This window comes from Citrobacter sp. Cpo065 (assembly GCF_030332805.1).
GTDB classification, from domain to species: Bacteria; Pseudomonadota; Gammaproteobacteria; order Enterobacterales; family Enterobacteriaceae; genus Citrobacter; species Citrobacter portucalensis.
The window spans coordinates 115,343-156,061 of sequence record NZ_JAOWHC010000035.1 but is presented as its reverse complement, the minus strand read 5'-3'; the positions used below and the strand labels follow the sequence as shown (position 1 = coordinate 156,061).

The following is a 40,719-nucleotide window of genomic DNA, read 5'->3' as shown; positions in this document are numbered from 1 at the left end:
AGACGTCAGTCGCCATCCGGCACAGACAATACCGCACGCGTAGGCCGGATAAGACGTTAGTCGCCATCCGGCACAGACAATACCGCACACGTAGGCCGGATAAGACGTCAGTCGCCATCCGGCACAGACAATACCGCACGCGTAGGCCGGATAAGACGTTAGTCGCCATCCGGCACAGACAACACTACACGCGTAGGCCGGATAAGACGTCAGCCGCCATCCGACACAGACAACACAACGCGCGTAGGCTGGATAAGACGTCAGTCGCCATCCGGAACAGACAACACAACACGCGTAGGCCGGATAAGACGTCAGTCGCCATCCGGCACAGACAATACCGCACGCGTAGGCCGGATAAGACGTCAGTCGCCATCCGCCGCAGACAACACAACACGCGCAGGCCGGATAAGACGTCAGTCGCCATCCGGCACAGACATCACATCGTCAATGCCGCTACCAGTTTCTCCAGCGCGGGTGTCGCCTGCAGTTGGTCATACACAATATACAAATCCGCCGGAATACGTTCCTCTAACGGTCGAAATACCACGCCAGGCCAATTCATCTGCGCATAGCTGTCAGCAATTAACGTAATACCAATCCCCATGCTGATCATCGCCAGCACCGTTTGCGGCTCCCTCACCTCACGAATAATCATCGGGGAAAATCCAGCACTCAGGCAAACTCGCTGCAAAAATGCCCAGTCAGTATGAATGGAAGGCATTGTGACAAAATATTCATTTCTCAGCGCCTCCAGCGGTATGGACTCACTGGCAGTAAGAGGATGTTCTTCCGGCATGGCAACCAGAAAAGAGGACTCATGCAAACGCAAACTGGTAAACCCGGGAGAAAGCTCCGTAGCCATCCGCCAAATTCCTGCATCCAGTTCACGCCGTTCCAGCATCGTCATCTGCATCGCGGGCATGTTCTCGCGAAACAGCACCTCAACATTGGGATTATCCTTCATAAAACGCCGCATCACCGGACGCATTTTTCCCCACATCGCTGTACCGATAACGCCAAGCTCAATTCGCCCTGCCTCACCACGACCAATTTGCTCCACTCTCGCCAGCGCCTGATTAGCACTGGATAACAGTCGGCGCGACTCTTCCATCAATATCTTTCCCGCGTGAGTTAACGCCACGCTGCGGGAATGACGGATAAATAGCAAAGTGCCGAGCTGTTGCTCCAGCTCTTTAATATGGGTACTGAGCGGCGGTTGCGACATATTCAGGCGAGCAGCAGCACGTCCAAAATGCAGTTCTTCTGCGACAGCAAGAAAATAACGCAGTAACTTCAGATCGATGCGGTGCGTGCGTTCCATGGATAATGCGCTCCTGAAATAAGGATAATGCGCAAAGTTACCACATTGCCTCGCAGAAAATGAAACGGCGGGTATCAGAACCCGCCGCCAATGGAGTGTCAATGTGCCGGTGATTTCTGTGCCAGTCGTTCAGGCTCATGCCTGTATTTAAAGAACAATGCAAAGATAACCGCCAGAGCCAGCGCATACGCGGCAAACACCAGCCAGATAGTTTGCCAATCCTTGACGCCATCGACAGAAAAATAGTCCACCGCCATACCACTCAGAATTGATCCCACCCACGCGCCAACGCCGTTTACCATCGTCATAAACAGCCCCTGCGCGCTGGCGCGAATGTTAGAGCTAACCTCCTGCTCGACAAATACCGATCCCGAGATATTGAAGAAATCAAACGCACAGCCGTAGACGATCATCGACATCAGCAGCAGCACAAAACCAAACGGCGACGGATCGCCAAAGGCAAAGAAGCCAAAGCGCAGCGTCCATGCCAGCATGCTCATCAGCATCACCGTTTTAATGCCAAAGCGTTTAAGGAAGTACGGAATAGTGAGAATAAAGCCCACCTCCGCCATCTGTGAAACGGAAAGCAATATGGAGGGGTACTTCACCACAAAGCTGTCGGCAAATTCCGGGTTACGGGCAAAATCATGCAGGAACGGATTGCCAAAGACGTTGGTGATTTGCAACACCGCCCCCAGCATCATCGCAAACAAAAAGAAGATTGCCATCTGCGGTTTTTTAAACAGAACAAAGGCGTCCAGACCGAGCTTGCTGGCAAGCGTGGTGTTTGCTTTCTTCTCAGCAACCGGGATTTTCGGCAACGTAAGTGCATACAGAGCCAGCAGCAGCGATGCGCCTGAAGCGATATACAACTGCGCGCTGCTCAGTTCCAGTCCCATCAAACTGACTGTCCACATCGCCACAATAAACCCAATGGTGCCAAATACACGAATTGGCGGGAACGCGGTGACCGGATCCTGACCTGATTGCGCCAGGCACGAGTATGAGACGCTATTCGATAACGCAATCGTCGGCATATACGCCATTGCGTTAACCAGCATCACCCAAAACATGGTCTGCGGATCGGTAACGGTTGTGGCATATAGCAACACGCCCGCACACACCAGATGACAAAGCATATAGGCGCGCTCGGCGCGTAGCCATTTATCGGCAATGATGCCCATAATGCCCGGCATGATAATCGCCGCCAGCCCTTTCGAACTGTAAATCATACCGACGTTCGCGCCGGTAAAATCCAGGGTATTAATCATGTAGGAACCCAGGGTTACCAACCAGCTTCCCCAGATGAAATATTGCAAAAACGACATGAGCTTTAAGCGAGATGCGATACCCATTTTTCCGTTCCTTGCCATAAAGTAAGACCCCGCAAGCGGGGTCATTTTTTAGTTATTCAGGCCAGTTTGCGCAAGAATCCGCAGATCAAATTGATGAAATTCTGCCGGGAGAGTTCCGCCGCAGCCAGCGTCTGCGCGTGAGATAATTTAACATCACCCAGACCTTCCGCCAGGTTGGTGATGGCCGCCACCGCAACCACTTTCAAACCGCAGTGGCGCGCAGAGATAACTTCAGGCACCACCGACATCCCCACCACGTCGCCACCGATAATTTGCATCATGCGGATTTCTGCCGCGGTTTCAAAGTTCGGTCCCGGATAAGAGACAAAAACCCCTTCACTCAGCGGGAATCCTTCCTCAGCGGCAACAGTTTGCAGGATCGCACGGTAGTCAGCATCATAGGCATTCGCCAGTGAAAAGAATCGCTCGCCAAAACGCTCATCGTTTGGCCCTACCATCGGCGTACCCGGCATCGTATTGATGTGATCGCTAAGCGCAACGAGGCTACCCGGTCCGACTTCGGGACGCAAAGAGCCTGCAGCATTGGTGCAAAACAGCAGCTCACAGCCCAGCAGCTTCAGCGTACGAATGGCATCCGTCATCACCGTCATACCGCGACCTTCATAGAAATGTCCACGTCCTTTCATACAGGCCACCGGAATTCCCGCCAGATTTCCCAACACAAGTTCACCAGCATGACCGTGTACGGTACTCACCGGGAACCCGGGTAGTTTCTCGTAAGAGATGGCAACCGCATCCTCAATTTGATCCGCCAGCGCCCCCAGGCCTGAGCCGAGGATAAAGGCTACGCGCGGCGTAAAATCCGGTTTGTAACCACGAATGATATCAGCGCTATACCAGGGATTTTGCGAGAAAAGAGAGTGGCTCATGAGATGTCCTTAATACTGAGTAATCGAAATAACGTAGCGTACCGCATTGTTATAGCGAGACTACGCAATCGATTACCAATACCGTTTATCCCGATAACCGATAGTAAATCGGTATAGATGGCATGTGCTAAATCGGCCTGAACTCACATTTTTTTTCTGCCAGAAATGGCAAGGAGTACCAACACATCAGGAATTCGTCAGACGAATGGGCTGACAAAGCCCGCCTTGCAAATGACTGACAAACATTTGTTGATTATTAATAAGCGAAAGCAGGTACAACAACGCACTTTCGCTAATCAATAATTAAAACGGGGGAAACAGCTGTTTACTTCTTATAGAGTTCGCTGGTCACTACAGCCTGAGAACCATTGCCTATAGAAGAGAAGTTCTTAATAACAAAGAAATCAGCACCTTCTTTATCTGCCATTTTCGAAATTTTGTGCATACATTGATTCACCGTATTTTCCGTTACGGTGATTGACTTGACATGCTTTAAACTATTGGCTTCTTGTTGCGAGATTTCTGTAGCAGCAAAGGCAGACAGACTGAGAAAACACAAAGAAGCGGCCAATGATGTGACTAATGTCTTTTTCATAACTATCCTCATAACTTACACATTAATATTTGAGCGTCAAGATATACTCTTCACATAATATTGCAAACAAAAACCCTTCTATTTATAAAATAGACGAATCGACAAACATTGAAGAGTAATGGACATCATATGTATTATTCAATAGGTTTATTATTGCGGGTTAAATATTTGCATAATAAACGCAGAAAAATAACACTAAATATCCACGAGGCATTTAGTGTTATTTGCAATTAATTACCGGCCACTTCGTTAAGAAGGGTTGTCAGGATGCTAACTGGAGCAACAATATTATGTGCAACACCATAATCAAACTCCAGAACAGTACTTGCATCCTGATAATCTATATGGGTATCACCATTGTCATCCTGCCAAATAACCACCCGTAGGGGTAACTCTATTGCCGCATGAGGATTTGCTTGCATGGCAGGAGTACCACCCTTTGGGTTACCAAACAGAAATAACATCGTCGGTCGCAGAGCAAGACCTGCTTCCGTTGCCGCTTGCTGTTGATCAACCTGCACAAAAATACGAATATTTTTAGCATTTAATACGCTGACGAGTCTGTTTACAGTATCATCAAAATTGAACTTACTAGGCAGCGTTTTTGTCCGCTCCGGCTTTCTCATCTGTCGTTCCTTTATTTATAGAATATTCATGAAAATACCCGCCAGCGAATGACGGGTATTGATAAATGCTAGCACAGTTATTTAGGCGTTACTTCGACAGAGCCCCAGCTGATACCATTTGGGTTGTTGTCTACCGGAAGTGTATTCACTACCTTACGCTCATTAATGTCAATCATCGAAACAGAGTTTGCAAATGAGTTAGTTACGTAAGCATATTTGCCATTTTTATCCACAACCACGCCATGGGCCCCATCGCCAGTGGTGATGGTTTTCGCTACCGTAAGGCTTGCGATATCAATCATGTTTATTGTGTTACCCGGCCTGCTCTTCGAGCCCTGATTGGTTACCAGCATGCTTTTACCATCCGGAGTGCCAAACAGCTGGATTGGTACGGTACCGACATTAATTTTCTTCACAACTTTACGCGTTGCTGTATTAATCACCGCTACAGCATCTTCACCAGACAGGGAAACAAACACCCGTTTTCCGTCCGGTGAGAAACCTACCTAGGCTGGCATTTTACCTAATGGGATCTGCGCGACTTCTTTATTACTGGCTGTATCGACGACGGATACCGAGCCCCCTTTCATATTCGCGATATAAACTTCTTTACCGTCAGGACTCACTCTGAGGCCATGAGGGAATTTACCTACATTAATTGTCGTTAAATTTTTCAAATGTTCTGCATCAATCACGCTGATAGTGTTATCTGCACTATTTGAGATATACGCCATTTTCCCATCAGGGGTGACGACAACATGCGCAGGGTGTGCGCCAACCGGAAGTTTTGCAATAACCGTATCATTTTCGGCATTAATAACCCAAACTTCGCCATGTTCCTTTTTGCCTGCATGAGAATCTTTGCCCATATCCATTTTCTCAGAATGGGCATCTTTACTCATATCCATATGTTCAGAGCCTGATGAATGTGTCCCGTTAGCACCAAGGTTGGTTACCCAAACTGTTTTATTGTCTGGTGACACCTGAACGTTATGCGGCATTTTACCAACATGTACTTTATCTACAGTCTTTAAAGACGCAGCATCAAGTACATTAACTGAATCTGCACCTTCATTTGCTACATACACTCTGTCTGCTGCAAACGTATAACCAGACCATGCCAGCATACTAATTTGCATTGCAATTAAAATTTTATTTTTTCTTATCATCGCCGCCAATACCCCATTAGTTAAATATATTTACCGGATTAGTTTCAGCAACCAGCTATTGTAGGATTATTTAACATGTCACTAATATTACTCCATCGGGATCGTGTTAATTCTACCTATAACGAGTTACTGTATAAATTGCTTAGTCATTTCATTAATCAATCGCTATACATCATTGTATTAGATACTGCTATCCGTACTTGCGTATAAAGAGTATCAACCTTCCAGCAAGTGGAAGGTCAAGAAAAAAAGTAATAATTTAAAATAGCCTTACAAATCCGCAAGCTAAGCAATTGCCTAAGAATATCGCAGGAGAATTTATAAATATAAAGAGGTAGTCCGGTGCCGGGTAAAAATATAAAAGTTAACGATCAGTTCATCGATACTGAAAGCCAAACTTAACGACATGACAAACACCAGCCATATCGTTAAAGCTGGTACAAAGGATCCCGTGCCCGACCGGCGGTTAATTCACTGGCCTGCATCCGTACTACGTCCCACAGCGCCTGGGCCGCAGTCGATAAAGAACGATTTTTACGTCGTGCCAGCATCAATTGTCGTTCCACAACCGGCGTCAGGCGTTTAACCTGCAAATGGCTGCCCTGTGGCAGAGGAAGCGCCAGCGCAGGCAGCACGCTGATACCAATCCCCGCCTCAACCATCGGGAAAAGCGTGGCAGGGTGACCTATCTCCTGAACGATATTGGCCTCAATGGAAAAGTGAGCCAGTGCCGCATCGATCAACGGTCGACTGCCGGAAGCGTAATCCTGTAATACCAGGCGCTCATGATATAAATCCTGCCAATTTACCCATTCGCGTTGGGCTAGCGGATGATCCTCTCGACACAACAGCAGGAACGGTTCGGATAACACCGCTTCACACTGTAGATCGGTCACAGCACCTGGATCTATCACAATGCCAAAATCCACCTCGCCCTGACGAATACTCTCCAGCACCCACTGTTGCGGACGATCGTGCAGCACAAAATCGATTGCTGGATAAAGCTGATTACTCTGGGCAATACACTGTGGAATAAGGTGAGCAGATATTGTCTGGCTGGCGGCAACGCGCACCGTTCCGGTTAACTGCGTTCCCACCTGGCCTGCTTCACGCAGCGTGCTGTGCAGTTCATCCAGAATACGTTCCAGCCGCGCCGCCAACTGGTGCCCTGCTTCTGTCAGCACCACTTCCCGCGTTGTTCTATCTAACAACCGCACACCCGTCTGCCCTTCCAGCTCTTTAACGCTGTGGCTGACCGCAGACTGGCTTAAGCCAATGATATCCCCCGCCCGGCTAAAGCTTTTGGCCTGAGCGACGGTAACAAAGATACGGAGCTGACGCAGAGAGTAATTCATCTATTCGATTCATATATGGATGCAATAAATCAATTTTATTTCTCAAACAGAAAAACGCAAAATGTTCCTACCGAATTTCAGGAGCTTTTATGAAACTTTTTCGTATCCTTGATCCGTTCACGATAACGTTGATTACGGTCGTTTTACTGGCGTCCTTTTTCCCGGCCGAAGGTGGCTTTGTACCTTTCTTTGAAGGCTTAACCACCGCTGCCATTGCCCTACTGTTTTTTATGCACGGGGCGAAGCTTTCGCGTGAAGCCATTATTGCCGGCGGTAGTCACTGGCGTTTACATCTGTGGGTGATGTGCAGCACGTTTGTTGTTTTCCCGGTGCTGGGCGTTCTGTTCGCCTGGTGGGCACCGGTAAATGTTGACCCGATGCTGTACACCGGTTTCCTGTACCTGTGTATTTTGCCGGCCACGGTGCAGTCGGCAATCGCTTTTACGTCGCTGGCGGGGGGTAACGTTGCTGCCGCCGTGTGTTCCGCTTCGGCCTCCAGCCTGCTGGGTATTTTTCTCTCGCCGTTACTGGTTGGCCTGGTAATGAATATGCATGGCGCAGAAGGCAGTCTGGAGCAGGTGGGGAAAATCATGCTGCAGCTGCTGCTGCCGTTCGTACTGGGACATCTTTCACGTCCGTGGATTGGTAACTGGGTGTCCCGACATAAAAAATGGATCGCCAAAACGGACCAATCCTCCATCTTGCTGGTGGTGTACTCCGCCTTCAGTGAAGCCGTGGTTAACGGGATCTGGCACAAAGTGGGGATTGGCTCACTGCTGTTTATCGTGGTGGTCAGCATCGTATTGCTGGCAATCGTGATTGGCATCAACGTCTTTGTTGCGCGGAAATGCGGCTTCAACAAAGCCGATGAGATCACCATTGTTTTTTGCGGATCGAAAAAGAGCCTGGCGAATGGGATCCCAATGGCAAATATTCTGTTCCCGACGTCAGTGATAGGAATGATGGTGCTGCCGTTGATGATCTTCCATCAAATTCAGCTGATGGTGTGTGCCGTGCTGGCACGGCGCTACAAGCAACAAACGGACGCATTGCAGGCGCAGCAGAAAAGCCGCGCCGCAAAGGCTTAGAGCGGGCGTTTCAGGGGCTGCACCAGTTGCGTCAGCCCTTCAGTTTTAATCAGCAACGTGATTTGCATCAGCTCGCCGAGCTTGCCCGGCGGGAATTCATCTTTACGGGCAAACCACAGCAGATACTCTTCCGGTACATCAATCAGCCGACGCCCTTTATATTTGCCAAAGGGCATCACGGTATTGGCGATTTCAACCAGCTGCTCTTTTTCCATCTCAGGCACCCAGTAAGCGGATCATTTCAGCTTCATCGATCACGGCAATACCCAGTTCCTGCGCTTTTGCCAGCTTCGAACCCGCCGCTTCACCGGCAATCACCAGGTCGGTTTTCTTCGATACGCTGCCGGCCACTTTTGCACCCAACTCAGTCAGTCGCGCTTTGGCGTCATCGCGTGACATCAGGCTCAGGCTCCCGGTTAGCACCACCGTTTTCCCCGCGAAGGGGCTGTCGATTTCTTCAGCGTTGATGACCACCGGCGCTGGCCAGTGAATCCCCTGCGCCAGCAGTTGGACGATCACCTCGCGGTTACTCTCTTCAGCAAAGAAATTAAACACGTGGGTCGCTACCACAATGCCGACATCCGGCACTTTTTGCAGCTCTTCAATAGAGGCCGCTTCCAGCGCCTCAAGGGTGCCAAAATGCGCCGCCAGACCAGCCGCCGTAGCTTCGCCGACTTCGCGAATACCCAGCGCGTAGAGGAAACGGGCAAACGTCGTTTCTTTCGCTTTTTCCAGCGCATTCACCACATTTTGTGCCGATTTCGGCCCCATACGATCAAGACCGGTCAGCTTACCTGCGGTCAGTGTGAAGAGATCCGCTGGTGTGTGGACATACTCCTTCTCGACCAGTTGATCGATAATTTTGTCGCCCATGCCGTCAACGTCCAGCGCGCGGCGGGAAACGAAGTGTTTCAGCGATTCCTTACGCTGCGCTCCGCAGATTAAACCACCGGTACAGCGAGTAACCGCTTCGCCTTCCACACGCTCAACGTCTGAGTTGCATACCGGACAGTGGGTGGGAAACTCAATTTCACGCGTATCGTCCGGGCGCTCGGAAAGCACGACATTCACTACCTGCGGGATGACATCGCCCGCACGGCGAATGACGACTTTATCGCCAATACGCAAACCAAGACGCTCAATTTCATCCGCATTGTGCAAGGTGGCGTTACTGACCAACACCCCGGCAACCTGAACTGGCTCAAGGCGGGCGACAGGTGTAATCGCCCCGGTACGTCCAACCTGAAACTCAACATCACGTACGAAGGTCATCTGCTCTTGCGCCGGGAACTTAAAGGCCACCGCCCAGCGCGGCGCGCGGGCAACAAAACCCAGTTGTTCCTGCAACACCATAGAGTTGACTTTGATCACCACACCGTCGATATCGAATCCCAGCGTCGGTCGGTCTTCTTCAACCTTGTGATAGTAAGCAAGTACTTCCTCCGGAGAGTCGCAAAGCGTAACTCTGTCGCTCACCGGCAATCCCCACTCTTTAAATTGCAGCAGACGGCCCTGGTGGGTATCAGGCAACACACCACCTTCCAGCACACCAACGCCATAGCAGAAGAAAGTAAGCGGTCGCTTCGCTGTAATACGTGGATCGAGCTGACGCAATGACCCGGCCGCTGCGTTACGTGGGTTAGCAAACACTTTGTTGCCAGTACGGCGGGCCTCTTCGTTAATTTTTTCAAATCCGGCCTGCGGCAGGAACACTTCACCGCGCACTTCCAGACGCGTCGGAATGTTATCGCCTCGCAGTTTTAATGGGATCGCACGGATGGTGCGCACGTTCGAGGTAATATCCTCACCCGTAGTACCATCACCACGCGTTGCGGCACTGACCAGCACACCGTTTTCATACAGGATACTGACCGCCAGCCCGTCCAGCTTCAGTTCGCAGCACCAGGTTAGTTTATCCGTACTCTTTAGTCTGTCCTGCACGCGCTTGTTGAAGGCGAGAAAACTCTCTTCATCAAACACGTTATCCAGCGACAGCATTGGCACTTCATGGCGAATCTGGCTGAACGCTGCTAACGGGGCGGCGCCAACACGTTGGGTTGGCGAGTCGGGGGTGATAAGTTCCGGATGCTGCGCTTCCAGCTCGCGCAGTTCACGCATCAGGCGATCATATTCCGCATCGGGAATTTCCGGCGCATCCATCACATGGTAGAGATACTCATGATGGCGAAGCGTGGTTCGCAGTTCTGTCAGTTGTTGTTCGATTGATTCCATATCGCACCATCAATGATAAAAAACCCCCGACAGGCGGGGGTTTAGCAAGGAGATGTCACGCCAGAGGAAAATCAGGCGCGAGATTCTTTAACTTCGCGGATGCGGTCCTGATACTCGCGCAGTTTCTGCGGCGTCATCATGCGACGTTGATCGTCGAGCACCACACCACCCACTTCATCGGCAATGTGCTGTGCAGACTGCAGCATCAGCTTAAAGTTTTGCAGCTCGTCACCGTAGGACGGAACCTGCATAAAAATAGTCACGCCAGGGGTGCTGAAATCACCCGTCATTTCGGGGTCAAACGTTCCTGGGTTAACCATATTGGCAAGGCTGAACAGCGAAGGACCGCTGCCATCCGGGCTCAAATGACGATGGAAAATATTCATATCGCCAAATTTAAAACCGGCTTGCTGAATGCTGTTGAGCAGCACTTCACCGTTGAGCTCACTACCGTGATGCGCCGCAACGTTCATAATAATGACCGCTTCTTTACGCTGCGGTTTTTCAGCAACAGGAGCTTCTTCAACTACCGGCTCAGGCTGCGGTTGATGTTCAACGGCAGGCTCTGCGGGCTGGAAAGCCTGCGGCGCAGGTTGCGGTGCTTGCTGCACGGGCTGCTGAACCTGCGGAGCAACGGGCTGATGCTGCATCGGCTGCTGCACAGGTTGTTGCTGAACAGGCTGATGCTGCACCGGCTGCTGCGGTTGTACAGGCTGCGGCTGCTGCTGAACATGCGGCGGCGGTACCGGCGCTTGTGCAGGCTGCGGCGCGGGTTGACGCGGCTGAGCAGACGCATAAGGCGGCTGGTACTGGTGTTGCGGCGACTGAGGAGGAACACCATGTTCCTGCGCGTTACCGGGAGCATGATTCACACGATGAACGCGAACTTCGCCCACGCCTTCGTCTTCCTCGACGTTGTCGTCGAACGAATCCTCGTCTTCACGTTTAGACTTCATGCGTTTCAGTGGGCGATCGCGGAATATAGAAGACCGCTCTTTACGGCTAGTCCAAAAACCATGTACCAGTAAAGCGATTATGGCGATCGCGCCAACAATGATTAATATCAGACGCAAATCCTGCATCATTATATTCTCTGTTGTTCTAACACCTTGCCACCACGGCAAACATTTACTCACTAAGAGTATTTGTCGATTACGCCAAGTGCAAGTGCACTCTTGGCTTTCACGGCATAAAGATGAACAAAATTGTGCTTTTTGCTGTTTTTTCGAACATTTCTGAACAGCTTAACGCTCAACAACCCGGTAAGATACGCAAAGTTTACCAGAGCTTATATAACAAGGAGTATGTCCTGACCATGGTTTCATCATCTGCAGTCGTACCTCGCAGCGGCCTTTATTACTTTTCACAGGGATGGAAGCTCATCACCCAACCGGGCATTCGTCGCTTTGTCATCCTGCCTTTGCTGGTGAATATCCTGCTGATGGGCGGCGCATTCTGGTGGCTATTCACACAACTCGATAGCTGGATCCCCGCGCTGATGAGTCACGTCCCTGACTGGCTTCAGTGGCTCAGCTACTTGCTGTGGCCGATTGTCACTATCTCCGTACTACTGGTGTTCGGCTACCTGTTTTCCACCATAGCCAACTGGATTGCCGCGCCGTTTAACGGTCTGCTGGCAGAACAGCTGGAAGCACGCTTAACGGGCGCAACACCGCCTGACACCGGCGTTCTCGGCATCATGAAAGATGTTCCCCGTATTATGAAACGTGAATGGCAAAAGCTGGCGTGGTATCTCCCGCGCGCCGTCGTGTTGCTGATCCTCTATTTCATTCCGGGTATTGGTCAGACCGTAGCCCCGGTGCTGTGGTTCCTGTTCAGCGCGTGGATGCTGGCCATTCAGTACTGCGATTATCCGTTTGATAACCATAAGGTGCCTTTTAAGGAGATGCGCGTCGCGCTGCGCACACGCAAGGTCACCAATATGCAATTTGGCGCATTGACCAGCCTGTTCACCATGATTCCGGTGCTCAATCTGTTCATCATGCCGGTCGCGGTTTGTGGTGCCACGGCGATGTGGGTAGACTGCTATCGTGCTAAGCACGCGTTATGGAAGTAATGCAAAAATGTGTAAAAGCGGGCTGGCTTATGCCCGCTCTTATTCCATACTGCAACGCATTATTTCCTGGTGGCATATAGATATACGAATTCCTTACTTCCCCATACTTTCTCAACAGGTATGCTGAAGCGGTATCCCAATTTCATACAGTTAAGGACAGGCCATGAGTAAGATTTTTGAAGACAACTCGCTGACTATCGGTCATACGCCGCTGGTTCGACTGAACCGTATCGGTAACGGACGCATTCTGGCGAAGGTGGAATCACGCAACCCAAGCTTTAGCGTCAAATGCCGTATCGGTGCCAACATGATTTGGGATGCCGAAAAACGTGGTGTACTGAAACCGGGTGTAGAGCTGGTCGAACCAACCAGCGGCAACACAGGGATTGCGCTGGCCTACGTTGCCGCAGCTCGCGGCTACAAACTGACTCTGACCATGCCTGAAACCATGAGCATTGAGCGCCGCAAGCTCTTAAAAGCGCTGGGAGCGAACCTGGTGTTGACCGAAGGCGCAAAAGGTATGAAGGGCGCGATTCAGAAAGCGGAAGAAATTGTGGCCAGCGATCCGGAAAAATTCCTGCTGCTGCAGCAGTTCAGCAACCCGGCAAACCCGGAAATCCACGAAAAAACTACCGGCCCGGAAATCTGGGAAGATACCGATGGCCAGGTTGATGTCTTTATTTCCGGCGTCGGTACCGGCGGTACGTTGACTGGTGTGACCCGTTACATTAAAGGCACTAAAGGCAAAACCGATCTGATCACCGTCGCGGTTGAACCTACCGACTCCCCGGTTATCGCCCAGGCGCTGGCAGGTGAAGAACTCAAACCAGGCCCGCATAAAATTCAGGGTATTGGCGCAGGCTTCATTCCGGGTAACCTTGATCTGAAGCTTATCGATAAAGTCGTTGCCATCACTAATGATGAAGCTATTTCTACTGCGCGTCGTCTGATGGAAGAAGAAGGTATTCTGGCGGGTATCTCTTCCGGTGCTGCGGTTGCTGCCGCGCTTAAGCTCCAGGAAGATGAAACCTTTACCAATAAGAATATAGTGGTTATTCTACCGTCATCGGGTGAGCGTTATCTGAGCACTGCACTGTTTGCCGATCTCTTTACAGAGAAAGAACTGCAACAGTAGTGCCAGCATGTTAAAAACGCGTAAAAAAGCACCCTTTTGGGTGCTTTTTTGTGGCCTGCTTCAAAGTTTCAACTCTCCTGGCATTGATTCAGCCCGCCGGAACTGGTATTTAACCAAGCTAATTATTTTGATGCGCGAAATTAATCGTTACAGGAAAAGCGCTAGCTGAATCGATTTTATGATTTGGTTCAACTCTTCCTTTCGCTGCATAATGTTTAATGACGAACGAAACGTCAGCGGCAAGAAGTTGCCAGCAACGGATTGCACCGAACTCCTTTTGTGTCGCGTCCAGTTTACGCCGATGCTAACAATACAGGCTAAAGTTGAGCCGCCAGGCTAGACTTTAGTTCCACAACACTAAACCTATAAGTTGGGGAAATATAATGTTCCAGCAAGAAGTTACCATTACCGCTCCGAACGGTCTGCATACTCGCCCTGCTGCTCAGTTTGTTAAAGAAGCAAAAGGCTTTACTTCTGAAATTACTGTGACTTCCAACGGCAAAAGCGCTAGCGCCAAAAGCCTGTTTAAACTGCAGACTCTGGGCCTGACTCAGGGTACCGTTGTCACCCTGTCCGCAGAAGGTGAAGACGAGCAGAAAGCAGTTGAGCATCTGGTTAAACTGATGGCTGAACTCGAGTAAGTTCAACGAGTTCTTTTAAATATCAGTCACAAGTAAGGTAGGGTTATGATTTCAGGCATTTTAGCATCCCCGGGTATCGCTTTCGGTAAAGCATTGCTGCTGAAAGAAGACGAGATCGTCATTGACCGGAAAAAAATTTCTGCCGACAAGGTTGATCAGGAAGTTGAACGTTTTCTGAGCGGTCGTGCCAAGGCATCTGCGCAACTGGAAGCGATCAAAACCAAAGCTGGTGAAACGTTCGGTGAAGAAAAAGAAGCCATCTTTGAAGGGCATATCATGCTGCTCGAAGATGAGGAGCTGGAGCAGGAAATCATAGCCCTGATTAAAGATAAGCACATGACGGCTGATGCAGCTGCGCATGAAGTTATCGAAGGTCAGGCCACAGCCCTGGAAGAGCTGGATGATGAATACCTGAAAGAACGTGCGGCTGACGTACGTGACATCGGTAAACGCCTGCTGCGTAACATTCTGGGTCTGGCAATTATTGATCTGAGCGCTATCCAGGACGAAGTTATCCTGGTTGCCGCAGACCTGACCCCGTCAGAAACCGCACAGCTGAACCTGAACAAGGTGCTGGGTTTCATCACTGATGCGGGCGGACGTACCTCTCATACCTCTATCATGGCGCGTTCTCTGGAACTGCCTGCCATCGTAGGTACGGGTAGCGTCACCTCTCAGGTGAAAAACGACGACTATCTGATTCTGGATGCCGTAAACAATCAGGTTTACGTCAATCCGACCAACGACGTTATTGAGCAACTGCGTGCCGTTCAGGAGCAGGTTGCAACCGAGAAAGCGGAACTCGCTAAGCTGAAAGATCTGCCGGCTATCACGCTGGACGGTCACCAGGTTGAAGTTTGCGCCAACATCGGTACCGTTCGTGACGTTGAAGGCGCCGAGCGTAACGGCGCTGAAGGTGTGGGTCTGTACCGCACCGAATTCCTGTTCATGGACCGTGAATCGCTGCCAACTGAAGAAGAACAGTTTGCTGCGTATAAAGCCGTTGCTGAAGCCTGTGGCTCTCAGGCGGTCATCGTCCGTACCATGGACATCGGCGGCGATAAAGAACTGCCGTACATGAACTTCCCGAAAGAAGAGAACCCGTTCCTGGGCTGGCGTGCCGTGCGTATCGCCATGGATCGTAAAGAGATCCTGCGTGACCAGGTTCGCGCTATCCTGCGCGCCTCTGCTTTCGGCAAACTGCGTATCATGTTCCCAATGATCATCTCTGTTGAAGAAGTGCGTGCACTGCGCAAAGAGATCGAAATCTACAAACAGGAACTACGCGACGAAGGTAAAGCATTTGACGAGAGCATTGAGATTGGCGTGATGGTGGAAACACCAGCTGCGGCAACAATTGCGCGTCATTTAGCCAAAGAAGTTGATTTCTTTAGTATCGGCACCAATGATTTAACGCAGTACACCCTGGCAGTTGACCGTGGTAATGATATGATTTCACACCTTTACCAACCGATGTCGCCATCTGTGCTGACGCTGATCAAGCAAGTTATTGATGCTTCTCATGCTGAAGGCAAATGGACTGGCATGTGTGGTGAGCTTGCAGGCGACGAACGTGCTACACTTCTGTTGCTGGGGATGGGTCTGGACGAATTCTCTATGAGCGCCATTTCTATCCCGCGCATTAAGAAGATTATCCGTAACACGAACTTCGAAGATGCGAAGGTGTTAGCAGAGCAGGCTCTTGCTCAACCGACAACGGACGAGTTAATGACGCTGGTTAACAAGTTCATTGAAGAAAAAACAATCTGCTAATCCACGAGATGCGGCCCAATTTACTGCTTAGGAGAAGATCATGGGTTTGTTCGATAAACTGAAATCTCTGGTTTCTGATGATAAGAAAGACACCGGAACTATTGAGATCGTTGCTCCGCTCTCTGGCGAGATCGTCAACATCGAAGACGTGCCGGATGTAGTTTTTGCTGAAAAAATCGTTGGTGATGGCATTGCTATCAAACCAACCGGTAACAAAATGGTTGCCCCTGTTGATGGCACCATCGGCAAAATCTTTGAAACCAACCACGCTTTCTCTATCGAATCCGACAGCGGCATTGAGCTGTTTGTTCACTTCGGTATTGATACCGTTGAACTGAAAGGCGAAGGCTTCAAACGCATCGCTGAAGAAGGTCAGCGCGTGAAAGTGGGCGACCCGGTTATTGAATTCGATCTGCCGCTGCTGGAAGAAAAAGCCAAGTCTACCCTGACTCCGGTTGTTATCTCCAACATGGACGAAATCAAAGAGCTGATCAAACTGTCCGGTAGCGTGACAGTGGGTGAGACTCCGGTTATCCGCATCAAGAAGTAATTCTTTTTGCAGAGAAAGATGGCGCCATCAGGCGCCATTTTTTTTATCTGATGGATATCAAAACCCTGCCGGATGGCGCTACGCTTATCCGGCCTACAGCAAACTCCGTAACGTAGGCCGGATAAGACGTTCTCGTCGCCATCCGCCATTAAATCTGTGAGGTGACCGGTCGGTAACACGCCTCGCGCATCAGAATCTTCATCCCTTCCGGCCCGCTTTCCAGCATCCGTCGCTCCGAGTCTGCCACTAACAATTCACAGTCGTAGCCACCCGCAATACCAAACATGGCCCGCGCTACACAGATATCTTCCAGCGCTGCTGCCCCGTTGGTGTCAAAATGTCCAACCATACGCCCATTCTGGCGAACTACCAGCCGGTAACTCTTCATCGCGCCTCCCCTGCCGGTGGCAGAATTAATTCATCACAACCGCACAGGTGCGTCCACGTCATCACGTCCAGTACCCGCTGCGCGGCGTCGTGCGTCGCGGTCGTCAGCGCTTTCCCCAGTACAAGGCCGCTCACCAGCTCTGCACAAAACAGATCGCCAGTCCCCTTCAGATCCGTTTTCACTCGCGGATGGGCTAACACCTCAACCGTTTCAGCCGTCACCACCGCAACGTTAATAATCTCTTCGGTATCCCCCGGCGCGCTGGTTATTACCACCCATTTCAGGGTGTCAGTGAGCAGTGATTGTGCCGCCGTAATGGCTTCATCAAGCGTACGACACGGCTTTCCGCTTAGCATTTGCAGCTCGAACACGTTCGGCGTCAGCCCCTGCGCCAGCGGCAGCAGGTGCTGACGATAAGCCTCCGGGATTTCGGCTTTCACATACATGCCGCTATCCGTATCGCCAATCACGGGGTCGACCAAAATGCATAGGTCCGGATGCGTGGCCCGAACGGTTTCCAGCCACTGTGCCAGCAAGGCGATTTGCTCCGCGCTGCCCATGTAACCTGTAGTCACCGCCTTTAGCTCACGCAAGGCATCACGCTCGCTTAAGGCGCGGAGATAGCCGCTAAACCAGTCAGACGGAATAACGCCGCCGTAAAAGGTTTCATAATGCGGGGTATTACTGAACAGCACCGTGGGTACTGCCGTCACGCGTAACCCCTGCGCTTTAATGGCCGGGACGGCGATGCTGTTACCTACGCTGCCATACACCACCTGTGACTGGACGGCGACGATATCGGTCTGTAACGCCCGATTCGTGTCGTCAAAGAGCACTGACTGGATATCACTCTCCTGCTCCATAAATTTCTCCTCTCGCTGGACAGCGGGCCTACGCCTCACTATCATCGTCATATGCTAAAATTCATTTTGTCATAGGTCAATAATGATCGACGGAAAAACCGCTAACGAAATTTTTGACAGTATCCGTCAACATGTCACTACAGGCACGCTGGCAGCAGGCGAAACGTTGCCGCCAGTGCGGGAACTGGCAACGGCATTAAACGTGAACCGCAATACTGTCGCGGCGGCTTACAAACGCCTGGTCACCTCCGGGTTGGCGCAGAGCCTGGGACGCAACGGCACGGTGATTAAGGGGATTACTGCCCCCGTTGCGCTGGAAGGTGGTAATCCGGATACCCCGCTTATCGATCTTTCCGGCGGTAATCCAGCGCCCTCGCGTCTTCCTGACCTGAGTAGTTATTTCGCGAAGATAAATAAGAATCCGCGGTTGTACGGCGATGCCGCTGTATCACCAGGGCTTAAGGTATGGGCATCACAATGGATGCAAAATGCAATGCCTGGCAAAGGGGAAATTGATATCACCAGCGGCGCCATTGATGCTATCGAACGGCTACTGTGCGCCCATTTACTGCCTGGAGATAGCGTTGTCGTAGAAGATCCATGCTTTTTGAGCAGCATCAACATGCTGCGTTATGCTGGTTTCTCCGCCAGTCCGGCCAATGTTGACCACGAAGGCATGCTGCCGGACCAACTGGAACTCGCGCTACAGAAAGGTGCGCGGGCAGTGATTCTGACACCGCGCGCGCATAACCCGACAGGATGCAGCCTGAGCGCTTCACGCGCGGCGCAATTGCAGGAAATCCTGGCTCGCTATCCGCAGACGCTGGTGATCGTCGACGACCACTTTGCGCTGCTATCTGCTTGCCACTGGTATCCGGTGATTGCGAAGGAAACCACGCACTGGGCCATTGTCCGTTCGATGTCAAAAACGTTAGGTCCGGATTTACGCCTGGCCATTGTGGCCAGCGATCCGCTCACTTCAGGGAAGCTACGTTTACGGCTCAACTCCGGCAGTCAGTGGGTCAGCCACCTGCTGCAGGATTTGGCCTGCGCCTGCCTGAGTGACGAGACTTATCAACACACGCTGGCGCAAACTCAGCAGTTTTACGCCGCCCAGCAGCAAACGTTGGCGGCAGCACTGCGGCGACATGGCATTGAGTTGCCCGTTGGTGACGGTCTGAATATGTGGCTACCGCTGGAAGATAACAGCCAGGCGATCGCTTTTGCGCTGGCAAAGTCCGGCTGGCTGGTGCGGGAAGGCGAAGTGTTTGGCGTCAACACGCCTGCCCACGGCCTGCGTATTACGCTGTCAACCTTAACTGACAGCGACATTGATAAGCTGGCGGCTGATATTCATCAGGCGCTAAAACGCTAACAGGAGAGAAAAAGTGCGAGTTCATTTTGTTATTCATGAGTCTTTCGAATCTGCTGGCGCGTATCTGCCGTGGGCCGAATCACGCGGCTATAGCGTCAGTTGGTCGCGCGTTTATGCCGGAGAAGCGGTTCCTGCGAACGCCGATGATTTCGATATGTTGGTGGTGTTTGGCGGTCCGCAGTCACCACGAACCACGCTGGCAGAGTGCCCGTACTTTGATTCTCAGGCCGAGCAGCATCTGATCAACCAGGCGATTGCGGCACGTAAAATTGTGGTGGGGATCTGCCTGGGTTCACAGTTAATCGGCGAAGCGCTGGGTGCGAAGGTGTGCCAGAGTCCGGAAAAAGAGATTGGTCACTACCCCATCGTTCTGACCGAAGCCGGTCAACAGCACCCGCTGTTCAGCCATTTCGGCTCACCGCTTACCGTCGGTCACTGGCACAACGACATGCCAGGATTAACCGACCAGGCGACCATTCTTGCTGCTAGCGAGGGCTGCCCACGACAAATCGTGCAATACGGTAATTTTGTTTATGGTTTTCAGTGCCATATGGAGTTTACGGCTGATGCTATAGAAGGGCTTATTCAACACTCCGAACAAGAACTGGCGGAAGCTAAAGGCAAGTGCTTCATCCGTTCCGTTGAAGAGATGCGAGCATGGGATTATCAGCAGATGAATGAGAAGCTGTGGCAATTCCTTGATAAGCTTGTGGAAAAACGTAACGATTGATTATGGCAGGCCGGATAAGACGCTTTGCGTCATCATCCGGCATAGTGTCGTACCTTTGCCTGATAGCGCTACGCTTATCAGGCCGACAAATTAAATCCCTGCGCCCTGGTTGAAATGCTCCTCACCAAAAACGCCGGTCGAAAGGTAGCGATCGCCGCGATCGCAGATGATCGCTACCACCACTGCCCCCGGTGTCGCGCGCGCCACGCGTAACGCGCCCGCTACCGCGCCGCCAGAACTGACACCGCAAAAAATCCCTTCGCGCACGGCCAGTTCACGCATGGTATTTTCCGCATCGTTCTGATGAATATCCAGCACCTCATCCACCAGCGAAGCGTTAAAAATACCCGGCATATATTCTACTGGCCAGCGGCGAATGCCTGGAATGCTGCTGCCCTCTTCCGGCTGCAGACCGACGATGGTGACCGGTTTTTCCTGCTCGCGCAGAAAACGCGACACGCCGGTAATCGTGCCTGTCGTTCCCATACTGGAAACGAAATGCGTGATACGGCCTGATGTCTGCTGCCAGATTTCGGGTCCGGTGGTGGTGTAGTGCGCGTACGGGTTATCAGGATTATTGAACTGATCCAGCAGCTTGCCTTCTCCACGCTGCGCCATCTCAAGGGCTAAATCGCGCGCGCCTTCCATCCCCTGCTCTTTGGTGACCAGAATCAGCTCGGCACCATAGGCGCGCATCGCCGCACGGCGCTCCTGGCTCATGTTGTCTGGCATCAGCAGCTTCATGCGATAGCCCTTCAGCGCGGCGATCATTGCCAGCGCAATTCCGGTATTACCGCTGGTCGCCTCAATCAGCACGTCGCCTGGCTTAATTTCTCCGCGTTTTTCCGCTTCGACGATCATCGACAACGCGGCGCGGTCTTTCACCGAACCTGCGGGATTATTGCCTTCCAGCTTGACCCAAATTTCACTACCGTTATCCGGCGCCAGACGTTGTAATTTAACCAGAGGCGTATTGCCAATTGTTTGTTCTAATGTGTTCACGTTTTCAGCTCAATAAAAATGCCGGGTGGCGCTGTACTTACCCGGCCTACAGGTCATGCTGCACCTGGTAAGCCCGGTAAGCGCAGCGCCACCGGATGATAACTATACGAATTAACCTATCAGGCGCTTTGCGCCAGGGCAAGTTCCTCTTCCCGCGTTTCAATACGCTGGTCGCCGTTATACAGGCGCGCATTTTGCAGCCCGACAAACAAACGTTCGCCGCGGACAGGGGAATCATCGCCCTGCATGACTACCGTCAACGGTTCGTTATACCACCCCAGGGGTTGCACAACTAATTGGGTGTAGTGTCCTTTCGGGCTGGCTTCCAGCACTTGTACCGGCAACGGCGAATCCAGGCTGGTACGACGGCTCACGTCCACTTCCCACGGGCGCAGGAACAGATCCACCGGTCCCTGATAGCCAGGCGTATAACCCAGCGGCCAGCGGTGTGCGCCCACATGGAATTGGCCGCCACGAATCGTCCCCTGCAGGCGGTTAACCTCACCCATAAATTCCAGGACGAAACGAGTAGCCGGTTCGCGCCATACCTGATCCGGCGCATCAGCCTGTTCGATATGACCCTGACTCATCACCACTACGCGGTCTGCGACTTCCGTTGCTTCTTCCTGGTCGTGGGTAACAAACACGCTGGTAAATTTCAGCTCTTCATGCAGCTGACGCAGCCAGCGACGCAGCTCTTTGCGCACCTGCGCATCAAGCGCGCCAAACGGTTCGTCGAGCAGCAGGATCTGCGGTTCTACCGCCAGCGCACGCGCCAACGCCACGCGCTGTTTTTGCCCGCCGGAGAGCTGTGCCGGGAAACGGTCCGCCAGATGAGCCAGTTGAACCATTTCCAGCAGTTTGGTCACTTTTGCTTTGATGGCCGCCGCATTCGGGCGCTCACGCCGTGGCAGCACCGTCAGACCAAACGCGATATTGTCGAAAACGGTCATATGACGAAACAGCGCATAGTGCTGGAACACGAACCCCACCTTACGGTCGCGGGCGTGCAATCGGCTGACGTCGGTACCGTGAAAACGGATATGCCCGCTGGACTGATGCTCCAGCCCGGCAATAATGCGCAGCAGCGTGGTTTTGCCCGAGCCGGATGGCCCCAGCAGCGCGACCATCTGACCTGAAGGAATATCCAGCGAGATATCGTTCAGCACCTGGGTGCGACCAAAAGACTTCTTAATATTGGCAATCTCAATGCTCATGATTTTCCTCCTGCTGCGCGCGTTTTTCCTGGTTCTCCAGACGCCATTGCAACATGCTCTTCAAAAACAGGGTAATAATCGCCATCAGCGTTAATAGCGCCGCGGCGGTAAAGGAGCCGACCGTGTTGTAGTCCTGCTCCAGTAATTCAATCTGTAGCGGCAGCGATAGGGTTTCGCCGCGAATCGAGCCGGAAACCACTGACACCGCGCCAAACTCACCAATCGCACGGGCGTTGGTCAACACCACACCGTACAGCAATGCCCAACGGATATTCGGCAGCGTAACGCGGCGGAACATCTGCCAGCCGGATGCACCCAGCAACACAGCCGCTTCATCTTCATTGCTGCCCTGGCTTAACATCACCGGCACCAGCTCACGCACCACAAACGGACAGGTCACGAACACTGTCACCAGCACCATCCCCGGCCAGGCAAACATAATTTGCAGGTTATGCTCATCCAGCCACCCACCAAGCGGGCCGTTAGAGCCGTAAAACAGCAGATAGACCAGACCGGCGACTACCGGCGAGACAGCAAATGGAATATCCAGTAACGTTAGTAGTAGTTGGCGTCCGGGGAAGTTAAAACGGGTCACCAGCCAGGCCAGCAACACACCAAACACCAGGTTCACCGGCACCGCAATTAGCGCAATCAGCACCGTCAGCCAGATAGCATGCAGCATGTCCGGATCCGCCAGGTTCTGTAATACCGGCATTAATCCCTTGCTGAACGCCTGCACGAAGATGTAAATCATCGGCACCAGCAAAATAAACGCGGAGACCAGCATGCCCGTGCCGATCAGAAACCATTTCCCCCAGTTGATGCGGGGTGCGCCATAGCGTTTCAATTGGGTAATGTCTGCCATCAGTGACCTACCACACGTCGACCAAAGCGACTTTGCAGAGTGTTAATTGAAAACAGCAGCAACAACGAAGCCCCGAGGATCACAGAAGCAATCGCGCTGGCGGCCGGGTAGTCAAACTCCTGCAAGCGAACAAAAATCATCAGCGAGGTCACTTCCGTCTTCCATGCGATGTTTCCGGCGATAAAAATAACCGCGCCAAACTCACCGAGGCTGCGGGTAAACGACAGCGCAACGCCCGCCACCAGCGCAGGAGACAGCTCCGGCAGCACTACTTTACGGAAACTTTGCCAGCGCGTAGCACCGAGCGTTTCAGCTGCTTCTTCATATTCCGGGCCTAACTCTTCCAGTACCGGTTGCACGGTACGCACCACAAACGGAATGCTGGTAAAGGCCATCGCTACCGCGATACCGAGCCAGGTGTAGGTCACCTTGATATCCAGCTTCGCCAGCCACTCGCCGTAGAAGCCATTAACCGAAAACAGTGACGCCAGCGTCAGACCTGCCACCGCCGTAGGCAGTGCGAACGGCAGGTCCATCAGCGCATCCAGCAGCGTACGGCCCGGAAAGCGATAGCGTGTTAAGATCCACGCCATCAGCAAACCGAACACGCCGTTAAAAATCGACGCAACAAACGCTGACAGCAGCGTCACTTTATAAGCCGCCACCACCTGCGGATTGGTAATCACATCCCAGTATTGCGCCCAGCTCATTTGCGCCAGTTGCATCACCAGCGCGCTCAGCGGCAGCAGCAATATCAGGCAGACAAACAGTAAGCTGGTGCCCAGGCTCAAAGTGAAGCCGGGCAGCACACGTCGGGAAGAAACAGCAAACATTTACTTACGCCCCGCCGCCAGCAGTTTGTCCAACTCACCGCCGCTGACAAAGTGCGTTTTCATCACTTCAGGCCACGAGCCAAACTTATCTTCCACACGGAACAATTCGGTCTGCGGGAATTTATCTTTCAGCTTGTCCATTACCTGTGGGTTATTCACGCGATAGTAGAAATCGGTAATGATGGTTTGCGCCTGCGGGCTGTACAGCCAGTTCAGGTACGCTTTCGCCGCTTTTTCAGTACCGTTGGCCTGCACATTTTTATCTACCCAGGCCACCGGGAACTCCGCCAGAATGTTGACCTTCGGCACCACCACTTCGAAGCCCTGGTCTTCATACTGTTTACGGATATTGTTCACTTCCGATTCAAAGGTAATCAGTACGTCGCCCAGACCGCGCTCCACGAAGGTGGTAGTTGCACCACGACCGCCGGTATCAAATACTTCCACGTTTTTCAGAAACTGGGTCATGAACTGTTCGGTTTTGGCTTTATCCCCACCGTCCGCTTTATCTGCCGCGCCCCACGCTGCCAGATAGGTATAGCGTGCGTTACCGGAGGTTTTCGGGTTCGGGAAAATCAGCTTCACGTCCGGGCGAACCAGATCGTTCCATTCGTGGATATTCTTCGGGTTGCCCTTACGCACCAAAAACGCCATGGTGGAATAGAATGGCGAACTGTTATTCGGCAGGCGGCTTTGCCAGTCGGCAGGGATCAGCTTGCCTTTGTCATGCAGGATCTGCACGTCGGTCACCTGGTTATAGGTCACGACGTCAGCTTTCAGCCCCTGCAAAATCGCCAACGCCTGTTTTGATGACCCGGCATGAGATTGTTTAATCGTCAGTTTGTCACCGCCGTTATCCTTCGCCCATTGCTGTTCAAACGGCGGATTAAGGGCGGCAAATAGCTCGCGGGAAACATCGTATGAACTGTTCAGCAGTTCCGTTGCCTGCGCCTGCCCCACCAGCAACAGCATGGCTGCCAGCGTCAGTGTTCTTTTTTTCAGTAAGTTAACGGCCATTGCGCACCCTTATAAATTAAATGACTTTCTTATGGTCATCATATTTATAACCAGTGCTAAAGGAGTAACGGTTTTATATACCGTTTGATGATTTGAAAGTTGAAAAGAGAATAAGGGGTACCTCCTCCCCAGCACATGGGGAGGAGACCGGCATCAATCAGACGCCGACGCTTACGCTTTCAGGCAAAGTGCTGCCGCCATCAATCACGTTTTGCGTGCCAGTTAAATAACTGGACTCATCCGATGCCAGGAACGCCGCCAGTTCACCGACCTCAAGCGGGCAGGCCAGACGACGCATCGGGATCGCTTTCGCCATTTCGACTAAAACGGATTCAGGATCTTCCGGGTTAGACTGACGCGCAATGCTTTCCGCCATCGGCGTACGTACGTAGCCAGGGCAAATGGCGTTCACGCGAATGCCGGACTGCGCATATTCTACCGCCAGGGATTTGGTCAAACCGATGATCGCGGCTTTCGACAGCGCGTAGGCCGTTTCGCCCGGGTCAGCAACCATATCGCCGGTCACCGATGACATCATCACGATGCGCCCGTCTTTGCGCGCAATCATCTCCGGCAGAACGGCTTTCGTCACGTTCCAGACGCCTTTAATGTTGATATCAATGTGGAAATCGCGATCTTCATCGCTCATATCAAGGAAGTTGCCGAGGCGGCATACGCCGGCATTGTTCACCAGAATATCGATTTTGCCTTCAATCTGCTTCGCGCGCGTCACCGCTTCCTTGACCGACGCAAAATCTCTGACGTCAGCGTGAACGGCTGTGCAACGGTGCCCACGCCCAGCCAACTCATCCGCCAGTTTTTCAATCTCATCGGAGATATCCAGCAGGATTAAGTTCGCACCATGGCGGGCAAACGTTCTGGCGATACCCTCGCCAATACCCTGAGATGCGCCCGTAATCAATGCTGTTTTGCCCGTGAGTTTTCCCATTTCAATATTCTCCTTTTGAATATGAAGCCTTCGCTTCATTCACGCAGAAGATACAGCAATAACAAATTAGTGCTGAGGAATAGCTCACTAAATCAGGTTAATCTCAGGTAAAAAAAATCCCCGACGATGCGGGGATGTCTATTTCGTGGCCGATAACAGGCTCAGCTCACCATTACAGCGCCATTAAACGGTCCAGCGACGGTGCAAAGTAATAACCGCCGGTTACCGGTTTGGTGAAGCGCAGCATCGCATCACGCTTACCGTCGGTGTCACCAAACATGCTCAGCAATTGTTGTTCAATGTTGTGCAGACGAGCGCAGTAGGCGCAGAAATAGAGACCATGCGTGCCGCTGGCAGTACCGTATGGCAGGCTCTGGCGCACAATTTTCAGCCCTTTACCGTCTTCTTTTAGGTCAACACGGCTCAGGTGAGAGGTGACCGGACGGTCATCACCGTCGATCTCTTCGTTGGCTTCCTTGGTGCGACCAATCATCATTTCCTGGTCATGGATGCTCATGCGATTAAGCTGCTTCAGGTTATGTTCCCAACGCTGCACAAACACATAGCTGCCACCGGCATCCACGCCATCTTTGATAACAGCAACTTCACGGCGCGTTTCTTCGCCTGCCGGGTTTTCCGTACCGTCAACAAAGCCGCTGAGATCGCGCTCTTCGACCCAACGGAAACCGTGGATTTCTTCTTTAACTTCAATACAGTCGCCAAATGCTTCCATTGCCGCCTGCGCAACGGAGAAATTCACGTCATGACGCAAAGAGAGAATATGGATCAACACGTCATATTGGGTTGCTGGTGCCAGACCTTTACCGTAAGGGATAAAGTCTTTTAACTCTTCAGCACCGACGCCGCCACTCAATGCACGCCAGGTGTTGTTGCCAAAAGCGACAACCGCGCCCAGATGCGCATCCGGGAACTTAGCTTCAAAGGTCGCCAGCTTATCGGCGAAGGTTTTGCTGGCCGCACGCAGGGCATCAACGTCGCCTTTAACATTGGCTTCAATCCAAATCGCCGCACGGCAATGTTCTGGCAAAATGCCACTCTGAACCTGAGACATTGTTCCTCCTGAAAAAAAGATGCCACGACATCGTGGCATTGATGGGCGCTATTCTACCTGTTTTTTTAACAAGCCGATTTGTTCAGACGCAAATTAACGCCGCCAGATAATTTTGCTTACTTTCCACGCTTTCAGCGTGTCGTCAGACGGCATTATATCCTCAGGTCCGCTCCATTCACCGGAAAAAATATAGCTAATATGTTGACTTCCCTCAGCTTTACACTCAACGCCCGCGCTGTCATCGCCGGTTGCTTTTTGGCAATTACCATAAGCTTTAGTGTAAAGGTCGCTAAACGGTGTACCTATTTCGACACCCGCGGCTGACGAAATATCGTGATCTAATACATCAATACGACTGATGGTTCCCTGGCTGCCGTTGATGACTATCGCCAGCTTGTCGTCTTTCATCGCTTCATAGAAGCGCACCACATTACCGTTATCGGTCTTCATTCCGCTACGCAGGCGGTAATCACCGTCCAGCGCATCAGCAATGGCTTTTTCATCCAGCGGCGTAGCGCCCGTTAACGCTCCTACGCCCTGCTCTGTGACCTGCGTTGAAGAACCAAACCAGTTCCACGGATTGGCGGCAGACCAGTTCACCGAGGACAACGTTGAACACCCGGCCAGTAGCAGCGGCATCGCGCATAAAGTCAAACGCAGTGATTTCATTTCACTTCCTTCCTTATTTATCAACGTTGCTTGGAGTCCGGTTTCCCCAAAAAGTGCCGTTATTCTTTCTCAAGGGAAAAACAGGCGCGCAGACGTTGATTGGTTAACAGCCAGATCAGCGCGACAATATCCGCCACCAACAGCGCCAGCCCGACGCCATTGAGAGGATCGCCTGCCAGCCACATCACCGGCTGCCAGCACAGCAGCACCAGTTGAGCGAGAATCAATAATCCGCGCAGCCAGCGCCAGAGCACCGGAAACGCAAAGCGTCGCCCACTGAGTAAAAACGCCAACACGGCGGGAACGCCGGGAAGCAACCCAAGCCAGAATGCGTCATGATCGGGATAAAACAGATTCAGCAAGGTGTTGCCCTGCTCACGGGAAGAACCGGCAATCACAAACAAAACCCAGGTGCGTGCCTGCAACAGCAGTACGCACCAGAAGAGAAAAGGCAGGCGCAGACGCCCATGACCGTCATAGTCGGCCGGATGAAACTCAGTACTCTTCATCTTCGATCAAACGCTTGCCCAGATTGAGTACATCCGCATGTTCATAGCCCAAACGTTCATACATGCCCTGTACGACGTCGTTATCGTCACGCACCATGATTTGAATCTTCGGACAACCGCGGGCAATGAGCTTTTTCTCCAGCCGGTTGAGCAGCGCATTGGCGATGCCGCGACCGCGAAACTCAGGATGCACGCCCAGGTAATAGGCGGAACCGCGATGCCCGTCGTATCCGCCCATCACCGTACCGACCACCTCGCCGTTCACTTCAGCAACGAGGAACAAGCTGACGTCATGATTGACTTTACGTTCGATGTCCATTTCAGGGTCGTTCCATGGACGCAGCAAATCACAACGCTCCCAGAGGGTGATCACCTCTTCGAAATCTTCCTGGCGAAAAACGCGTATTTCCATGGTATTGGGTACCTTTTCAGGACGTTAAAAAGCGATTATGGCGCGAACGGCTGATTTAGCCAATATCTGACGCGAAGCGGCGGAAAAAATGGCATAATACGGAATTGTCACGTATTGAAATGAAAAGTAAAACAATTCTTATCTCGATCCGTCGCAACGGACTACGCGATACGATATAACGTTTAGAACCTTTTTTTTACAACTCAGGCCGTATGAGCACTTTTAAACCACTAAAAACACTCACATCGCGCCGCCAGGTGCTGAAAGCCGGGCTGGCCGCCCTGACGCTGTCAGGCATGTCACAAGCCATCGCTAAAGAAGAAGCGCTAAAGACCAGCAATGGACACAGCAAACCGAAAGCGAAAAAATCCGGTGCTAAGCGCGTTGTTGTCCTTGATCCGGGGCACGGAGGGATTGATACCGGCGCAATTGGTCGCAACGGGTCGAAAGAAAAGCACGTGGTACTGGCGATTGCCAAAAATGTGCGCTCGATCCTACGTAACCAGGGGATTGATGCACGCCTGACCCGCTCCGGCGATACGTTTATTCCGCTCTACGATCGCGTCGAGATCGCCCACAAACATGGTGCCGATCTGTTCATGTCGATCCACGCCGACGGTTTTACCAATCCGAGCGCTGCGGGTGCTTCGGTCTTTGCCTTATCCAATCGCGGCGCCAGTAGCGCCATGGCGAAATATCTGTCCGATCGTGAAAACCGGGCCGATGAAGTCGCCGGAAAGAAGGCCACTGACAAAGATCATTTGTTGCAGCAGGTGCTGTTCGATCTGGTGCAAACTGACACCATAAAAAACAGCCTGACGTTAGGCTCGCATATTCTTAAGAAGATCAAGCCGGTACACCGTCTGCACAGTCGCAGTACGGAACAGGCCGCCTTCGTGGTGCTAAAATCACCTTCGATTCCGTCGGTCCTGGTCGAAACCTCGTTCATCACCAACCCGGAAGAAGAACGATTGCTGGGTACGGCGGCGTTTCGTCAGAAAATCGCCACCGCTATCGCCAATGGCATCATCAGCTATTTCCACTGGTTTGATAACCAGAAAGCACACTCGAAGAAACGTTAACCATGAAGCCCGATGCACAGCGCGTAAAACAGTTCCTGCTCAGCCTGCAGGATGAAATTTGTCAGCAGTTATCCACCGTAGACGGCAGCGAATTTGTTGAGGATAACTGGCAACGCGAAGCGGGCGGCGGCGGGCGCAGTCGGGTGTTGCGTAACGGCGGTATTTTCGAGCAAGCAGGCGTCAACTTCTCCCACATCCACGGCGATGCAATGCCGGCCTCGGCTACCGCGCATCGCCCGGAGCTTGCCGGGCGCAGTTTTGAAGCCATGGGCGTCTCGTTGGTGGTGCACCCGCAGAATCCCTACATTCCAACCAGTCATGCCAACGTACGGTTTTTTATCGCGGAAAAACCGGGGGCCGATCCCGTGTGGTGGTTTGGCGGTGGCTTTGACTTAACGCCCTACTACGGCTTTGATGAGGATGCGGTTCACTGGCATCGCACGGCGCGGGACCTGTGCCAGCCGTTTGGCGATGACGTTTATCCACGTTACAAGAAGTGGTGCGATGACTACTTCTTCCTCAAGCACCGCAACGAGCAACGCGGAATTGGCGGGCTGTTTTTCGATGATTTGAATACCCCTGATTTCGACCACTGCTTCGCTTTTATGCAGGCGGTAGGTCAAGGATACACCGAGGCGTATCTGCCCATCGTCGAACGCCGCAAAATGATGAGCTGGGGCGAGCGCGAGCGTAATTTCCAGCTGTATCGTCGTGGGCGCTATGTGGAATTTAATCTGGTGTGGGATCGCGGCACGTTGTTCGGTTTGCAAACCGGCGGGCGCACGGAATCGATTCTGATGTCGATGCCGCCGCTGGTACGCTGGGAGTATGACTGGCAGCCAGAAGCGAACAGCCCGGAAGCTGCCCTTAGCGAGTTTATTCAGGTCCGCGACTGGGTGTAATTGCCTGATGGCGCTACGCTTATCAGGCCTACAACAACGGCAAACCCGTAGGCCGGATAAGACGCGTTAGCGTCGCATCCGGCACAATAATCTCATCATGCCCACTGGCGCATACGCTGATGCAGCGTCAACGACGGTTTCTCCGCAAACAGCTGCTGGTAGTCGGTGGCAAACTGCCCTAAATGCCAGAATCCCCACTGCATGGCGGCGTCTTTCACCGTCGCACTCTGCGACCATGGGCTTATCAACTCACGGCGAACGGCGTTCAGGCGAATACGTTTCAACCAGGCATTCGGGCCAATACCGAGGATCGCGTGAAAGGCGTTTTGCAACGTCCGGCGGCTAACGTGCAGCTGATTGCATAAGTCGAGCACGGTCAGCGGCTCTGACATATTTTCCAGCACATATTCGCGCGCACGTGACAGCAAGCGACGATAGCTCTGATGGCTGATGCTCTCCGCAGTCATAATCGGCTGCGCTTCTTCAAGCATGGTGCCCATCGCCAGCAGCAGGTTATCCCCCAACACTTTACGCACCGCGGGTTGGTGAAGGTTTTCAGGATTCTCACTAAACGTCGCCAGCGCCTGCTGCACAAAGCCCCATAGCGCGGCTTTGTGTTGTTCTTTAACTTCCAGCGCCGACTGATTGCGCAGCATATGTAGCACCCTTTCCGGGTTATGCAGGAAGTTGGCCTGACGAGCAATGGCCTCTTCCGAAATGACGACACCCAAAATGGTGTAATCATCCGGGGTACTCAGTTCAAACTCCGTCCCGCCTGGGCGGGTGGCAATTTCAGCGCTACCCAAACACTGGGTACCAATAAATCCCTGCTCGCCGCGCGTGGCCGGAATGCCAAACCAAAATGAGTTTGGCCAGACAAGGCACGACTGACGCAGCGCCAGTCCGGTGTATTCACGGAACACCTGAATATCATCGAGCAGGATTTCCGTGAACTCGCCATGAAATTTTCCCGGATGCAGCTGGTCGTAGATCTGCTGCCAGGCGGTAATCGTCAGCGCGTGCTCATACACATCCGTTGTTCGCCGTTGGTGAACGTTGTCCACTTCCACTTTCGGCGTCAGTTTAACGTCTTCGGGTAATACTTCATGATAAAGATGGTGCAAGTTTGCAGAACGGTTCTTTTTCATGATCTTTTAAGCCGGAAGCTTCAACGAAGCCCCCGGCCCTCCGACAGGTTAATTTTTTAAGCGGTAGCGACTACTGCGTTTACGCAACGCTCCATCAGAAAAGAGCTGTTCCAGCGCATTTCTGGCTTCATCAAGTGACCAGCCAAAGTGGGCCGCCACTTCCCCTGCCGTCATTCCTTGACGGACCGATGCTAACAGCGTCAGAAGTTGGGCAGAGGATTCAGACGTCACTGGGGCGTCCTGTGTCTTCTCTGGTTTCACTTCTGTTTTCGCTTCTGGCTTCTGTTCAGGTTTCTTCGGCTGGCGTTTAAAACCGCCGATCAGCCACTGGGTGTCATCGTCCGGCCGGCCTATTTCCTTACGGCTGATAACACGGCCCGTACGCGCTGCGGCTGCACTGCCAGCATCCAGCGCTGCGCGGCATGCCGCCAGATCGCCTTCCACCACCAGCGTCAGTCGACCAGGATCGAGCACTTCGTGGCTAAGCAGACGCACGTTCGCGGCTTTCAGCATGGCATCGGCCGCGTCCACGGCAGCCACCATGCCATCCACTTCCAGTAATCCCAGTGCATTGATCATCACTACCTCTCTTACGCGCGCTGGATTGGATTACGGGCAATATCCAGAACGGCATCGGCAAAGGCGTTGCATGCGGCTTTACAAGCGGCCTGGCTACCGGTCAAAAACGCGGCTGAATAGTTGGTTTCTGACGGCGGTGGTACATAGGTCACCAGTTGTACATCGGCAGATTTCAGCGCGGCATCAATACCAAATGTCGCTTCCAGCGGTGGTGCTACCAGATACGCCATCGGATCGCCCAGTCGGCATCCCGCGGTTGCGGAGAGATACGAACCGGTACGCGAAACCACATGCGCCAGGAAGGCGGTATCTTCTGCGTCATTCGCCCACTGGAATGCCGCCCCGCTTTCAATATTGGCCACCATCGCGTCCAGACCCGCGCGAACTTCGGCCGGGTTTGGTCCACCGAGCATAATCAGCACTTCGCCCGATGTTGGAGAGGGACTGTGCGCCGCACCGGCATACAGCGAGCGGCCATAAACCACTTCGACCATTGCCTGTTTTGTCGCTTCATCTGCGGCAATATACGCCACGTCATCAGAATCTGCTGTGATGAGTCCGAGACTACGTATATGTGGCGGTAATTTAAGTTCGCGGGCAAAACCGTCATTTACCGAGGCAATCACACGCATTGCGGTGACTGAAGGTCTAATTAAATCTAATGCTGGCATGATGCCTCCTTAACGGGTCATATTGATGCCGGATGCTTTTTGCTCCAGCATGCGCTTGGCCAAATCCACAATCACCGCCGCCGCTTCAACCGGTGGCGTACCGCCCTGGTGAATGTTCGAGATACAGGTACGATCAGCCTCAACGGTGGTCGCCACACGCGGCGAATAGACGGCATAGCAAGAAAGACTTTCCGACTGGCCGAGGCCCGGACGTTCACCAACCAGCAGGATCACCGCTTTTGCACCCAGCAGTTCGCCGATCTGATCTTCGATTTTCACGCGCCCATAGCGAACAAAGAACGGCGTCCCGACCTTCAATCCGGCCTGTTTTAAGCCCGACAACAGCGGCGGCAGGATCTCTTCATAGTTAGCGGTAATCGCGTCGGTAGACAGGCCATCAGAAATAATCACCTGCACATCCGGATTCATTACACACTGTGATTTCAGTGCTTCAATGGCTTCCGCACTCAGACGACGCCCCATATCCGGACGCGTCAGATACAGGTTTTTGTCGCTGATTTCCGAGCGCACTTCCAGCAGCCCCTGGGCTTTTACCCACTCTTCCGGCACTTCTTTCAATACCGTATCTTTCGAACGCGAGTGGTCAGCCAGGAAACGCAGCAGCGCCTGGGTACGCGGACGAGGACCGGCACGACCGGTACATACACGCGCAGCGGTGCTACGGCGAAGTTCAGTCAACACCTCTGCACGGTGCGGATTCTCAACGCCAATCCATGCTTTGGCTTCGGCTGAGCCTAAGTCCATCGCGCAGCTTTCACCGGTCGGCGCGGCGCACTGCGTGGTGCTGCATTTTGCTGGCGCTGACGGTTCTTGAGCCTGCGGTTGAGACTCACCCATTGACGCCATTACGCTGCGTACAATTTCTTCAATCTGTTTTTGATCCATCGTGTGTCATCCCCGCGTCATCAGAAGAACAGTGACGGATCGCCCGCCCGTTTGGTCAGGCGACCGTTTGCCATAATGCCCATGGTTTCCAGCCAGCGTTCAAACTCCGGCGACGGACGCAGGTTCAGCAGCTGACGCACGGTCGCGGTGTCATGGAAGGCGGTGGTCTGATAGTTGAGCATGATGTCGTCACCGAGCGGCATGCCCATGATGTAGTTGCAGCCAGCGGTGGCGAGCAGAATCATCAGGTTTTCGTTAAGGTTCTGGTCAGCATCAGCATGGTTGGTGTAGCAGCAGTCGCAGCCCATTGAGATGCCGCTCAGCTTGCCCATAAAGTGATCTTCCAGACCCGCGCGAATAATCTGACGGTCGTTGTAGAGATACTCCGGCCCGATAAAGCCCACCACGGTGTTCACCAGGAACGGATCATAGTGGCGTGCCAGCCCGTAGTTACGCGCTTCCATCGTCACCTGATCGGCGCCGAAGTTGGCCCCCGCGGAGAGCGCAGACCCTTGCCCGGTTTCGAAGTACAGGCAGTTTTCCCCGGCGATACGGTTGAACTCAGCGCCCACTGCGCGCGCTTCATCCAGCATGGCCAACTCAACGCCAAACTCTTTTAAGCCTTTTTCGCTACCGCAGATACTCTGGAAAATCAGCCCGCCCGGCGCGCCGCGACGAATCGCTTCGATCTGGGTAGTCACGTGTGCCAGTACGCAGCCCTGGGTCGGGATGTTGAATTTGTCGATAACGCCGTACACGGTATCCAGTACGCGGCTTAAGTTTTCCACGTCATCCGTTACCGGGTTTACGCCGATCACCGCATCGCCCGCCCCGAAGGACAGCCCTTCGTAGATTTGTGCGGCAATACTCTGCACGTCATCACGGGTGTCGTTCGGCTGCAAACGGCAGCTGAAGGTGCCCGGCAGACCGATGGTGGTATTGGCCTTTTTGATCACCGGCATTTTCTTACCGCCGTAGATCAGGTCCGCGTTAGAGCAGATTTTTGCTACCGCAGCGACCACTTCCGACGTTAACCCTTTGCGCGTAAACGCAATGTCATCAACGGAGGTTTCATCGCTCAGCACGTACTCGCGCAGCTCGCTGATACTCCAGTTTTTGATACGGTTATAGGCCGTCTCGTTGACGTCATCCTGAATCAGACGAGTAACACAGTCCTCTTCATAGGAAATCACCGGGTTATTGCGGATATCCGCCACCGTCATTTCCGACAGTACCTGCTTGGCCGCCACGCGCTCCTGCGAACTGGTTGCGGCCACTCCTGCCAGCACATCCCCCGAACGCAGTTCGTTGGCTTTTGCCAGCACCTCTTTAACATCCTTAAACTGATAAACATTGCCGAACAATGTGGTCTTTAGTTTCATAAGTCGTTCCCTCAGGAAGGAAATGCGAGTGATTTCACCGTCACCGGCACAACCGATCCGCCAAAAAGAGGCGTACCAATGTCGATATAGTCCCCCGCCCGGACAACCACCTCATCGATGACTGCCAGCGGGTGTTGCTGTAACTGTGGGCGTAACAGCATGCCCAGGGCCTTACCAAAATCCTGCTCGGCTACCACCAGCAGGGGATGCGGATTCGGATAGCGCGCGACAAAGGCCAGCAGCGCATCAATCACCGTTAACAGCGCGGCGTAGCGCACCGGCAGCGAACCGGGCAGCGCCAGCACGTAGGCGTCCGTTTGCGGGTCCAGATCGAGCTGCATTAGCGCCTGTTGCCAGGCGGCCACCAAATCAGCCTCATCAACCGGAATCGCCACCGGCAGATTGCGCAGCGGAAGCGCCACACCTTCCAGCCAGATGGTGCTGCCCGAAAGCGACAGCGTATGCGCACCGGCGCCAATCACCGTGGCGCGCACGGTTTGCGCCGGGAACTGCACGTTCATCTCACGCAGGCGCGGATGTTCATGCAGCGCAGTCGCTAACAGCGGGCCAATGTCGGAAAAACAGAACGGATCGGCTGGTTGGTTGCGGTAGCACTCGCCCACCCCGCCGGACAACATAATCACTTCCGGTTTCACGCCCGCCGGTAACAGGCCGGTTTGCATCAGCGCCTGCGCCAGCGGTGATAACGTGCCGTCAATCACCTCCACAATCAGCGCCGCCATCCGTCGTGCTACCTGAACAAGCTGCGCCGCATTGAGGGTTCGGACGTCGGTGCCCGGACCAAATACGTCATCAACAATCATCTGCCCCGGCTGATGCGCATGTACTACTCGCCCCTGGCCGTCCGTTTCCAGCAGTCGCCCGCCGACGTTGAGGCAAGCCGAACCGCTGACCTTTCCAGCATCAAACAGAACGTAGTTCGACGTACCGCCACCGATGTCGATATTCAGTACGCGGCACAACTTCTGCTCGGACAGGGTTTGTGCCCCCGCACCGTGACCGGCAATCACCGATTCCAGATGCGGTCCGGCGCTGGCCACCACAAAATCCCCCAGCGACTGAGAGAGCGCCATCACCGCCGGACGCGCATTACGGGTTTTGGCACTTTCTCCGGTGATGATGATCGCGCCGGAATCGACAGTCTCAGGTGCAATACCCGCCGCCTGATACTGGGCGAGGATCAGCGCCTTAAGTTCGGCCTCTTTCAACCCGCCCTGCTTATCAACGGGGGTAAAGAACACCGGGCTTTGCCAGCTAATTTCGCGTTTGATGAATTCGTAGCGCGGCACCTGCGACACTGCCGCACGGTTGACTAACTCAAGGCGCGAGAAAATCACCTGAGTGGTAGTGGTGCCGATATCGATACCGACGCTCAGTAGCTGGCGAGTATTCACGATTGCGCCTCCGGGTTGGTTTCTACTTCTGCTGGCACATCTTCATCTTTCGGTACCAACAGCATAGCCACACCAATCGCCGTCACGCCGCCAATCAACTTGCCGACAATCATCGGGAAGATCATCGCGTTCATGTTGGCAGCGGCGAAGCCTAAGTGGTCACCCAGTGCAAAGGCCGCGGAGACCGCGAAGGCGCAGTTGATCACTTTGCCGCGGGTATCCATATTCTTCATCATGCCGAACATTGGGATGTTGTTCGCCAGCGTCGCAACCATACCGGCAGCCGCAATATTATTGATTTTTAACAGGTTACCGACGCTCATCAGCGGTTTTTCAAACCAGCGGGTCAGCAGCAGTACCATTGGGTACGCACCGAGCAGTACGCAGGAAATAGAACCGATAACTTCGATGGCGCGCATCACTTCACCCGGCTTGTCGCCCGGAGCCATGAAGATAGGATCAAGACCTGGGATCAGCTCCCAGCCGAGCAGGAATTTGACCACCGCTGCTGCCAGGCCGATGGTGATCAGCGCCACCAGGAATTTCGCGAAGATCTGGAAGCCGTTGATCATTTTTTCCGGGATGAATTTCAGTCCCAGCGCCACCAGCACAGCCACGATCAGCACCGGGATCATATTCATCAGGATCAGCGCGAAGGTGAACTCCACCGGCTGTCCGTTGATTTCGACGCCGGAGTACATCGCAATCAAACCGCCCGCAATACAACCAATCGGAATGGTGACAATACCCGCCAGCACGCCCAGCGCCAGATAACGACGGTCAGACGGTTCAATAATCCCCAGCGCAACCGGAATGGAGAAGACCAGCGTCGGCCCCATCATCGCCCCGAGGATCAGGCCAGAGTACAGCCACGCCGCAACGTCGCCGCCCGCCAGTTCTTTCGCCAGGAAGAAGCCGCCCATATCGCACGCCAGCAGCGTTCCGGCAAACATCGACGGGTTCGCGCCCAGCATTTCATACAGCGGAATAATCACTGGCCCGAGCACATGCGCCAGAACCGGTGCCAGCGCGGTCATACCAACCATCGCCAGACCCAGCGCGCCCATCGCCATAAAACCTTCTTCAAACTGGCCGCCCGATCCCTCAATACTCTTACCGAACTTACCGAGGAAGCGTGCCGAACCGCCGAACTGCGACAGGATCCTGTCCACGGCGGCAATCAGCATAAAGAACATCATGATGTACATGATGATTTCGTTAATTCCCATAGCCCCTACTCCCTGTCATTTGTGATTTGTAGGCCGGATAAGACGTTTACGTCGCCTCCGGCATTAACGCCGTGTTATTGCCGGATGGCGGTGCGAGCACCTTATCCGGCCTACAGGCATTACCCGGCAGCCGCGTACAGGTCGATGATCTGTGCCTGCGTGGCGGTGCGTGGGTTACTGCGAATACAAATATCCTCCAGCGCGGCGTGAGCCCATGCGCTGTACTGCTCGGGCTTTGCCCCAACGTCAGAGAGTCGTTTGGTCTGGCCCACTTCGCTAATCAACTCGCTGACCGCGTTGATAGCATCACGATCGTCCGATTTCTTGTTGGTTAACGCGCGTCCGATATGGCTAAAGCGCTCACGACACACCATGCGGTTGAACCCCATTACCGTGGGAAGCAGCATGGCGTTAGCCTGTCCGTGTGGAATGTGCAACGTCGCTCCCGGCTGGTGCGCCATCGCATGGCACAGGCCAAGCCCAGCGCTGGAAAACGCCATCCCGGCCATACAGGAAGCCAGCAGCATGCTTTCGCGCGCCGCCAGATCCTGACCGTAGCCGACGGCCTTCGGCAGCGATTTACCGATCATCGCTATCGCACCAATCGCCAGGCTGTCGGTAAACGGCGTCGCGTTCAGTGCGCTATACGCTTCAACGGCGTGCGTCAGTGCATCAATCCCGGTCATCGCCGTTACGTGTGCAGGCACGCCTTCCGTCAATGCGGCGTCAAGGATCGCCACATCCGGCATCAGGGTTGCGTGGGCCAGCACTTTTTTGAGTCCGGTCGCGGCGTCGATAATCACCGTGACGTTCGTGGTTTCTGAGCCCGTTCCGGCGGTAGTCGGTACGGCAATCAGCGGCAGACGCGGGCGTAACACGCTGCGCTCGTCCATGTCAGCCAGCGTCTGAGTAGGATTGGTCACCAGCAACGCCACTGCCTTGGCGGCATCCAGCACGGAACCGCCGCCGAAAGCCACGACACCGTCGCACTTCGATTCACGCAGTTGCGCGACTGCCGCGCAGACGTCCGTAATGCACGGTTCGCCCACCGGGCACGGCCACAGCGTCATCGCCACACCTTTCATCGCCAGGCTGCGCTCCAGTGCCGCGGTCATCCCAGCCTGATGCAGAAAGCTGTCTACCATGACGAACATGTGCGTCAGTCCGCGCGTTTGTGCTTCCTGACCGCAGGTACTGAGCGCTCCCAATCCGCAAAGGGTGACCGGTGGAACGCTAAACGTTTTAACGCGTTGCAGATTCAGGGTATCGAATGCCTGAAAGAGCGCGGTCTGCAATTCAGCTTGCATAGATTCCTTCCGCTTTTTCTTTTCCGCTGTTTGCAATCGCCAGCGGAGTCATAAACAGGCTGTGCTGGGGTAAATGCACCTGCAGTTCCGGGAAACGCTTACGGAACAGTTCATCAACGCCTGGCTGCATACAGGAGCCACCCGCCAGCCACAAATCAGCGACACCCTGTCCGGCAATATGGTGCGCCACGATTTCCGCCATCTTTTCGTAGACAGGCTTCACCACCGGCCAGATTTCTTTGCCATTGCTGCGCTTGTACTGCTCGGCTTCCTCCAACTGGATACGACGGTTCCCGGCCAGCGTCAGAGATATATGGTGCCCGCCGGTCGCTTCATCAGCGGAGTAAGTCACTTTGCCCTGTTTAACAATCGCAATCCCGGTAGTGCCACCACCAATATCCACCACGCCGGCGTTATCAAGCTGCAACAGATCCGCCACCGCGGTTGGTTCGTCGAGGACATGGCTCACTTCAAGCCCGGCAGACTCCAGCACGTTAATAGAGATGCGTGGGTCAGTTCCCGGTGGAAACGAGGTTGCCGCATGGGTAAAACGGCAACCCAGTTGTTGTTCGAGCGTATCGAGATGGCGACGAACGATGGTCACCGCACCAAAGAAATCCCAGACGATGCCATCGCGCACGACATCGGCCCAGTCCAGGCAAACCGCGACCGGCTGTCCGTCACTGTCCACAACCATCGACACCACATCACACGTTCCCAAATCAATGCCCAACCACAGCGGTGAATCGCTCTTTACAGGCGTCTGGTTACATAGCGTTGCCGCTTTTAGCAGTCTGGGTGTCAACCAACGTTGTTCGTCGTGCGCCATCTCATTTACTCCTTATACAATTCTGAAGGCGTCTACCAACACACAGCGACGCAGACGCACAAACGTACGCGCACTGGTCACCCCTTCCCCGGTTGGTGTGGTAATAGTCATCGTGGTCCAGCCTTCACCGCCCAGTCCAAGACCGGCAATACACGGTCCGTTCTTAACGAAGATGCTGGTATCAATGGCGTTTGCCATACGGTTCATATTTTCGATATTGCGTGAGTGCATCGCCGCCGTATGGTGGCAGCCGCCTTCCAGCTTGACCGCCAGTTCAATGGCTTCATCGACGTTAGCAACTCGCACGACCGGCAGCACCGGCATCATCAGTTCGGTAACGGCAAACGGATGCGTCGCGGAGGTTTCGACGAATAACAGACGGGTTTGCTCCGGTACGTTCAGACCAATCGCCGCAGCGATTTTTCCGGCATCGCGCCCGACCCAGTCACGACTGACTGTGCCTTTACCGCGCTCATCGATATTTTTCAGCAGCACCGGCTGCAGCTGTTCAGCCTGAGCCGCGGTCAGTTTCACCGCATGCTGGCTTTCCATCAGACGCAT

The 40,719-nt window shown here is 53.3% G+C and carries 43 protein-coding genes and 1 pseudogene (1 of these 44 running past the window's edge); 10 read left to right on the top strand and 34 right to left on the bottom strand.

The genetic code is table 11. The features are described 5' to 3' along the window. Positions 1-436: 436 nt before the first annotated feature. The 9 genes and pseudogenes from OGY68_RS21285 to OGY68_RS21245 all read right to left on the bottom strand — a co-directional run bounded on the left by OGY68_RS21285 (position 437) and on the right by OGY68_RS21245 (position 7,311). Entirely contained in the window at positions 437-1,321 is an 885-nt protein-coding gene (locus tag OGY68_RS21285; protein WP_048215825.1) for a LysR family transcriptional regulator, read from the bottom strand. Between the two features lie 98 nt (positions 1,322-1,419). Beyond that, entirely contained in the window at positions 1,420-2,676 is a 1,257-nt protein-coding gene (locus tag OGY68_RS21280; RefSeq protein ID WP_048215824.1) for a nucleoside permease, read from the bottom strand. Between the two features lie 56 nt (positions 2,677-2,732). After that, positions 2,733-3,566 (bottom strand): xanthosine phosphorylase, encoded by an 834-nt coding sequence (gene xapA, locus OGY68_RS21275; protein WP_008785395.1) that lies wholly within the window; start codon positions 3,564-3,566, stop codon positions 2,733-2,735. Positions 3,567-3,891: 325 nt separating this feature from the next. Continuing rightward, entirely contained in the window at positions 3,892-4,161 is a 270-nt protein-coding gene (locus OGY68_RS21270) for a YdgH/BhsA/McbA-like domain containing protein (protein ID WP_008785396.1), read from the bottom strand. 230 nt (positions 4,162-4,391) lie between these two features. Then, positions 4,392-4,787, bottom strand: coding sequence for a DUF302 domain-containing protein (locus OGY68_RS21265; protein WP_032944134.1), 396 nt, complete (start codon positions 4,785-4,787; stop codon positions 4,392-4,394). A gap of 77 nt (positions 4,788-4,864) precedes the next feature. Beyond that, on the bottom strand, positions 4,865-5,203 hold the full coding sequence (locus OGY68_RS21260; RefSeq protein ID WP_353622262.1) for a YncE family protein: 339 nt from the start codon (positions 5,201-5,203) through the stop codon (positions 4,865-4,867). After that, positions 5,180-5,269, bottom strand: a pseudogene (locus tag OGY68_RS21255) (hypothetical protein); the annotation flags it as partial. The gene OGY68_RS21260 and the pseudogene OGY68_RS21255, both read right to left, overlap by 24 nt. A 24-nt stretch (positions 5,270-5,293) precedes the next feature. Continuing rightward, positions 5,294-5,956, bottom strand: coding sequence for a YncE family protein (locus OGY68_RS21250; RefSeq protein ID WP_239693031.1), 663 nt, complete (start codon positions 5,954-5,956; stop codon positions 5,294-5,296). Positions 5,957-6,384: 428 nt separating this feature from the next. Continuing rightward, the gene (locus tag OGY68_RS21245) at positions 6,385-7,311 is read right to left on the bottom strand and encodes a LysR family transcriptional regulator (protein ID WP_003834913.1); all 927 of its coding nucleotides are present in this window, start codon (positions 7,309-7,311) and stop codon (positions 6,385-6,387) included. A gap of 89 nt (positions 7,312-7,400) precedes the next feature. Here OGY68_RS21245 and OGY68_RS21240 point away from each other — a divergent pair, with 89 nt between their 5' ends. Then, positions 7,401-8,399 carry a bile acid:sodium symporter family protein gene (locus tag OGY68_RS21240; protein WP_003038103.1) on the top strand — a complete coding sequence of 333 codons (999 nt, stop codon included), beginning with the start codon at positions 7,401-7,403 and terminating at the stop codon, positions 8,397-8,399. Here the strand turns inward: OGY68_RS21240 and OGY68_RS21235 are convergent. The 3 genes from OGY68_RS21235 to zipA all read right to left on the bottom strand — a co-directional run bounded on the left by OGY68_RS21235 (position 8,396) and on the right by zipA (position 11,716). Next, positions 8,396-8,614, bottom strand: coding sequence for a DUF3820 family protein (locus tag OGY68_RS21235; RefSeq protein ID WP_003038102.1), 219 nt, complete (start codon positions 8,612-8,614; stop codon positions 8,396-8,398). The genes OGY68_RS21240 and OGY68_RS21235 overlap by 4 nt on opposite strands. A 1-nt stretch (position 8,615) precedes the next feature. Next, on the bottom strand, positions 8,616-10,631 hold the full coding sequence (gene ligA / locus OGY68_RS21230; RefSeq protein ID WP_057066916.1) for an NAD-dependent DNA ligase LigA: 2,016 nt from the start codon (positions 10,629-10,631) through the stop codon (positions 8,616-8,618). 71 nt (positions 10,632-10,702) lie between these two features. After that, a complete protein-coding gene (gene zipA / locus OGY68_RS21225; protein ID WP_032944149.1) occupies positions 10,703-11,716 on the bottom strand; it encodes a cell division protein ZipA in 1,014 nt (337 codons plus the stop codon). A gap of 230 nt (positions 11,717-11,946) precedes the next feature. On the opposite strand from zipA, the gene cysZ reads away from it, so the two are divergent. The 5 genes from cysZ to crr all read left to right on the top strand — a co-directional run bounded on the left by cysZ (position 11,947) and on the right by crr (position 16,807). Further along, positions 11,947-12,708, top strand: coding sequence for a sulfate transporter CysZ (cysZ, locus tag OGY68_RS21220; RefSeq protein WP_057066948.1), 762 nt, complete (start codon positions 11,947-11,949; stop codon positions 12,706-12,708). Between the two features lie 163 nt (positions 12,709-12,871). Beyond that, the gene (gene cysK / locus OGY68_RS21215) at positions 12,872-13,843 is read left to right on the top strand and encodes a cysteine synthase A (RefSeq protein ID WP_003038091.1); all 972 of its coding nucleotides are present in this window, start codon (positions 12,872-12,874) and stop codon (positions 13,841-13,843) included. Between the two features lie 383 nt (positions 13,844-14,226). Beyond that, the gene (gene ptsH, locus OGY68_RS21210; RefSeq protein ID WP_002913505.1) at positions 14,227-14,484 is read left to right on the top strand and encodes a phosphocarrier protein Hpr; all 258 of its coding nucleotides are present in this window, start codon (positions 14,227-14,229) and stop codon (positions 14,482-14,484) included. 45 nt (positions 14,485-14,529) lie between these two features. Further along, entirely contained in the window at positions 14,530-16,257 is a 1,728-nt protein-coding gene (ptsI, locus tag OGY68_RS21205; protein ID WP_008785405.1) for a phosphoenolpyruvate-protein phosphotransferase PtsI, read from the top strand. Between the two features lie 40 nt (positions 16,258-16,297). Continuing rightward, positions 16,298-16,807 carry a PTS glucose transporter subunit IIA gene (gene crr / locus OGY68_RS21200; protein ID WP_000522253.1) on the top strand — a complete coding sequence of 170 codons (510 nt, stop codon included), beginning with the start codon at positions 16,298-16,300 and terminating at the stop codon, positions 16,805-16,807. A gap of 148 nt (positions 16,808-16,955) precedes the next feature. Here the strand turns inward: crr and OGY68_RS21195 are convergent, their stop codons facing one another. Together OGY68_RS21195 and pdxK are read right to left on the bottom strand one after the other, a co-directional pair. Further along, complete coding sequence (locus OGY68_RS21195) at positions 16,956-17,195, bottom strand: hypothetical protein (RefSeq protein ID WP_008785406.1); 240 nt, start codon at positions 17,193-17,195, stop codon at positions 16,956-16,958. Then, on the bottom strand, positions 17,192-18,058 hold the full coding sequence (gene pdxK / locus OGY68_RS21190; protein ID WP_057066918.1) for a pyridoxine/pyridoxal/pyridoxamine kinase: 867 nt from the start codon (positions 18,056-18,058) through the stop codon (positions 17,192-17,194). Before pdxK ends, OGY68_RS21195 begins: the two co-directional genes overlap by 4 nt. Positions 18,059-18,140: 82 nt before the next feature. Between pdxK and ptsJ the strand changes: the two genes are divergently transcribed. Both ptsJ and OGY68_RS21180 read left to right on the top strand, forming a co-directional pair. Next, on the top strand, positions 18,141-19,433 hold the full coding sequence (gene ptsJ, locus OGY68_RS21185; protein ID WP_079935160.1) for a MocR-like B6 salvage transcription factor PtsJ: 1,293 nt from the start codon (positions 18,141-18,143) through the stop codon (positions 19,431-19,433). A 13-nt stretch (positions 19,434-19,446) separates the two neighbouring features. Next, positions 19,447-20,163: a type 1 glutamine amidotransferase gene (locus OGY68_RS21180; RefSeq protein WP_032944157.1), complete on the top strand. Its 717-nt coding sequence runs from the start codon at positions 19,447-19,449 to the stop codon at positions 20,161-20,163. 90 nt (positions 20,164-20,253) lie between these two features. Here OGY68_RS21180 and cysM read toward each other — a convergent pair whose 3' ends face one another. From cysM to OGY68_RS21130, 10 genes are all read right to left on the bottom strand, one after another. Beyond that, positions 20,254-21,165, bottom strand: coding sequence for a cysteine synthase CysM (gene cysM / locus OGY68_RS21175; RefSeq protein ID WP_032944159.1), 912 nt, complete (start codon positions 21,163-21,165; stop codon positions 20,254-20,256). Positions 21,166-21,284: 119 nt separating this feature from the next. Then, positions 21,285-22,382 (bottom strand): sulfate/thiosulfate ABC transporter ATP-binding protein CysA, encoded by a 1,098-nt coding sequence (cysA, locus tag OGY68_RS21170; protein WP_032944161.1) that lies wholly within the window; start codon positions 22,380-22,382, stop codon positions 21,285-21,287. Continuing rightward, the gene (cysW, locus tag OGY68_RS21165) at positions 22,372-23,247 is read right to left on the bottom strand and encodes a sulfate/thiosulfate ABC transporter permease CysW (protein ID WP_003038064.1); all 876 of its coding nucleotides are present in this window, start codon (positions 23,245-23,247) and stop codon (positions 22,372-22,374) included. Before cysW ends, cysA begins: the two co-directional genes overlap by 11 nt. After that, complete coding sequence (cysT, locus tag OGY68_RS21160) at positions 23,247-24,080, bottom strand: sulfate/thiosulfate ABC transporter permease CysT (RefSeq protein WP_003038061.1); 834 nt, start codon at positions 24,078-24,080, stop codon at positions 23,247-23,249. The genes cysW and cysT overlap by 1 nt, the downstream gene beginning before the upstream one ends. Next, complete coding sequence (cysP, locus tag OGY68_RS21155; protein ID WP_003835019.1) at positions 24,081-25,097, bottom strand: thiosulfate/sulfate ABC transporter substrate-binding protein CysP; 1,017 nt, start codon at positions 25,095-25,097, stop codon at positions 24,081-24,083. It abuts the gene before it with no gap. 157 nt (positions 25,098-25,254) lie between these two features. Beyond that, on the bottom strand, positions 25,255-26,046 hold the full coding sequence (gene ucpA / locus OGY68_RS21150) for an SDR family oxidoreductase UcpA (RefSeq protein ID WP_003835020.1): 792 nt from the start codon (positions 26,044-26,046) through the stop codon (positions 25,255-25,257). A 172-nt stretch (positions 26,047-26,218) separates the two neighbouring features. After that, positions 26,219-27,118, bottom strand: coding sequence for a porphyrinogen peroxidase (gene yfeX, locus OGY68_RS21145; RefSeq protein ID WP_003835022.1), 900 nt, complete (start codon positions 27,116-27,118; stop codon positions 26,219-26,221). Positions 27,119-27,211: 93 nt separating this feature from the next. Beyond that, positions 27,212-27,787 (bottom strand): RpoE-regulated lipoprotein, encoded by a 576-nt coding sequence (locus OGY68_RS21140; protein ID WP_032944164.1) that lies wholly within the window; start codon positions 27,785-27,787, stop codon positions 27,212-27,214. Positions 27,788-27,846: 59 nt separating this feature from the next. Next, positions 27,847-28,296, bottom strand: a complete 450-nt coding sequence (locus tag OGY68_RS21135) for a DUF2919 domain-containing protein (RefSeq protein ID WP_008785415.1) — start codon at positions 28,294-28,296, stop codon at positions 27,847-27,849. Beyond that, positions 28,283-28,708, bottom strand: coding sequence for a GNAT family acetyltransferase (locus tag OGY68_RS21130; RefSeq protein WP_003038048.1), 426 nt, complete (start codon positions 28,706-28,708; stop codon positions 28,283-28,285). Before OGY68_RS21130 ends, OGY68_RS21135 begins: the two co-directional genes overlap by 14 nt. Positions 28,709-28,920: 212 nt before the next feature. On the opposite strand from OGY68_RS21130, the gene amiA reads away from it, so the two are divergent. Beyond that, the gene (amiA, locus tag OGY68_RS21125) at positions 28,921-29,790 is read left to right on the top strand and encodes an N-acetylmuramoyl-L-alanine amidase AmiA (protein WP_003038046.1); all 870 of its coding nucleotides are present in this window, start codon (positions 28,921-28,923) and stop codon (positions 29,788-29,790) included. Positions 29,791-29,792: 2 nt separating this feature from the next. Then, positions 29,793-30,692, top strand: a complete 900-nt coding sequence (hemF, locus tag OGY68_RS21120) for an oxygen-dependent coproporphyrinogen oxidase (RefSeq protein WP_057066925.1) — start codon at positions 29,793-29,795, stop codon at positions 30,690-30,692. Between the two features lie 95 nt (positions 30,693-30,787). Here the strand turns inward: hemF and eutR are convergent, their stop codons facing one another. The 10 genes from eutR to OGY68_RS21070 all read right to left on the bottom strand — a co-directional run. After that, a complete protein-coding gene (gene eutR / locus OGY68_RS21115; protein ID WP_008785417.1) occupies positions 30,788-31,840 on the bottom strand; it encodes an HTH-type transcriptional regulator EutR in 1,053 nt (350 codons plus the stop codon). Between the two features lie 48 nt (positions 31,841-31,888). Next, positions 31,889-32,419: an ethanolamine utilization microcompartment protein EutK gene (gene eutK, locus OGY68_RS21110; RefSeq protein WP_003835033.1), complete on the bottom strand. Its 531-nt coding sequence runs from the start codon at positions 32,417-32,419 to the stop codon at positions 31,889-31,891. Positions 32,420-32,430: 11 nt separating this feature from the next. After that, positions 32,431-33,090 carry an ethanolamine utilization microcompartment protein EutL gene (gene eutL / locus OGY68_RS21105; RefSeq protein ID WP_003838537.1) on the bottom strand — a complete coding sequence of 220 codons (660 nt, stop codon included), beginning with the start codon at positions 33,088-33,090 and terminating at the stop codon, positions 32,431-32,433. Positions 33,091-33,099: 9 nt separating this feature from the next. Then, the gene (eutC, locus tag OGY68_RS21100) at positions 33,100-33,996 is read right to left on the bottom strand and encodes an ethanolamine ammonia-lyase subunit EutC (RefSeq protein WP_008785418.1); all 897 of its coding nucleotides are present in this window, start codon (positions 33,994-33,996) and stop codon (positions 33,100-33,102) included. A 20-nt stretch (positions 33,997-34,016) separates the two neighbouring features. After that, positions 34,017-35,378, bottom strand: coding sequence for an ethanolamine ammonia-lyase subunit alpha (eutB, locus tag OGY68_RS21095; RefSeq protein ID WP_003038029.1), 1,362 nt, complete (start codon positions 35,376-35,378; stop codon positions 34,017-34,019). Positions 35,379-35,389: 11 nt separating this feature from the next. Continuing rightward, positions 35,390-36,793 carry an ethanolamine ammonia-lyase reactivating factor EutA gene (eutA, locus tag OGY68_RS21090; protein ID WP_286617491.1) on the bottom strand — a complete coding sequence of 468 codons (1,404 nt, stop codon included), beginning with the start codon at positions 36,791-36,793 and terminating at the stop codon, positions 35,390-35,392. Continuing rightward, the gene (gene eutH, locus OGY68_RS21085; RefSeq protein ID WP_003835043.1) at positions 36,790-38,022 is read right to left on the bottom strand and encodes an ethanolamine utilization protein EutH; all 1,233 of its coding nucleotides are present in this window, start codon (positions 38,020-38,022) and stop codon (positions 36,790-36,792) included. Before eutH ends, eutA begins: the two co-directional genes overlap by 4 nt. Before the next feature lie 119 nt (positions 38,023-38,141). Beyond that, positions 38,142-39,329, bottom strand: a complete 1,188-nt coding sequence (gene eutG, locus OGY68_RS21080; RefSeq protein ID WP_008785420.1) for an ethanolamine utilization ethanol dehydrogenase EutG — start codon at positions 39,327-39,329, stop codon at positions 38,142-38,144. Beyond that, positions 39,319-40,158 (bottom strand): ethanolamine utilization protein EutJ, encoded by an 840-nt coding sequence (gene eutJ / locus OGY68_RS21075; RefSeq protein WP_008785421.1) that lies wholly within the window; start codon positions 40,156-40,158, stop codon positions 39,319-39,321. Before eutJ ends, eutG begins: the two co-directional genes overlap by 11 nt. Before the next feature lie 12 nt (positions 40,159-40,170). Then, positions 40,171-40,719, bottom strand: the end of a protein-coding gene (locus OGY68_RS21070) for an aldehyde dehydrogenase family protein (protein WP_003835050.1). The gene runs 855 nt beyond the window's last position; the window shows 549 of its 1,404 coding nt (coding positions 856-1,404); the start codon falls outside the window, past its right edge — the gene reads right to left on this strand; its stop codon occupies positions 40,171-40,173.

What these genes read in the sequence shown, in the direction of transcription:
- OGY68_RS21285 (WP_048215825.1), bottom strand. Translation starts at nt 1,321, where the DNA reads ATGGAACGCACGCACCGCATCGATCTGAAGTTACTGCGTTATTTTCTT.
- OGY68_RS21280 (WP_048215824.1), bottom strand. Translation starts at nt 2,676, where the DNA reads ATGGGTATCGCATCTCGCTTAAAGCTCATGTCGTTTTTGCAATATTTC.
- xapA (WP_008785395.1), bottom strand. Translation starts at nt 3,566, where the DNA reads ATGAGCCACTCTCTTTTCTCGCAAAATCCCTGGTATAGCGCTGATATC.
- OGY68_RS21270 (WP_008785396.1), bottom strand. Translation starts at nt 4,161, where the DNA reads ATGAAAAAGACATTAGTCACATCATTGGCCGCTTCTTTGTGTTTTCTC.
- OGY68_RS21265 (WP_032944134.1), bottom strand. Translation starts at nt 4,787, where the DNA reads ATGAGAAAGCCGGAGCGGACAAAAACGCTGCCTAGTAAGTTCAATTTT.
- OGY68_RS21250 (WP_239693031.1), bottom strand. Translation starts at nt 5,956, where the DNA reads ATGATAAGAAAAAATAAAATTTTAATTGCAATGCAAATTAGTATGCTG.
- OGY68_RS21245 (WP_003834913.1), bottom strand. Translation starts at nt 7,311, where the DNA reads ATGAATTACTCTCTGCGTCAGCTCCGTATCTTTGTTACCGTCGCTCAG.
- OGY68_RS21240 (WP_003038103.1), top strand. Translation starts at nt 7,401, where the DNA reads ATGAAACTTTTTCGTATCCTTGATCCGTTCACGATAACGTTGATTACG.
- OGY68_RS21235 (WP_003038102.1), bottom strand. Translation starts at nt 8,614, where the DNA reads ATGGAAAAAGAGCAGCTGGTTGAAATCGCCAATACCGTGATGCCCTTT.
- ligA (WP_057066916.1), bottom strand. Translation starts at nt 10,631, where the DNA reads ATGGAATCAATCGAACAACAACTGACAGAACTGCGAACCACGCTTCGC.
- zipA (WP_032944149.1), bottom strand. Translation starts at nt 11,716, where the DNA reads ATGATGCAGGATTTGCGTCTGATATTAATCATTGTTGGCGCGATCGCC.
- cysZ (WP_057066948.1), top strand. Translation starts at nt 11,947, where the DNA reads ATGGTTTCATCATCTGCAGTCGTACCTCGCAGCGGCCTTTATTACTTT.
- cysK (WP_003038091.1), top strand. Translation starts at nt 12,872, where the DNA reads ATGAGTAAGATTTTTGAAGACAACTCGCTGACTATCGGTCATACGCCG.
- ptsH (WP_002913505.1), top strand. Translation starts at nt 14,227, where the DNA reads ATGTTCCAGCAAGAAGTTACCATTACCGCTCCGAACGGTCTGCATACT.
- ptsI (WP_008785405.1), top strand. Translation starts at nt 14,530, where the DNA reads ATGATTTCAGGCATTTTAGCATCCCCGGGTATCGCTTTCGGTAAAGCA.
- crr (WP_000522253.1), top strand. Translation starts at nt 16,298, where the DNA reads ATGGGTTTGTTCGATAAACTGAAATCTCTGGTTTCTGATGATAAGAAA.
- OGY68_RS21195 (WP_008785406.1), bottom strand. Translation starts at nt 17,195, where the DNA reads ATGAAGAGTTACCGGCTGGTAGTTCGCCAGAATGGGCGTATGGTTGGA.
- pdxK (WP_057066918.1), bottom strand. Translation starts at nt 18,058, where the DNA reads ATGGAGCAGGAGAGTGATATCCAGTCAGTGCTCTTTGACGACACGAAT.
- ptsJ (WP_079935160.1), top strand. Translation starts at nt 18,141, where the DNA reads ATGATCGACGGAAAAACCGCTAACGAAATTTTTGACAGTATCCGTCAA.
- cysA (WP_032944161.1), bottom strand. Translation starts at nt 22,382, where the DNA reads ATGAGCATTGAGATTGCCAATATTAAGAAGTCTTTTGGTCGCACCCAG.
- cysW (WP_003038064.1), bottom strand. Translation starts at nt 23,247, where the DNA reads ATGGCAGACATTACCCAATTGAAACGCTATGGCGCACCCCGCATCAAC.
- cysT (WP_003038061.1), bottom strand. Translation starts at nt 24,080, where the DNA reads ATGTTTGCTGTTTCTTCCCGACGTGTGCTGCCCGGCTTCACTTTGAGC.
- cysP (WP_003835019.1), bottom strand. Translation starts at nt 25,097, where the DNA reads ATGGCCGTTAACTTACTGAAAAAAAGAACACTGACGCTGGCAGCCATG.
- ucpA (WP_003835020.1), bottom strand. Translation starts at nt 26,046, where the DNA reads ATGGGAAAACTCACGGGCAAAACAGCATTGATTACGGGCGCATCTCAG.
- yfeX (WP_003835022.1), bottom strand. Translation starts at nt 27,118, where the DNA reads ATGTCTCAGGTTCAGAGTGGCATTTTGCCAGAACATTGCCGTGCGGCG.
- OGY68_RS21140 (WP_032944164.1), bottom strand. Translation starts at nt 27,787, where the DNA reads ATGAAATCACTGCGTTTGACTTTATGCGCGATGCCGCTGCTACTGGCC.
- OGY68_RS21135 (WP_008785415.1), bottom strand. Translation starts at nt 28,296, where the DNA reads ATGAAGAGTACTGAGTTTCATCCGGCCGACTATGACGGTCATGGGCGT.
- OGY68_RS21130 (WP_003038048.1), bottom strand. Translation starts at nt 28,708, where the DNA reads ATGGAAATACGCGTTTTTCGCCAGGAAGATTTCGAAGAGGTGATCACC.
- amiA (WP_003038046.1), top strand. Translation starts at nt 28,921, where the DNA reads ATGAGCACTTTTAAACCACTAAAAACACTCACATCGCGCCGCCAGGTG.
- hemF (WP_057066925.1), top strand. Translation starts at nt 29,793, where the DNA reads ATGAAGCCCGATGCACAGCGCGTAAAACAGTTCCTGCTCAGCCTGCAG.
- eutR (WP_008785417.1), bottom strand. Translation starts at nt 31,840, where the DNA reads ATGAAAAAGAACCGTTCTGCAAACTTGCACCATCTTTATCATGAAGTA.
- eutK (WP_003835033.1), bottom strand. Translation starts at nt 32,419, where the DNA reads ATGATCAATGCACTGGGATTACTGGAAGTGGATGGCATGGTGGCTGCC.
- eutL (WP_003838537.1), bottom strand. Translation starts at nt 33,090, where the DNA reads ATGCCAGCATTAGATTTAATTAGACCTTCAGTCACCGCAATGCGTGTG.
- eutC (WP_008785418.1), bottom strand. Translation starts at nt 33,996, where the DNA reads ATGGATCAAAAACAGATTGAAGAAATTGTACGCAGCGTAATGGCGTCA.
- eutB (WP_003038029.1), bottom strand. Translation starts at nt 35,378, where the DNA reads ATGAAACTAAAGACCACATTGTTCGGCAATGTTTATCAGTTTAAGGAT.
- eutH (WP_003835043.1), bottom strand. Translation starts at nt 38,022, where the DNA reads ATGGGAATTAACGAAATCATCATGTACATCATGATGTTCTTTATGCTG.
- eutG (WP_008785420.1), bottom strand. Translation starts at nt 39,329, where the DNA reads ATGCAAGCTGAATTGCAGACCGCGCTCTTTCAGGCATTCGATACCCTG.
- eutJ (WP_008785421.1), bottom strand. Translation starts at nt 40,158, where the DNA reads ATGGCGCACGACGAACAACGTTGGTTGACACCCAGACTGCTAAAAGCG.